Source organism: Micromonospora sp. NPDC005197 (genome assembly GCF_040608295.1).
In the GTDB taxonomy this organism is placed as follows: domain Bacteria; phylum Actinomycetota; class Actinomycetes; order Mycobacteriales; family Micromonosporaceae; genus Micromonospora.
Genome location: NZ_JBEXHY010000043.1, coordinates 1 through 46,311, shown reverse-complemented (window position 1 = coordinate 46,311; position 46,311 = coordinate 1). Strand labels below are relative to the sequence as shown.

General features: G+C 72.4%; 47 protein-coding genes. 22 read left to right on the top strand and 25 right to left on the bottom strand.

Features of this window, described 5'->3' with window-relative positions; all coding sequences use genetic code 11:
- Positions 1 to 85: 85 nt before the first annotated feature.
- The 7 genes from ABZU46_RS16640 to ABZU46_RS16610 all read right to left on the bottom strand — a co-directional run bounded on the left by ABZU46_RS16640 (position 86) and on the right by ABZU46_RS16610 (position 7,562).
- Entirely contained in the window at positions 86 to 1,717 is a 1,632-nt protein-coding gene (locus ABZU46_RS16640) for a trypsin-like peptidase domain-containing protein (protein WP_354858524.1), read from the bottom strand.
- Positions 1,718 to 1,779: 62 nt separating this feature from the next.
- The gene (locus ABZU46_RS16635) at positions 1,780 to 3,339 is read right to left on the bottom strand and encodes a HAMP domain-containing sensor histidine kinase (RefSeq protein WP_354858521.1); all 1,560 of its coding nucleotides are present in this window, start codon (positions 3,337 to 3,339) and stop codon (positions 1,780 to 1,782) included.
- Positions 3,336 to 4,037, bottom strand: a complete 702-nt coding sequence (locus ABZU46_RS16630) for a response regulator transcription factor (protein ID WP_030336721.1) — start codon at positions 4,035 to 4,037, stop codon at positions 3,336 to 3,338. Before ABZU46_RS16630 ends, ABZU46_RS16635 begins: the two co-directional genes overlap by 4 nt.
- 85 nt (positions 4,038 to 4,122) lie before the next feature.
- Positions 4,123 to 4,734 carry a PadR family transcriptional regulator gene (locus ABZU46_RS16625; RefSeq protein ID WP_354858519.1) on the bottom strand — a complete coding sequence of 204 codons (612 nt, stop codon included), beginning with the start codon at positions 4,732 to 4,734 and terminating at the stop codon, positions 4,123 to 4,125.
- Entirely contained in the window at positions 4,731 to 5,555 is an 825-nt protein-coding gene (locus tag ABZU46_RS16620) for a DUF4097 family beta strand repeat-containing protein (RefSeq protein ID WP_354858518.1), read from the bottom strand. The genes ABZU46_RS16625 and ABZU46_RS16620 overlap by 4 nt, the downstream gene beginning before the upstream one ends.
- Before the next feature lie 295 nt (positions 5,556 to 5,850).
- The gene (locus ABZU46_RS16615; RefSeq protein WP_354858516.1) at positions 5,851 to 6,783 is read right to left on the bottom strand and encodes a lysophospholipid acyltransferase family protein; all 933 of its coding nucleotides are present in this window, start codon (positions 6,781 to 6,783) and stop codon (positions 5,851 to 5,853) included.
- Entirely contained in the window at positions 6,780 to 7,562 is a 783-nt protein-coding gene (locus ABZU46_RS16610) for a GNAT family N-acyltransferase (protein ID WP_354858514.1), read from the bottom strand. The genes ABZU46_RS16615 and ABZU46_RS16610 overlap by 4 nt, the downstream gene beginning before the upstream one ends.
- Before the next feature lie 151 nt (positions 7,563 to 7,713).
- On the opposite strand from ABZU46_RS16610, the gene ABZU46_RS16605 reads away from it, so the two are divergent.
- The 3 genes from ABZU46_RS16605 (at position 7,714) to ABZU46_RS16595 (ending at position 10,255) form a co-directional block, all read left to right on the top strand.
- On the top strand, positions 7,714 to 8,361 hold the full coding sequence (locus ABZU46_RS16605) for a hypothetical protein (RefSeq protein ID WP_354858512.1): 648 nt from the start codon (positions 7,714 to 7,716) through the stop codon (positions 8,359 to 8,361).
- 140 nt (positions 8,362 to 8,501) lie between these two features.
- Positions 8,502 to 9,437, top strand: a complete 936-nt coding sequence (locus tag ABZU46_RS16600; protein WP_354858509.1) for an ABC transporter ATP-binding protein — start codon at positions 8,502 to 8,504, stop codon at positions 9,435 to 9,437.
- Positions 9,434 to 10,255, top strand: a complete 822-nt coding sequence (locus tag ABZU46_RS16595) for an ABC transporter permease (RefSeq protein WP_354858507.1) — start codon at positions 9,434 to 9,436, stop codon at positions 10,253 to 10,255. The genes ABZU46_RS16600 and ABZU46_RS16595 overlap by 4 nt, the downstream gene beginning before the upstream one ends.
- Before the next feature lie 76 nt (positions 10,256 to 10,331).
- Here the strand turns inward: ABZU46_RS16595 and ABZU46_RS16590 are convergent, their stop codons facing one another.
- Together ABZU46_RS16590 and ABZU46_RS16585 are read right to left on the bottom strand one after the other, a co-directional pair.
- Positions 10,332 to 10,739: a hypothetical protein gene (locus ABZU46_RS16590; RefSeq protein ID WP_354858505.1), complete on the bottom strand. Its 408-nt coding sequence runs from the start codon at positions 10,737 to 10,739 to the stop codon at positions 10,332 to 10,334.
- Complete coding sequence (locus ABZU46_RS16585; protein WP_354858503.1) at positions 10,736 to 11,074, bottom strand: hypothetical protein; 339 nt, start codon at positions 11,072 to 11,074, stop codon at positions 10,736 to 10,738. The genes ABZU46_RS16590 and ABZU46_RS16585 overlap by 4 nt, the downstream gene beginning before the upstream one ends.
- A 266-nt stretch (positions 11,075 to 11,340) precedes the next feature.
- Here ABZU46_RS16585 and ABZU46_RS16580 point away from each other — a divergent pair, with 266 nt between their 5' ends.
- From ABZU46_RS16580 to ABZU46_RS16560, 5 genes are all read left to right on the top strand, one after another.
- Positions 11,341 to 15,081, top strand: coding sequence for a multifunctional oxoglutarate decarboxylase/oxoglutarate dehydrogenase thiamine pyrophosphate-binding subunit/dihydrolipoyllysine-residue succinyltransferase subunit (locus tag ABZU46_RS16580; protein WP_354858502.1), 3,741 nt, complete (start codon positions 11,341 to 11,343; stop codon positions 15,079 to 15,081).
- Positions 15,082 to 15,204: 123 nt separating this feature from the next.
- Positions 15,205 to 15,384, top strand: coding sequence for a DUF6104 family protein (locus tag ABZU46_RS16575; protein WP_354858500.1), 180 nt, complete (start codon positions 15,205 to 15,207; stop codon positions 15,382 to 15,384).
- A 45-nt stretch (positions 15,385 to 15,429) separates the two neighbouring features.
- Positions 15,430 to 16,125, top strand: a complete 696-nt coding sequence (locus ABZU46_RS16570) for a DUF998 domain-containing protein (protein ID WP_354858498.1) — start codon at positions 15,430 to 15,432, stop codon at positions 16,123 to 16,125.
- A 136-nt stretch (positions 16,126 to 16,261) separates the two neighbouring features.
- Entirely contained in the window at positions 16,262 to 18,331 is a 2,070-nt protein-coding gene (pta, locus tag ABZU46_RS16565) for a phosphate acetyltransferase (protein WP_354858496.1), read from the top strand.
- Positions 18,328 to 19,443 (top strand): acetate kinase, encoded by a 1,116-nt coding sequence (locus tag ABZU46_RS16560; protein ID WP_354858495.1) that lies wholly within the window; start codon positions 18,328 to 18,330, stop codon positions 19,441 to 19,443. Before pta ends, ABZU46_RS16560 begins: the two co-directional genes overlap by 4 nt.
- Before the next feature lie 42 nt (positions 19,444 to 19,485).
- Here ABZU46_RS16560 and ABZU46_RS16555 read toward each other — a convergent pair whose 3' ends face one another.
- Positions 19,486 to 19,659, bottom strand: coding sequence for a hypothetical protein (locus tag ABZU46_RS16555; protein ID WP_234588635.1), 174 nt, complete (start codon positions 19,657 to 19,659; stop codon positions 19,486 to 19,488).
- A gap of 157 nt (positions 19,660 to 19,816) precedes the next feature.
- Between ABZU46_RS16555 and ABZU46_RS16550 the strand changes: the two genes are divergently transcribed.
- Together ABZU46_RS16550 and ABZU46_RS16545 are read left to right on the top strand one after the other, a co-directional pair.
- Positions 19,817 to 20,707, top strand: a complete 891-nt coding sequence (locus ABZU46_RS16550; RefSeq protein WP_354858493.1) for an alpha/beta hydrolase — start codon at positions 19,817 to 19,819, stop codon at positions 20,705 to 20,707.
- An 86-nt stretch (positions 20,708 to 20,793) separates the two neighbouring features.
- Positions 20,794 to 21,339 (top strand): aminoglycoside adenylyltransferase, encoded by a 546-nt coding sequence (locus tag ABZU46_RS16545; protein ID WP_354858491.1) that lies wholly within the window; start codon positions 20,794 to 20,796, stop codon positions 21,337 to 21,339.
- On the opposite strand, the gene ABZU46_RS16540 is transcribed toward ABZU46_RS16545, so the two are convergent.
- Entirely contained in the window at positions 21,221 to 21,682 is a 462-nt protein-coding gene (locus ABZU46_RS16540; protein WP_354858490.1) for a MerR family transcriptional regulator, read from the bottom strand. The genes ABZU46_RS16545 and ABZU46_RS16540 overlap by 119 nt on opposite strands.
- Positions 21,683 to 21,772: 90 nt before the next feature.
- Between ABZU46_RS16540 and ABZU46_RS16535 the strand changes: the two genes are divergently transcribed.
- Both ABZU46_RS16535 and ABZU46_RS16530 read left to right on the top strand, forming a co-directional pair.
- Positions 21,773 to 22,822 carry an aldo/keto reductase gene (locus ABZU46_RS16535; RefSeq protein ID WP_354858487.1) on the top strand — a complete coding sequence of 350 codons (1,050 nt, stop codon included), beginning with the start codon at positions 21,773 to 21,775 and terminating at the stop codon, positions 22,820 to 22,822.
- A gap of 126 nt (positions 22,823 to 22,948) precedes the next feature.
- Complete coding sequence (locus tag ABZU46_RS16530) at positions 22,949 to 23,914, top strand: chlorophyllase (RefSeq protein ID WP_354858485.1); 966 nt, start codon at positions 22,949 to 22,951, stop codon at positions 23,912 to 23,914.
- Between the two features lie 154 nt (positions 23,915 to 24,068).
- Here ABZU46_RS16530 and ABZU46_RS16525 read toward each other — a convergent pair whose 3' ends face one another.
- From ABZU46_RS16525 to ABZU46_RS16515, 3 genes are all read right to left on the bottom strand, one after another.
- A complete protein-coding gene (locus ABZU46_RS16525; RefSeq protein ID WP_354858483.1) occupies positions 24,069 to 25,031 on the bottom strand; it encodes a zinc-binding dehydrogenase in 963 nt (320 codons plus the stop codon).
- Between the two features lie 36 nt (positions 25,032 to 25,067).
- On the bottom strand, positions 25,068 to 26,246 hold the full coding sequence (locus tag ABZU46_RS16520) for an NADP-dependent malic enzyme (RefSeq protein ID WP_354858481.1): 1,179 nt from the start codon (positions 26,244 to 26,246) through the stop codon (positions 25,068 to 25,070).
- 143 nt (positions 26,247 to 26,389) lie between these two features.
- On the bottom strand, positions 26,390 to 26,740 hold the full coding sequence (locus tag ABZU46_RS16515) for a S26 family signal peptidase (protein WP_354858479.1): 351 nt from the start codon (positions 26,738 to 26,740) through the stop codon (positions 26,390 to 26,392).
- A gap of 84 nt (positions 26,741 to 26,824) precedes the next feature.
- On the opposite strand from ABZU46_RS16515, the gene sodN reads away from it, so the two are divergent.
- From sodN to ABZU46_RS16500, 3 genes are all read left to right on the top strand, one after another.
- Positions 26,825 to 27,229, top strand: coding sequence for a superoxide dismutase, Ni (sodN, locus tag ABZU46_RS16510; protein WP_007464694.1), 405 nt, complete (start codon positions 26,825 to 26,827; stop codon positions 27,227 to 27,229).
- A gap of 62 nt (positions 27,230 to 27,291) precedes the next feature.
- Positions 27,292 to 27,747 carry a GNAT family N-acetyltransferase gene (locus tag ABZU46_RS16505; RefSeq protein ID WP_354858530.1) on the top strand — a complete coding sequence of 152 codons (456 nt, stop codon included), beginning with the start codon at positions 27,292 to 27,294 and terminating at the stop codon, positions 27,745 to 27,747.
- A gap of 32 nt (positions 27,748 to 27,779) precedes the next feature.
- On the top strand, positions 27,780 to 28,187 hold the full coding sequence (locus ABZU46_RS16500) for an ATP-binding protein (RefSeq protein ID WP_266245852.1): 408 nt from the start codon (positions 27,780 to 27,782) through the stop codon (positions 28,185 to 28,187).
- A gap of 72 nt (positions 28,188 to 28,259) precedes the next feature.
- Here ABZU46_RS16500 and ABZU46_RS16495 read toward each other — a convergent pair whose 3' ends face one another.
- Positions 28,260 to 28,649 (bottom strand): hypothetical protein, encoded by a 390-nt coding sequence (locus tag ABZU46_RS16495; protein WP_234588649.1) that lies wholly within the window; start codon positions 28,647 to 28,649, stop codon positions 28,260 to 28,262.
- A gap of 43 nt (positions 28,650 to 28,692) precedes the next feature.
- Here ABZU46_RS16495 and ABZU46_RS16490 point away from each other — a divergent pair, with 43 nt between their 5' ends.
- Complete coding sequence (locus tag ABZU46_RS16490; protein WP_354858476.1) at positions 28,693 to 29,643, top strand: diacylglycerol kinase family protein; 951 nt, start codon at positions 28,693 to 28,695, stop codon at positions 29,641 to 29,643.
- 447 nt (positions 29,644 to 30,090) lie between these two features.
- On the top strand, positions 30,091 to 30,348 hold the full coding sequence (locus ABZU46_RS16485) for a WhiB family transcriptional regulator (protein ID WP_007072794.1): 258 nt from the start codon (positions 30,091 to 30,093) through the stop codon (positions 30,346 to 30,348).
- 166 nt (positions 30,349 to 30,514) lie between these two features.
- Here the strand turns inward: ABZU46_RS16485 and ABZU46_RS16480 are convergent, their stop codons facing one another.
- The 5 genes from ABZU46_RS16480 to ABZU46_RS16460 all read right to left on the bottom strand — a co-directional run bounded on the left by ABZU46_RS16480 (position 30,515) and on the right by ABZU46_RS16460 (position 35,131).
- On the bottom strand, positions 30,515 to 31,303 hold the full coding sequence (locus ABZU46_RS16480; RefSeq protein ID WP_354858529.1) for a CbiX/SirB N-terminal domain-containing protein: 789 nt from the start codon (positions 31,301 to 31,303) through the stop codon (positions 30,515 to 30,517).
- Positions 31,300 to 32,061: a phosphoadenylyl-sulfate reductase gene (locus ABZU46_RS16475; RefSeq protein ID WP_354858475.1), complete on the bottom strand. Its 762-nt coding sequence runs from the start codon at positions 32,059 to 32,061 to the stop codon at positions 31,300 to 31,302. Before ABZU46_RS16475 ends, ABZU46_RS16480 begins: the two co-directional genes overlap by 4 nt.
- Positions 32,058 to 32,219, bottom strand: a complete 162-nt coding sequence (locus ABZU46_RS16470) for a hypothetical protein (RefSeq protein ID WP_354858473.1) — start codon at positions 32,217 to 32,219, stop codon at positions 32,058 to 32,060. The genes ABZU46_RS16475 and ABZU46_RS16470 overlap by 4 nt, the downstream gene beginning before the upstream one ends.
- Positions 32,216 to 33,928, bottom strand: a complete 1,713-nt coding sequence (locus ABZU46_RS16465; protein WP_354858472.1) for a nitrite/sulfite reductase — start codon at positions 33,926 to 33,928, stop codon at positions 32,216 to 32,218. Before ABZU46_RS16465 ends, ABZU46_RS16470 begins: the two co-directional genes overlap by 4 nt.
- 291 nt (positions 33,929 to 34,219) lie before the next feature.
- Entirely contained in the window at positions 34,220 to 35,131 is a 912-nt protein-coding gene (locus ABZU46_RS16460; RefSeq protein ID WP_354858469.1) for an ArsR family transcriptional regulator, read from the bottom strand.
- 62 nt (positions 35,132 to 35,193) lie between these two features.
- Between ABZU46_RS16460 and ABZU46_RS16455 the strand changes: the two genes are divergently transcribed.
- Both ABZU46_RS16455 and ABZU46_RS16450 read left to right on the top strand, forming a co-directional pair.
- Positions 35,194 to 36,219, top strand: coding sequence for an aldo/keto reductase family protein (locus tag ABZU46_RS16455; RefSeq protein ID WP_354858468.1), 1,026 nt, complete (start codon positions 35,194 to 35,196; stop codon positions 36,217 to 36,219).
- Between the two features lie 36 nt (positions 36,220 to 36,255).
- Entirely contained in the window at positions 36,256 to 37,872 is a 1,617-nt protein-coding gene (locus ABZU46_RS16450; RefSeq protein WP_354858465.1) for a glycosyltransferase family 39 protein, read from the top strand.
- A gap of 292 nt (positions 37,873 to 38,164) precedes the next feature.
- Here ABZU46_RS16450 and ABZU46_RS16445 read toward each other — a convergent pair whose 3' ends face one another.
- Both ABZU46_RS16445 and ABZU46_RS16440 read right to left on the bottom strand, forming a co-directional pair.
- Positions 38,165 to 39,757 carry a histidine kinase N-terminal domain-containing protein gene (locus ABZU46_RS16445; RefSeq protein ID WP_354858463.1) on the bottom strand — a complete coding sequence of 531 codons (1,593 nt, stop codon included), beginning with the start codon at positions 39,755 to 39,757 and terminating at the stop codon, positions 38,165 to 38,167.
- A gap of 30 nt (positions 39,758 to 39,787) precedes the next feature.
- Complete coding sequence (locus tag ABZU46_RS16440; RefSeq protein WP_354858527.1) at positions 39,788 to 40,819, bottom strand: SIS domain-containing protein; 1,032 nt, start codon at positions 40,817 to 40,819, stop codon at positions 39,788 to 39,790.
- A 183-nt stretch (positions 40,820 to 41,002) separates the two neighbouring features.
- On the opposite strand from ABZU46_RS16440, the gene ABZU46_RS16435 reads away from it, so the two are divergent.
- Positions 41,003 to 42,832 (top strand): tetratricopeptide repeat protein, encoded by a 1,830-nt coding sequence (locus ABZU46_RS16435; RefSeq protein WP_354858460.1) that lies wholly within the window; start codon positions 41,003 to 41,005, stop codon positions 42,830 to 42,832.
- Between the two features lie 58 nt (positions 42,833 to 42,890).
- Here the strand turns inward: ABZU46_RS16435 and ABZU46_RS16430 are convergent, their stop codons facing one another.
- Positions 42,891 to 44,471, bottom strand: a complete 1,581-nt coding sequence (locus ABZU46_RS16430) for an MDR family MFS transporter (RefSeq protein ID WP_354858458.1) — start codon at positions 44,469 to 44,471, stop codon at positions 42,891 to 42,893.
- 112 nt (positions 44,472 to 44,583) lie between these two features.
- Between ABZU46_RS16430 and ABZU46_RS16425 the strand changes: the two genes are divergently transcribed.
- The gene (locus ABZU46_RS16425; RefSeq protein ID WP_354858456.1) at positions 44,584 to 45,186 is read left to right on the top strand and encodes a helix-turn-helix domain-containing protein; all 603 of its coding nucleotides are present in this window, start codon (positions 44,584 to 44,586) and stop codon (positions 45,184 to 45,186) included.
- Between the two features lie 10 nt (positions 45,187 to 45,196).
- Here ABZU46_RS16425 and ABZU46_RS16420 read toward each other — a convergent pair whose 3' ends face one another.
- Positions 45,197 to 45,706 carry a GNAT family N-acetyltransferase gene (locus ABZU46_RS16420; protein ID WP_354858454.1) on the bottom strand — a complete coding sequence of 170 codons (510 nt, stop codon included), beginning with the start codon at positions 45,704 to 45,706 and terminating at the stop codon, positions 45,197 to 45,199.
- Positions 45,703 to 45,924, bottom strand: coding sequence for a biotin/lipoyl-binding carrier protein (locus ABZU46_RS16415; protein WP_007464729.1), 222 nt, complete (start codon positions 45,922 to 45,924; stop codon positions 45,703 to 45,705). Before ABZU46_RS16415 ends, ABZU46_RS16420 begins: the two co-directional genes overlap by 4 nt.
- Positions 45,925 to 46,090: 166 nt before the next feature.
- Here ABZU46_RS16415 and ABZU46_RS16410 point away from each other — a divergent pair, with 166 nt between their 5' ends.
- A complete protein-coding gene (locus ABZU46_RS16410; protein WP_255787660.1) occupies positions 46,091 to 46,222 on the top strand; it encodes a hypothetical protein in 132 nt (43 codons plus the stop codon).
- The last annotated feature ends 89 nt before the right edge of the window (positions 46,223 to 46,311 follow it).

The following is a 46,311-nucleotide window of genomic DNA, read 5'->3' as shown; positions in this document are numbered from 1 at the left end:
GGCCAAAAAAAGCGGCGGGAGCCGGACCCCACCCCCACCCCCCCGCCACCCGCCGCCGGAGGGAGGAGGCAGGTTCAGTTGTCGGTCAGGACGTCTCGGCGAGCGTCACGGTCGCCGTCTTCTCGGCGCCGTTGCGCTTGAAGTGCACCTCGACCCGGTCGCCGACCTTGCCGGCCTGCACCGCGCCGACCAGGTCGTCGGAGTCGTTGATCACCTTGTCGCCGAAGCGGGTGACCACGTCGCCGCGCTGCAGGCCGGCCTTCTCGGCGGCGCTGCCCGCGGTGACCGAGGCGATCAGCGCGCCGCCGCCCTCGGCCTGGTTGACGCCGACCCCGAGCGACGGGTGGCTGACCTTCTCGCCGCGCTGGAGCTTGCCGGCGACGTCCTTGGCCTTGTTGCTGGGGATGGCGAAGCCGACGCCGATGTTGCCGGTGCTCTGCCCGGAGGTGGCGATGGCGGTGTTGACGCCGATCACCTCACCCCGGGTGTTGACCAGCGCGCCACCGGAGTTGCCGGGGTTGATCGGCGCGTCGGTCTGCAGCAGCCCGGAGATCGAGCTGACCGCCTGGCTCTGCTGGTTCGGGTCCTGCTGCTGGCCCTCGCCGGCCCGGATGGTGCGGTCCCGGGCGCTGAGGATGCCCGCGGTCACCGAGCCCTGAAGGCCGAGCGGGCTGCCCAGGGCGAGCACCTGGTCGCCGACCTGCATGGCGTCGCTGTCGCCGAACGTGGCCGGCTTGAGGTCGCTCACCCCGTTGGCCTTGACCACGGCCAGGTCGGTCTTCGGGTCGGTGCCGACGATCTTCGCCTGGGCGTTCTTGCCGTCGGCGAAGACGACCTGCACGGTGTCCCCGCTGGCGGAGGCGACCACGTGGTTGTTGGTGAGCACGTAACCGTCGGCGCTGAGCACCACGCCGGAGCCCTCGCCGCTGTCGGTGGCGATGGAGACGACGCTGTCCTGTACGGACGCGGCGATCTTCGGCAGGTCGGCGCTGTTGAGCACGGGAGCCGCGGAGTAGGTGCGGGTGACGCCGCCGTTGTCGCCGTCGAGGGCGAGCGCGAGCGCCCCACCGGCGACGCCGGAGCCGAGCATCAGGGCGAACACCGCGACGCCGGCGCCGGCGAACTTGGCGATCCGGCCCGGCCGGGGCCCGGCGCCGGGCGGCGTGGCCTGCGGACCCCAGGGCGGCACGGGCTGCCCCGGCTGGTGCTGCGGGTGCTGCTGGTGCTGGGCGTGCTGGGGGTAGGCCGCGCCCGGCTGGCCCCCGCCGGCCCAGCCGGACTGCTGGCCCGCGTGCCAGCCGGCGCCCGGGTACTGGCCGGCGGCCGGCTGCGGGTAACCGGAGTAGCCGGGCTGGCCCGGGTAGCCAGGCTGGCCGGAGTGGCCGGGCGCCGGGTGGCCGGAGACCGGGTACGGCGGCGCGGATCCACCGGCGGCGGCCGGCGTCTCGTACCCAGTGGGCTGGCCCACGGTCGGCGGCTCGTACCCGGTCGGTTGCCCGGTGTGGGGGGCGGACCCGGTCGGTCCGTCGGGGGCGGCGGACGCGGCCGGAGTGGCGACGGTGGGCGCGGTGTCCCCGTCGGTCGAGACGACCGGAACGGGGGTGGTCGGAGAGTCGGACTGCGCGCGCGCGTCGCGCGGCAGCTCGGCGGTGGGGTGCGACGGCTCGGCGTCGGTGGGGGCCGGCCGGCGCTGCGGGTCGGACTCGAACTCGGTCATGGGACTACCTTCTCCCCCGGCACTGCAATCAACCTGGAACCGTCCTGGAAGTTGGCTGAAAGTCACTCGCCCAGGTCGTCGCCCTTGGGCACCTGCGGCAGCCGGACCCGGAAGGTGGCTCCGCCACCGGGTGTCTCGAGCACCTCGACCGAGCCGTGGTGGGCGGCGACCAGCGCCGCCACGATGGCCAGGCCGAGGCCGGTGCCGGTGTTGCCGTCGGCCCGTCGGGTCCGGGCCGCGTCGGCCCGGTAGAACCGCTCGAAGACCCGCTCGGACTGTTCCCGGGAGAGACCGGGGCCGGTGTCGACCACCTCCACGACGGCGAGGTTGCCCGGCTCGGCGCGCAGGCGCACGCTGACGTCGGCTTCCGGCGGGGTGTGGGTCAGCGCGTTGGTCACCAGGTTGCCGATGATCTGCCGCAGCCGCGCGTCGTCGGCGTAGACGACGAGCGGGCCGGAACCGGGCTCGATCTCCAGCTCGATCCGCCGGTCCGGAGCGATCGCGCGCGCCGCCTGCACGGCGTCGGAGGCCAGCACCGGCAGCTCCACCGGGGCCAGCGAGAGCGGGCGTTCCCGGTCCAGCCGGGCGAGCAGCAGCAGGTCCTCCACCAGCAGACCCATCCGGGCGGCCTCGTCCTCGATGCGGCGCAGCAGCCCGGCGGTCTGCTCCGGCGCGCGGGCCGCGCCCTGGCGGTACAGCTCGGCGAAGCCACGGATGGTGGTCAGCGGGGTGCGCAGCTCGTGCGAGGCGTCCGCCACGAACTGCCGCATCCGCTCCTCGGAGCGTCGGGCCCGCGCCTCGGACGCCTGGGCGGCGGCGGCCGCGTCCCGGGCGGTGCTCTCCGCCGAGCGGGCCGCCGTCTCCGAGGCCGCCCGGGCGGTGAACGCCGCCTCGATCTGGGTGAGCATCGCGTTCAGCGCGCGGGAGAGCCGGCCCAGCTCGGAGGTGGGATGCTCGTGGCCCTCTTCGGGGTCGGGCACCCGGCGGGTCAGGTCGCCACCGGCGATGGCGGCGGCGGTCCGTTCGATCTCCACGAGGGGCTTGAGGCTGGTCCGCACGATCGCCGCGCCGACCGACGCGAGCAGGATCAGCACCGCCCCGCCGACCAGCAGGTCGATCCAGGCCAGCCGCTTGACGGCGAGGTCGACGTCGGTCAGGTGCTCGCCGATCGCCGCCATCTGACCGCTGGGTAGCTCCGTGTAGAGCATCCGCCAGCGCACCGAGCTGTCCCGGGCGCGAACGGTGAACGGATCACCGTGGCTCTGCTCCTGCGTCTGGAACCCCGCGGCGTCGCTCGGCCACGGCGGCAGATCGCTCACCGAGAAGCGAGAATCGTCGTAGACGGAGATCTGCACCTTGCCGGTGGTCGGGCTGGTCAACACCACCAGGTAGTCGCTCGGCAGCGAGACACCTGTCGACTTCGGCGTGATGGACTGGATCCGGTTGGCCGAGTCCCGCAGTTCGAGGTCGATCTGGCCGACCAGATAGCTGTGCAGGAAGTACGCGGTCGAGACACTGATCACCACCAGGGCACCGGAGACCAGCGCGAGCACCGAGGCGACCAGCTTCACCCGCAGCGGTACGCCCCGCAGCCGTCCCTTGGCCTGCTGGACCGCGTTCACGCCGCCGGCTTGCGCAGCACGTACCCCACGCCGCGGAGGGTGTGGATCAGCCGAGGCTGGGTGGTGTCGACCTTGCGCCGCAGGTAGGAGATGTAGGACTCGACGATGTTGTCGTCACCGCGGAAGTCGTAGTTCCAGACGTGGTCGAGGATCTGCGCCTTGGACAGCACCCGGTTGGCGTTGAGCATCAGGTAGCGCAGCAGCTTGAACTCGGTCGGCGAGAGCTGCACCCGCTGCCCGGCCCGGTGCACCTCGTGGGTCTCCTCGTCCAGCTCCAGGTCGGCGAAGGTGAGCCGGGACGGGGCCTGCTCGCCGGTGGTGGTGCGGCGCAGCACGGCGCGAATCCGGGCGGTCAGCTCCTCCAGGCTGAACGGCTTGGTGACGTAGTCGTCGCCGCCCAGGGTGAGCCCGCGGATCTTGTCGTCGGTGGCGTCCCGGGCGGTCAGGAACACCACCGGGGTACGCGTGCCGCCCTCGCGCAGCATCCGGATGACCTCGAAGCCGTCCAGGTCCGGCAGCATGACGTCGAGCACGACCAGGTCGGGCCGGTGGTCCTTGGCGGCGTTGAGGGCCGCGCTGCCGCTGGTCGCGGTGGCCACGTCGAAGCCCGCGAAGCGCAGGCTCGCGGAGAGGAGTTCGAGGATGTTGGGGTCGTCCTCGACGACGAGAAGTCGCGCCTCGGTCTGGGTAGCGGGCATGGGCCCAATCATCGGTGACCTCACTGCACCGGCGCTGGACGCTCGCTGGAAAAACCCTGTGAGTCGCCGGGCAGCCGGGCGGATGTCAGCGCAGCAGCCGGCGCAGCCCGTCCAGGGCGCCGTCGAGCAGCCGGATCGCCGTGCGCAGTTGAGTGTCGCTGAACTGCCGCGCCCGCGCCAGACGGCTCACCTCGGCGGTGAACGAGGCCAGCCGCTGATCGAACTCGTCGAGCAGGGCGGCGCGCGACACGTCGGCCGACGGGGGCCGGTACGGCGACGCGGGCGGCTCCCACCGCGTACGCCGGGTCTGCCGGGTGGCCTCGCTCAGCTCCCGCTTGAGGTCGCGCGTCGAGCCGCGCACCTCGCTGCGGATCTCGCCGGCCAGGGTGGAGAGATCCGCCACCGAGGCCGCGATGTCCGCTTCCAACGCGGTCAGCTCACCGGCGCGCTGGCGCAGCTCGGCGAGGCCGGCGTCGGTGATGGCGTACGTCTTGCGGCCCCCGGCGGCGGTGTGGCTCACCAGCCCCTCGGCCTCCAGCCGTTGCAGCCGGGGGTAGATGGTGCCGGCGCTGGGCGCGTAGAGCCCGAGGAACCGGTCCTCCAGGAGGCGGATCAGCTCGTAGCCGTGCTTGGGGCCGTCGTCGAGGAGCTTGAGCAGGTAGAGCCGGAGCCGCCCGTGGCTGAACACGGCGGTCACGGCAACTCCTCCTCGTCGGCGGTCACCGGTCGGGCGAGGAGCGAAATGCTCCCCGACGTCGCGGAGGCCCAGAGCTTACCTTCGCCGGCGCCGAGCACCCCCTCGCTGCTCGGAAGCGGGAATCGCGAGTTGCGCACCTGCGGGAAGCCGCTGGTGATCCGGCCGGAGGCGGTGTTCAGCCGGACGGCGAGGTCGCTGTCCTCGCGGACCCGGACGGTGATGCTGCCCGAGATGGTGGTGAGCCGGATCTCGCTGCGTCGGGGGTTGTCCAGGTCGCAGGTGATGGCGCCGGAGACGGTCTGCGCCCGTACCCGGTCGGCGGCGCTGTCGGCGAGGGTCACCTCCCCGGAGACGGTCTCCAGGGTGAGGTCACCGCGCACGCCGAGCGCCTCCACCGGCCCGGAGGTGATCTTCGCGGATGTGCTGCCGCGCAGGCCCATCAGGGTGATCTGGCCGGAGACGACGTGGGCCGTGGTCTGCCGCCGCAGACCGGAGGCGACCAGCGACCCGGAGACCAGGTCCAGGTCGGCGAGGACATCGGCGGGCACGGCGACGGAGACGTCCACCCGCGGATAGCGGTGGATCATCTGGAACCACCGCAGGACCTCCGACCAGCCGTGGCCGCGTTCCTGACGGATGGTGAGCCGGCCGTCGGAGTGGTCGATCAGGACGGGCCGACGGCCGACGTGGGTGACGTCGATCCGGGTCGGGCCGTCGGTGGCGACGACGTTGAGTCGTCCACTGATCAGGCGGACGTCCAGCCGGGTGACCGGGCCGTCCACGGTGAGCCGCTGCGGGCTGTCGACCGTCCATCCGGCCATGACGTCCTCCCCTCGGCGACGCGCCCACGCGCGCCGACGAGGAAACCCTAACGCGATACATCGCGACACACAAGACTGTCGCGAGTCGTCACCGCGACCCTGACCACGGCGCCAGCCACCAGCCCCGGCCTTCCAACGACGAGGGGAAGGGATGCTCCGGTCGCCTCCTTTGCTCTGCTTCAACCCAGGCAACACAAGCGGGCCGCAAGTGTTGCGTGGGTTGAAGCAGAGCAAAGGGCGATCCGACCTACTCCGGCGCCGGAATCGGCGCGTGTTCAAGCGATGAATCCTCCTCTCAGGCCGCCAGGTCCAGGTCCCGGCCGGCAGGCACCTGCGGCACGGAACCCGCCGGGGTCATGGTGGGGACCGGCCGCAGCCGGGTCCGCGTCGGGACAACCGGCATCAGGTGTACGGCAGACTCGGCGGCCCGGGCCAGCAACCGCCGGTCGGCGTCGCCAGCCGGGTGCAGCGCGGCGGCGATCGTCACCGACACCACCAGTTGCCGCGCCGCGACCACCCGAGCGACCGAGCACAGCAGGGTGTCCGCGCCGAGGAAGGCGGCGACCGTCGTGACCGCGCCGGTGGCGTCGCACCGGTACCCGAGCCGCAGCGGCACCACCGGGCTGCCCGCGTCGACGGCGGCCTGGAACATCGCGGGCCGGAAGCCGCCCCCGGGGCGGCACCCGTCCGCGCCGTCCCCGGCACACCAGGTCGTACCCTCGGGAAACACCGCGACCGACCGGCCGGCGCGCAGCGTGTCGGCGAGCCGGCGCACGGTGGCCGGCAGCGCCCGCGGCCGGGACCGGTCCACGAAGACCGTGCCCGCCGCCGCAGCGAGCAGCCCGACCACCGGCCAGGACCGGATCTCCCGCTTCGCCACCATGCGGGTGGGCGCGACCGCCAGGACGGCGAGGATGTCCAGCCACGAGACATGGTTGGCGACCAGCAGCGCGCGCCGCCGGGGCAGCCGACCCCGGATCACCAGCCGGACGCCGAACGCGCGAACGGTGCCGCGGGCCCAGCCGCGCAGCACCGCCTGCCGCTCACGCGCCGGCAGCACGGGCAGCAGCACCGCCACTCCCACCCCGGCCAGCAGCATCCCGCTCGCCGCGACCAACCGGAGCACCCGGCGAACCACCGGCACCGTGGGCACCTCGCCGGCCGCCGGCAGGCAGTCGTCGTCGCAGCCCGAGAAGGGCCGCCACAGGTCGCGCGCTCCGAGGGTCACCGCTGGTCCCCGCCCAGGAAGTGCCGCAGGTAGCGCGGGTTCATCCGGTCCAGGGAGAAGAGCACGTAGAAATCCGCGCACCCGAAGTCGGGGTCGTACGCGGGCTCACCGCAGATCCACGCGCCGAGCCGCAGGTAACCACGCAGCAGCGGCGGCACCGCCACCCGAGCGGCCGGGTCGGTGGCGCAGGCCGGGGCAGCCAGGGCGGCGGCCGGCTCGGCGAACCACGGGCGCAGTGGGCGCACCCGCAACGGCGGGGGCGACAGGTGCCGGGCCTGGGCCTGGGCCCACACCCCGGCGACCGTCCGACCACCGTCGTCGACCGGCACCGAGGCGCAGCCGCCGAGCCAGCGGGAGCCGCGCAGGTGCAGGTACCGGGTGAGCCCCGCCCACATCAGGTTGATCACCGCACCGGAGCGGTGGTCCGGGTGCACGCAGGAGCGACCCGTCTCGACGAGGTCGTCGCGCAGTGGGTCCAGCGCGCCGAGGTCGAACTCGTCCTCGGCGTACCGCCGGTCGGTACGCCCCGGCGGCAACAACCGGTACGTGCCGACCACCTGCCCGGTGCTGTCCTCGCGGACGATGAGGTGGTCGCAGTGGACGTCGAAGGGGTCCACGTCCAACCCGGCGCCGCCGGGTGCGAGGGTGGCACCCAACTCGGTGGCGAACACCTCGTGACGCAGGCGTTGCGCGGCCGCGACCTGGGTGGGGTCGTCGGCGATCAGCAGGGTGTATCCGCTGGTCGTCAGGGGTGCGCCAGCGACATGCAGAACGGCCATGGGATCTGTGTAGGTGCCCCGGGTTGCCATCGGATCGCACCACTGGTGTCGATCGGATGAACGCCGGCCGGCGGATGCCTCCGACCCGGTCCGTGCGAGGCTGCCCAGCGGGCCGGCGACGGCGCCGCCCCACGCCACACGGAGGTCGCCCATGCGCATCGAGTCCCGCTACAACGGGCCCACCGGCTCGGGCAACGGCGGCTGGAGCGCCGGCCTCTTCGCCGCCGCCGCCGGTGGATCCGGACCGGTGGAGGTGACGCTGCGTCGGCCACCGCCGCTGGAGACGGCGCTGAGCCTGGTCGACGGCGAGGTCCGGGACCCGGCCGGCGAGCTGGTGGCCGAGGTCCGCCCCGCCGGTGTCGTGGACGCCGTCGTGCCGCCGGTCGACCGGGAGACGGCGGTGCAGGCGTCGACCCGCTACCCCGGGTTCGTCGAGCATCCGTACCCAGAGTGTTTTGTCTGCGGTCCGAGCCGGAACGACGGGTTGCGGATCTTCCCCGGCCGGTTGCCGGACGGCCGGACCGCCGCGCCGTTCCGCGCACCCGAGCAGGTCAGCGATGCCACGGTCTGGGCCGCGCTGGACTGCCCCGGCGGCTGGACGGTGCTCGCGCCGGGCCGCCCGTACCTGCTCGGCCGGATCGCCGCGGTGGTCACCGCCCGGCCGGCGCCGGGCGACGAGTGCGTGGTGACCGGCGCGCTGATCGGGGTCGACGGCCGCAAGGCGCTTGTGCACACCAGCCTGTACGGCCCCGGCGGCGCGCTGCTCGGCTCGGCCCGGGCCACCTGGATCGCCCGCTGAGGACCCGCCGTCGTCCGCAGGGAGGAGACGACTCCACCCCAAGGGGGACCACGCCGTAGGGACCGAGCCTGATTGACCTTGTTGCTCGGTACCGTCACGCTGTGCCACGGCGTACCTCGACGCCACACGGGAGGAGAACGATGACTGACGGGCAGCGAAGCCCCACCAGCGACGGTCAGATCGTGGTGTCCGGTCTGACGAAGCAGTACAAGAACGTGCGGGCGGTGAACAACCTGTCCTTCACCGTGGCACCGGGGCGGGTGACCGGCTTCCTCGGCCCGAACGGCGCCGGTAAGACCACCACGCTGCGCATGCTGCTCAACCTGGTCACGCCGACCGGGGGCACCGCCACCATCAGCGGGCAGCGCTACGCCGATCTCGCCGACCCGCTGCGGCACGTCGGCGCGATCCTGGAGGCGTCCAGCGCGCACAAGGGCCGCACCGGCATCAACCACCTGCGGGTGATCTGCGCGGCGGCCGGCCTGCCCAGGTCCCGGGCCGACGAGGCGCTGGAGCTGGTCGGGTTGACCCCGGCGGCGAAGCGCAAGTTCAAGGGCTACTCGCTGGGCATGAAGCAGCGGCTCGGTATCGCCGCCGCGATGCTCGGTGACCCGCGGGTGCTGATCCTCGACGAGCCGGCCAACGGGCTGGACCCGGAGGGCATCCGGTGGATGCGCGGGTTCCTCAAGAACCTCGCCCACGAGGGCCGCACGGTGCTGGTCTCCAGCCACCTGCTGTCGGAGATGCAGCTGCTCGCCGACGACGTGGTGATCATCGCAGCGGGCCAGCTGGTCCGGCAGGGTCCGGTCGAGCAGGTGCTCGGGTCGATGGCGCAGGGCGCCCAGGTCCGGGTCCGTACGCCGCAGGCGGAGGCGCTGACCACCGCGCTGAAGGCGCAGTCGGCCACCGTCACCACCGACGAGCACGGTGTCCTGCTGGTCTCCGGGGTGGACGCCCCGACGATCGGCCGGGCCGCCCTGGCCGCCGGCGTGGAGCTGCACGAACTGACCACCGAACGGCCCGACCTGGAACGGGTCTTCCTGGAGCTGACGGCCGGAAAGGCGGGCATCCGATGAACCTCGTCCGATCCGAGTTGCTCAAGATCCGTACCACCAACACCTGGTGGGTCTTCGCGCTGATCAGCCTGCCGCTGTGGGCGCTCACGCTGCTCATCAACTGGTTGCAGGCCGACGCCCTCACCAGCACCAACCCCGCCGAGGTGGGCGACCAGGCGGACCAGTTCGCTGCGGCGGCCACTCCTGACGCGCTCTCGTCGAACCTGTTCACCACCGGGCAGTTCTTCGGCCTGCTGATCATCATGCTGCTCGGCATCATCGTGGTGACCAGCGAGTTCTTCCACCAGACGGTCACCACCACGTTCCTGACCAACCCGCACCGCACCGCGGTGATGATCGCCAAGCTGGTCGCGGCGGGTGTGCTGGCGCTGCTGTTCTGGCTGGTCACCACCGTGTTCAACCTGATCGCCGGCTCGGCGGTGCTGAACGCCGTCGGGGTGGACTCACAGTTGGGCAACGACGCGGCCTGGCGGGCGATCGGGTTGAACCTGCTCGCGTACCTGCTCTGGGCGGTGTTCGGCGTCGGCATCGGCGTGCTGATCCGCAGCCAGATCGGCGCCACCGTGACCGGCATCCTGCTCTACCTGGGCGGCTCGATCGGCGCCATCCTGGTGATCACCATCCTGGCCAACCGGTGGGGTGACTGGATCAACAACCTGCAACTGCTGGTGCCGTCGCTGGCCTCGTCGCTGATGGTCACCGGGGCGGACATCCCGGGTAACCCGCCGCGCTGGGCGGGCGCCGCCGTGCTCATCGGGTACGCGGTGGTCACCGGCGTGGTCGGCACCCTGCTGATGCGTCGGCGCGACATCTCCTGACCGACGCGAGTTCCGGGGTGGCGGCGGCACGGCCGCCACCCCGGGCCGGCTCCGGCTCCGCCGGGCTGCCGGCACCTCACCCGCCCGGGCAGCCCCGGCCGCCGCTGATCGGAATGCACTGGGTGACCACCGGGTCGGGCTCCTGGTCGGCGGGAATGTGCCCGGTCAGCCCACTGGTGGTCAGGCTGGCGACCAGGGCGACCGCCACGTACAGCAGCACCGTCCCGCCGAGCGCCCCGGCGAAGTGCCGACGCCAGAGGGCCTCCCCCGCCAACCCGGCCAGCAGCAGGCCGAGCACCGGAAGCACCGCGTTGAGCACGAGCCCGGTCGTCAGCAGGGCGTCCGTGGTCGCGCCGAACGCCTGCGCCTCGTCCGCGGTCGGCGTGTACGGCCTGGCCAAGCGCCGGATCAGGCCCACCAGCAGCAGGAACGGCACCCCGTAGAGCCAGGCGAAGAAGAGCCCGCCGAGGCCGAGCCGCTTCACGAGCGACCCAGGTACACGGCGGCGCAGACCCCGACGCTGAGCACCGCGGCCGTGGTGCCGGCGAGCACCGCCGAGGGGACGAGTCGGACGACCAGCGCGGTCACCAGCGCCGTCACGACCAGCAGCCCGAGGAGCACCGGCGTGCCCCACACCAGAGCGACGAACACCAGCGACTCGCCCGGCGACAGGCAGCTGAACCAGGCCGCGCAGTCGTCGTGCGGCGCGCTCGGCACGCTCGTCGTGCCCACCGCCATGGCCGCGATCGCGGTGACGTACCAACCGGACGCCACCGCCATGCTCCGGCCGTAGCGCCCCCGTACCCCGTCATGATCCATGCGCCCGATCGTCGCGGACGGCGTTGGCCCGGGACATCCGTACCGGTACTCAATCTGGCGGTACCAGCCGTACCAGCCGGCGACGGGTCGCGCAGGGGTTGGTGAACTTCTGGCATCTTCTGTGAAACCGGCCACCCGACCGAGGCGGAAATGCCGCCGGGATCCTTACGGCGTAGCCTGGGAGTCGTCCTGTCCGTGGTCCATCAACTGGACGCGACGGACACCGCGTGACACATAAACCCGCGTGAAAGAGGCGATTACCGGCCGTGTCGACCCAGCAGACTTCGCAGGAGAACCCACTGGCGGGTTTCGGCCCGAACGAGTGGATCGTCGAGGAGATGTACCAGCGGTACCTCGCCGACCCAACGAGCGTCGATTCGGCCTGGCACGACTTCTTCGCCGACTACCGGCCGGCGCCCGGCGCCGGCACACCGCGCAGGGCTGAGACGTCGGGCAAGCCCGCCGCCGCGCCCGAGCCGGACGGCCAGCCGGAGCCTGCGGCCACGGTCAGCCAGCCCAGCGCCCCGGCGAAGCCGACCGCCGCCGCCAGCAAGACGGCCGCGGCGCCGTCGGCACCGGCCAAGGCCGCGCCCGCGAAGGCCACCCCGGAGAAGGCCGCACCGGCCGCGAAGGCGGCCGCGCCGAGCGCCGACGGCCCGCAGACCACCCCGCTGCGGGGTGTCGCCGCGAAGATCGTGCAGAACATGGACGCCTCGCTGAGCGTGCCCACCGCGACCAGCGTCCGCGCGGTCCCGGCGAAGCTGCTGGTCGACAACCGCATCGTGATCAACAACCACCTCGCCCGGGGGCGCGGTGGCAAGGTCAGCTTCACCCACCTGGTCGGCTACGCGATGGTCCGCGCGCTGGTCCAGCACCCGGAGATGAACAACTCCTTCGCCGAGGCCAACGGCAAGCCGGCCGTGGTCCGCCCGGCGCACGTCAACCTCGGCATCGCGATCGACCTGGCCAAGCCGGACGGCAGCCGCAACCTGGTGGTCCCCTCCATCAAGGGCTGCGAGCAGATGGACTTCCGGCAGTTCTGGCAGGCGTACGAGGACGTGGTCCGGCGGGCGCGGCGCAACGAGCTGACCATGGAGGACTACTCCGGCACCACGATCTCGCTGACCAACCCGGGCGGCATCGGCACGGTGCACTCCATGCCGCGGCTCATGCAGGGGCAGAGCGCGATCATCGGCGTCGGCGCGATGGAATACCCGGCCCCCTACCAGGGCATGTCCGAGGCGACTCTCGCCGAGCTGGCGGTCAGCAAGGTCATCACGCTGACCAGCACGTACGACCACCGGATCATCCAGGGCGCGCAGTCCGGCGAGTTCCTCAAGGTCATGCACGAGCTGATCCTGGGCGAGCACAGCTTCTACGACGAGATCTTCACCTCGCTGCGCATCCCGTACGAGCCGGTGCGCTGGGTGCGCGACGTGGCCGTCAACTCCGAGGGTCAGATCAACAAGACCGCCCGGGTGCACGAGCTGATCCACGCGTACCGCGTGCGCGGTCACCTGATGGCCGACACCGACCCGCTGGAATTCCACATCCGCAAGCACCCCGACCTGGACGTCCTCCAGCACGGGCTGACCCTGTGGGACCTGGACCGCGAGTTCCCGGTCAACGGCTTCGCCGGCCGCCAGCGGATGAAGCTGCGCGAGATCCTCGGCGTGCTGCGCGACTCGTACTGCCGGCGCGTCGGCATCGAGTACATGCACATCCAGGACCCGGAGGAGCGGCGCTGGATCCAGGAGCGGATCGAGCGCAAGTACGAGAAGCCGTCCCCCGACGAGCAGAAGCACGTGCTCAACCGGCTCAACGCCGCCGAGGCGTTCGAGACCTTCCTGCAGACCAAGTACGTCGGCCAGAAGCGCTTCTCGCTGGAGGGTGGCGAGTCGCTGATTCCGCTGCTGGGCGAGGTGCTCGAGTCCTCCGCCGAGAGCGGGCTGGACGAGGTCGTCATCGGCATGGCCCACCGGGGCCGGCTCAACGTGCTGGCCAACATCGTCGGCAAGCCGTACGAGAAGATCTTCTCGGAGTTTGAGGGTCACCTCGACCCGCGCTCGACGCAGGGCTCCGGCGACGTGAAGTACCACCTGGGTCAGAACGGCAAGTTCACCACCCCGGACGGCGAGCACGTCGTCAAGGTGTCCCTGGTGGCGAACCCGTCGCACCTGGAGGCCGTCGACCCCGTGCTGGAGGGCATCGTCCGGGCCAAGCAGGACCGGATCGACCTCAAGCTGGAGGGCTACACCGTGCTGCCGCTGGCGGTGCACGGCGACGCCGCGTTCGCCGGGCAGGGTGTGGTCGCCGAGACGCTCAACCTGTCGCAGCTGCGCGGCTACCGCACCGGCGGCACCGTGCACGTGGTGGTCAACAACCAGGTCGGCTTCACCACCGCCCCGGAGTACAGCCGGTCCAGCCTCTACAGCACCGACGTGGCCCGGATGATCCAGGCGCCGATCTTCCACGTGAACGGCGACGACCCGGAGGCCGTGGTCCGAGTGGCCCGGCTGGCCTTCGAGTACCGGCAGGCGTTCAACAAGGACGTCGTGATCGACATGGTCTGCTACCGCCGGCGCGGCCACAACGAGGGCGACGACCCGTCGATGTCCAACCCTCAGATGTACAAGATCATTGACTCGAAGCGTTCGGTGCGCAAGCTCTACACCGAGGAGCTGATCGGTCGCGGCGACATCACCGTGGAGGACGCGGAGGAGCTGCTGCGCGACTACCAGGCGCAACTGGAGAAGGTCTTCAAGGCCACCCGGGACGCCGCCGCCACGCCGCGCCAGCTCAACCGCCCCCGCCACGAGGAGGAGCCGGAGCCGGCGGTCGACACCGCCACCGACGCCGCCGTGGTGAAGGCGATCGGCGAGGCCCACGTCAACCTGCCCGAGGGCTTCACTCCGCACAAGCGGATCCAGCAGCTGCTCGACCGGCGGGCCAAGATGTCCGTCGAGGGCAACATCGACTGGGGCTTCGGCGAGATCATCGCGTTCGGGGCGCTGCTGCACGACGGGGTCACCGTCCGGCTCGCCGGGCAGGACTCGCGGCGCGGCACCTTCGTCCAGCGGCACGCGTCGGTGGTCGACCACCGCACCGGCGACGACTACCTGCCGTTGAAGTCGCTCACCGGCGATGGCGAGCGCTCCCGGTTCTTCGTGCACGACTCGCTGCTGAGCGAGTACGCGGCGATGGGCTTCGAGTACGGGTACTCGGTGGAGAACGTCAACGCGCTGGTCGCCTGGGAGGCCCAGTTCGGTGACTTCGTCAACGGCGCCCAGTCGGTGATCGACGAGTTCATCTCCTCCGGTGAGGTGAAGTGGGGTCAGCGCTCCGCGGTGACCCTGCTGCTGCCGCACGGCCACGAGGGCCAGGGCCCGGACCACACCTCCGGTCGCCCGGAGCGGTTCCTGCAGATGTGCGCCGAGGACAACATGCGGGTGTCCATTCCGACGACCCCGGCGAACTACTTCCACCTGCTGCGACGCCAGGCCCTGTCGCCGAAGCGCAAGCCGCTCGTGGTGTTCACGCCGAAGTCGCTGCTGCGGCACAAGCTCTGCGTCTCGTCGGTGGAGGACTTCACCACCGGCACCTTCCAGCCGGTGCTGCGCGACACCGCCGCCCCGGCACCGGAGTCGGTGAAGCGGGTGCTGCTCTGCTCGGGCAAGGTCTACTACGACCTGTTCCAGGCCCGGCAGGAGCGCGGCATCACCGACACGGCGATCATCCGGATCGAGCAGCTGTACCCGCTGCCGGTGGAGGAGATCCGGGCCGCCCTGGCGCAGTTCCCGAACGCGGAGGACTTCGCCTGGGTGCAGGAGGAGCCGGCCAACCAGGGCGCCTGGTCGTTCGTGGCGCTCAACCTGCTGGAGCACCTCACCGACGTCCGGCTGCGGCGGATCTCCCGCCCGGCCGCGGCGGCCCCGGCGGTCGGCTCGGCCAAGACCCACGAGGTCGAGCAGACCGCGCTCATCGAGGCGGCACTCCCCCGCCCGTGACCTGACCGCGCCACGCGAGCCGGGGCAGGGCCGTTTTCCCACGGTCCTGCCCCGGCTCGCGTCGGTCCATCCGAACCACCGACCCGCCCGGCCCGCGCCGGGCCGAGCACGAGGACGTACGCCGTGTACTTCACCGACCGTGGCATCGAGGAGCTGGTCGAGCGCCGGGGCGACGAGCAGGTGACCCTGGAGTGGCTGGGCGAGCGCCTGCGCGACTTCGTCGACCTCAACCCCGAGTTCGAGACCCCGATCGAGCGCCTGGCCACCTACCTGGCCCGCCTGGACGATCCAGAGGACGATTAACGCTGAGTATTTGACTCGTCTCCAGGAGCGATGTGCACTGGTGGTGTGAACCACGAGCCCGGCAACCCGCCGCAGGACACCGCGACCGTACGCCACCTGCGCCTCGGCATCGGCTCGGTCGGCTTGGCCCTGCCCGTCGCACTGGTGGTCGGCCACATGGTCGCCAGCCGCCGCGTCGTCGTCCTCGACTCGCTCAGCGCCTACTACCACACCGAGATGCGCAACATCTTCGTCGGCGCACTGTGCGCGATCGGGGTGTTCCTGATCGCCTACCGCTACCGCTGGCCGGACGACCTGTTAGGCACGATCGCCGGGACGCTCGCGATCCTGGTGGCCCTGTTTCCGGTACACGGGCCGACCGGAGGCGACAGCCGGCTGGTCGGTCTGGTGCACCAGGCCGCCGCCGGGTCGCTGTTCGTCCTGCTCGCCGCCTTCTGCCTGTTCCTGTTCACCCGACCCGACCGTGCTGGGGTGCCGCCCCGACGCGCCGCCAACCGCTGCTACCGCGCGTGCGGCCTGCTCATCCTGGCGGCGATCGCAGGCGCGCTGGCGAGCGGCGCGCTGCCCACCGACGTCCGCCACGCCCTCCAGCCGCTGCTGTGGTGCGAGACCCTCGCCGTGGCCGCCTTCGGCACCGCCTGGGTCGTCAAGAGCGACGCGATCTTCCGGATGGCCGGGCTGCCCGACACGCCACCGTCCGCCGAGACGATCGGGCCGACGTCCGCGACAGCCGCGTCCTGAGCGGACGGACTCGCACTAACCCCGACAGGAACAGGTACGGAAGCGCAACCTCCAGCGGACACTCTGGCTGGCCCGCCAGGTCGATGTGCTGACGAGCGGACCGACGACGGCCACCACGATCTTGTAGCGTGGGGCCGTGGCGCGCAGCGTGTATCTGACCAGCGTCGGTTCGGGCGGGGGCAAGTCGACCATCGCCCTCGGGCTGGCCGAGTTGCTGTCCCGCCAGGTCGGGCGGATCGGTGTGTTCCGGCCGCTGGTGGCCGACACCGGCCCGGACCCGATCCTCGCGCTGCTGAGCGAGCGGTACCGCGTCGAGGTGCCGCTCGCCGAGCTGGCCGGATCCACCTACGCCGAGGCGGCCAGGCTGGTCGCCGACGGCCGACGGGAAGAGCTGATCTCCGCTGTCGTCCAGCGGTACCGGGCGGTGGAGCGGCAGTGCCCGGCGGTGGTCGTGGTGGGCAGTGACTTCGACGAGCCGGGCGACCCGGCGCACCCCCGCGAGCTGGCCTTCAACGCCCGGCTGGCCACCGAGTTCGGCAGCGTGGTGGTGCCGGTGGTGGACGGCTACGAGCAGGAGCCGACGGCCGTCGCGGCGGCCATGCGCGGGGCGTACCACGATCTGGCCGACCTGGGCGCGACGGTGCTCGCGGTGATCGCCAACCGGGTGTCCGAGCCGATGACGCTGCCGGAGCTGCCCGTGCCGGCGTACGCCATCCCGGAGGTGCCGAGCGTGTCGGCGCCGACGGTGGCCGAGGTGGCGGCGGCGCTCGGCGCCACCCTGCTGGCCGGGGACGACGCGGCGCTCGGCCGGGACGTGCTGGACTTCGTGGTCGGCGCGGCACACGTGCCGACCCTGCTGGGCCACCTCACCGAGGGCGCTCTGGTGATCACCCCCGGGGACCGGGCCGACCTGCTCGTCGCCGCCAGCGCCGCGCACGTGGCCGGGCAGGTGTCGGTGGCCGGGCTGGTGCTCACCCTCGGCGAGCAACCCGACCCCCGGGTGATGCGGCTGGTGGAGGGCCTCAACACCGGCCTGGCCGTGCTCTCCGTCGGCAGCGACAGCTACGACACGGTGGCCGCGTCCAGCCGGATCGAGGGGCGGCCCAGCGTGGCCAACCCCCGCAAGGTGGAGGCCGCGCTCGGCGCGTTCGAACGCTGCGTGGACACCGACGACCTGGCCCGCCGGCTGCGGGTCAGCCGCTCGACGCGGGTCACCCCGCTGATGTTCGAGAACGAGCTGATCGACCGGGCCCGCTCGAAGCCCCGGCACCTGGTGCTGCCCGAGGGCGCCGAGGAGCGCATCCTGCGGGCGGCGGAGATCCTGCTGCGCCGGGGCGTGGCCGACCTGACGCTGCTCGGCCGCCCGGACGACATCGCCCGGCGCACCCGCGAGCTGGGCATCGATCTCGGCGACGCGCGGCTCGTCGACCCGGCCACCAGCGGGTGGCGCGACGAGTTCACGGCCGAGTACGCGCGGCTGCGCGCCCACCGGGGCGTCACCGCCGAGCTGGCGCACGACATCGTGGCCCAGCCCAACTACTTCGGGACGCTCATGGTGAACGCCGGGTACGCCGACGGCATGGTCTCGGGGGCCACGCACACCACCGCCGCCACCATCCTGCCCGCGTTCGAGATCATCCGTACCGTGCCGGAGGTCTCGGTGGCCTCCAGCGTCTTCTTCATGCTGCTCGCCGACCGGGTGCTGGTCTACGGCGACTGTGCGGTCAACCGCGACCCGGACGCCGCCCAGCTCGCCGACATCGCGATCTCGTCGGCCGACACCGCCGCCCGCTTCGGCATCGAACCCCGGGTGGCCATGCTGTCGTACTCCACCGGCAGCTCCGGCGCGGGCGAAGACGTGGAGAAGGTCGCCGCGGCCACCGCGCTGGTCCGGGAGCGTCGGCCCGACCTGCTGGTCGAGGGGCCGATCCAGTACGACGCGGCGATCGACCCCGCCGTGGCGGCGACGAAGCTGCCCGACAGCCCGGTCGCCGGCCAGGCCACGGTCTTCATCTTCCCGGACCTGAACACGGGCAACAACACGTACAAGGCGGTGCAGCGCTCGGCCGGGGCGGTCGCCGTCGGCCCGGTCATGCAGGGCCTGCGCCGGCCGGTGAACGACCTTTCCCGCGGCGCGACAGTGCCGGACATCGTCAACACGGTGGCGATCACCGCCATCCAGGCGGCCGCCGAGGAGGCGTCATGAGTCGGGTGCTGGTGCTCAACTGCGGGTCGTCGTCGGTGAAGTGGCGCCACTACGACGGGGACCGGCCCCTCGACCAGGGCACCGTCGAGCGGGTCGGTGAGCCCGGCGGCGGCCCGGCGGACCACGCCAGCGCCGTCCGGCAGATCCTGGCCGGTCTGGACCTGAACGGGCTCACCGCGGTCGGGCACCGGGTGGTGCACGGCGGACGGAAGTTCACCACCCCGGTCCTCATCGACGACGCGGTGCTGGCCGCGATCAAGGATCTGGTGCCGCTCGCCCCGCTGCACAACCCGGCCAACCTGGCCGGCATCGAGGTGACCCGGGCGGCGCTGCCGGACGTCCCGCAGGTCGCCGTCTTCGACACGGCGTTCCACCACACCCTGCCGGAGGCCGCCGCGACCTACGCGATCGACCTGGACACCGCGCAGCGGTACGGCATCCGCCGGTACGGCTTCCACGGCACCTCGCACGCGTACGTCTCCCGGCGTACCGCCGAGCTGCTGGGCCGCCCGTACGAGCAGCTCAACACCATCACCCTGCACCTGGGCAACGGGGCCAGCGCCTGCGCGGTCGCGAACGGCCGCAGCGTCGCCACCTCGATGGGGATGTCGCCCCTTCAGGGGCTGGTGATGGGCACGCGCAGCGGCGACCTCGACCCGACCGTGATCTTCCACCTGCGGCGGGAGGGCGGGCTGTCGGTCGACGACATCGACGACCTGCTCAACCACCGCAGCGGGCTGCTGGGGTTGACCGGCGTCAACGACATGCGCGAGGTGCTGCAGCGCAGGGCGGCCGGGGACCGGGCAGCCGCGCTGGCCTTCGACGTGTACTGCCAGCGGATCACCGGGTACGTCGGCGCGTACTACGCGCTGCTCGGCCACGTGGACGCGATCGCGTTCACCGCCGGCGTGGGCGAGCACGCCGCGCCCGTCCGGGCCGCCGCGCTGGCCGGGCTGGCCCGGCTCGGCATCACCGTCGACGAGGCGCGCAACAACGGTGACGGCGACCGGCTGATCTCGCCGGACGACGCCGAGGTGAGCGTCTGTGTCATCCGCACCGATGAGGAACGGGAGATCGCCCGGCAGACCCGGGACGTGGTCGGGGCGCACTGAAGCCCCCGACCCGCCCGGTCAGCGCACTGCCGCGCCGGCTGGTCAGCGCATCGCCAGCCAGGCGACGAGGGCCACCAGCAGTACGACGACCACCGCCGCACCGACGATGAGCGGCAGGCGGGACGGCGCGTCGGCCGGGCCGGCGGCCTCCGGCGTCTGGGTGAAGGCGCGGAACGCCTCGGTGTTGCCGCTGGGGTCGGTGTAGTTCTCAGCCATGTCGGTGACCCTAGCGAAGCCGGTCGCCGAGCGCCGCCCCCGCCTCCGCCGTCCCACCGGGTCGAACCGGCCGGCGGAGGCGACCCGACCGGGTGGCGAGCAGAGCCGGGCCGGACGGCGGGGCCGCCGGACGTGCCCGGGCACCTACGGTGAAACGGTGGGGGCGGGACGGCTGGTCGCCGTACTGGTGACAGCGCTGCTGGCCGGTTGCGCGCCGGCCACCGCCGTGGCGGGCGGCTCCACCGGGCCGCCGTCCGCGCGCCGAGCGCCCGAGGGGTCGTACGTCGTCGGCGTGCGTACGCTCACCCTCGATCCGCGCTCGGCGCGCCCCCTGCCGGTGACCATCTGGTATCCGGCCGGGACCGACGGGGTGGCCGCCGGCCGCTTCCCGGTGGTGATCTACAGCCACGGGCTGCACAGTCGACCCGAGCTGCACGCCGGGCTGACCACCCGCTGGGCGGCGGCCGGTTTCGTGGTGGCGGCGCCCGCGTACCCGCACACCAGCGCGGGTGCCGCGCACTTCACCCGGGCCGACGTGCGCAACCAGCCCGCCGACGGTTGGCGGCTGATCCGGCACCTGGGCCGCCTCGACGGCGACCCGGGTGATCCGCTCGCCGGCCACCTGGACCTCACGTCGATCGCCGCCGCCGGTCACTCGGCGGGCGGCTTCACCACCTCCGGCATGTTCACCGAGGGCCACCCGGCCCGGCTGCGCGGGGGCATCGTGATCGCCGGCGGCGGGCTGCCGGGCAGCTTCGCCGGACCGACCGCACCGGTGCTTTTCGTGCACGGCACGGCCGACCCGGTGGTGCCGGTGACGGTCGGCCGGGCGGCGTACGCGCGTACCCCGGGACCGGCGGTGTTCGTCAGTGTGCTCGGCCAGGACCACGGCGCGTACCTCACGCCGGGCAACCCCGGATTCTCCGCCGTCCTCGCCACCACCACCGACTTCCTGCGCTGGACCCTCTACGGCGACCGGACCGCCGGCGCCCGCCTGCCCACCGACGCGCGCACGCCCGGCACCCACTACGAGTCCCGCCTCACCTAGCGGCGGTGGCGGTGGCCGCACACGACAAGCGCTGCTGCCCACTGAAGGCTGCCCCGCGCACCCGGACGTGCCGCTAGGGTGCCCCGGTGGACGACCTCGCGCGCCGCCAGTTGGCGAGCATCGCCGAAGTGGTCGAGGTGGCCGGATCGGCCGGCATTCCGGTGTGGTTGCGTGGCGGCTGGGCGATGGACTTCCAGCTCGGCCAGGTGTCCCGACCGCACGTCGACGTCGACTGGTACTGCTGGCGCGAGGACGCGGCCCGGCTGGCAGCCCTGCTGCTGGCCCGGGGCTGGCGACCCGATCCTCGGATGCCGGTGGAGCTACAGCTCGACCTGTTCGCCGCCGACGTGGAGGTGAGCTTCGCGTACCTGGGTTGCGACGACGCCGGTCGACCGACGGTGGGTGCCGGGTCCTGGGCCGGCACGCCACTGCCGGTCGGGATGCTGGACGCACCACCCGGCCGGCTCGGCCCGTTGACCGTGCCGACGATCTCGGTGCCGGCCCAGATCGAGTTCAAGCAGATGTACCCGGTGTGGATGCCGGAGCGGCCCCGCCGTCCGAAGGACGCGGACGACCTGGCTCGACTGCGGGCTGGGCTCCGTCGAGAAGGTCCTCGTACACCCCGACCTTGAAGCCGATCAGGTCCAGGCACTGGGTGAGCCTGCCGATCTGGCTGGTGACGCGCTCCCGGTGCTCGCGCAGGAGGGCGAGACGTTCCTCCTCGTTGCCGGCGCCCTCCCGGACGAGGTTGGTGTACCGGCGGAGCGCGGGCAACGGCATGCCCGAGGCACGGAGAATGACGCAGACGGTCAGCCAGTCGACGTCGTCCTGGCTGTAGACACGACGCCCACCGGGCCCACGGCGTACGGGATCGACGAAGACGCCCTCCTGCTCGTAGAAGCGGAGGGCGTGCACGCTCAAGCCGGTACGTTCGGCGACCTGCCCGATGCTCAGACTCACGGTGTCCTCGGCCATGCCGAGCAGGGTAACGAGGCTTGACCTAGAGCCGACTCCAGCTCCTAGGGTCCCCCGTGATCGTTACGACATCGCCAAGGGAGCATCGGCATGCGCTATCGCACACTCGGCGGCACCGGCATCGAGGTGAGCACCCACTGCCTCGGGACCATGATGTTCGGCGCCGTCGGGAACCCGGACCACGACGACTGCGTCCGTATCGTCCGCGCGGCCCTGGACCAGGGCATCAACTGTGTCGACACCGCCGACATGTACGGCCGGGGCGAGTCCGAGCAGATCGTGGGCAAGGCGCTGCGGGGGCGCCGGGACGACGTCGTCCTCGCCACCAAGGTGCACTTTCCGATGGGTGAGGGGCCCAACCAGGGTGGCAACTCGCGGCGCTGGATCCTCAAGGCGGTCGAGGGGAGCCTGCGGCGCCTGGGCACCGACTGGATCGACCTCTACCAGGTCCACCGCCCCGACCCCTCGACCGACATCGAGGAGACGCTCTCGGTGCTCACCGACCTCGTGCGCGAGGGAAAGATCCGCGCCTTCGGGTGCTCGACGTTCCCCGCCGAGGAGATCGTCGAGGCGCACCAGGTCTCCGAGCGTCGCGGCCTCGGGCGGCTGCGCACCGAGCAGCCGCCGTACTCGATCCTGGCCCGCGGGGTCGAGGCGTCGACCCTGCCGGTCTGTCAGCGCTACGGCATGGGGGTGCTGGTCTGGAGTCCGCTCGCCTTCGGGTTCCTCAGCGGGAAGTACCGCAGGGACCGGCCCGTCGACCTGTCGACCGGGCGTGCCGTGCTCCGGCCGGCGCAGTTCGATCCCACGCTCGCCGAGAACGCCGCCAAGCTCGACATCGTCGAGCAGCTCGTCGACCTCGCGGCGGGCATCGGCTGCACGCTCCCACAGCTCGCCATCGCCTTCACCGTGGCCCATCCGGCGGTCACCTCGGCGATCATCGGACCGCGGACCATGGCGCACCTGGAGGACCTGCTCAAGGGCGCCACGCTCACCCTGGACGACGCGACCCTCGACCGGATCGACGAGATCGTGCCGCCCGGAACCAACCGGTACGACCCCAACGCCGCCTTCCCGCCACGCTCCCTGACCGACACCGCCCGGCGACGGCGCCCGCTCCCCGACCGCGCCGCGGCCTGAGCGAACCGGTCACGGCGTGGCCCGAGCGAGCCGGTCACGCCGCGGCCTGAGCGAACCGGTCACGCCGCGGCCACCGCGCGTCGAACCGCGCCGAGCCGGTCGGCGCGGCAGGGCACAATTGGCTTCATGTCGCGTCGCGTCACCTCCACGCTGCTGGCCAGCGTCCTGCTCATGGCCGGCCTGGTCGGCTGCTCCGCCGACGCCCGCAAGACCGAGAGCTGGCGGGCGCCGGCCGAGCCACCGCCCGCCGCCACGCCGACGCCGCAGGTACCCGCCGGGACCGCACCGAAAAGCGCCTTCGGCGTCGGCGTACGCCAGCTCAAGCTGAACCGGGACGGCCGCGCGCTGCCGGTGACGCTCTGGTATCCGGCGGCCGGGGAGGCCGGCGGCGCGGTCAAGCGGTCCGCGGCGGCGGCACAGGGCCGGTTTCCGGTGGTGATGTTCAGCCACGGCCTCACCGGGCGGCCGGAGGACTACGCCACCCTGCTGACCCGCTGGGCGGCGGCGGGCTTCGTGGTGGCCGCGCCGACCTTCCCGCACACCTCCCGGGGCAGCGACGGCAACATCCTCGACGTGCTCAACCAGCCGGCCGACGTGTCGTACGCGCTGACCCAGGTGCTGGCGCTCGACGGCAAGGCCGGCGACGGGCTGCGCGGCCGGCTGGCCACCGACCGGGTCGCCGCGGCCGGGCACTCGGCCGGCGGGGTGACCACCATCGGCCTCTTCACCGCCAGCCGGGACGAGCGGCTGGACGCCGGGGTGGTGTTCGCCGGTACGGCCGTCGGCGTGGGTACGGCGTTCGCAGGGGCGACCGCGCCGCAGCTGTTCGTGCACGGCGAGCTGGACGAGGTGGTCGACTACGCGGCGGGCAAGGCGGCGTACGACAAGGTGCCCTGGCCGAAGGCGCTGCTCAGCCTGCCCAAGGGCGACCACGGGCGGGCGCTGCTCAGCGACGCCGCGACGCTGCGGGTCGTCTCGGACACGTCCGTCGAGTTCCTGCGCTGGTCGCTGTACGGCGACGCGGAGGCCAAGAAGCGCATCCCCACCGACGCGACGCGCGGCGACATCGCCACCTTCGACGATCACCTCTGAGATCCCGACCGCTCCGACCGCTCAAGATCGCGCATTAACCAGGAAATAGTGGCCTCCCACGACGCGGAGGCCACTATTTCCATGATGATTGCGCGATCTTGGGGCTGGGCTGGGCCGGCCGGCCGGGCGGCGTCCGGCGGGGGCACGACGTGCGTCAGGCGGTGTGGTCGATGACGATCTTGCCGAAGGTGTCGCCGGAGTGCAGGCGGGCGAAGGCGTCCTCGACCCGGCTGAACGGGACCACGGTGTCGATCACCGGGCGGACCTCATTCTCGGCGCAGAACGCCAGCAGCTCGTACAGCTCCTCCGGCGTGCCCATCGAGGTCCCCAGGATCTCCAGCTGCATGGCGAAGACCCGGCGCAGGTTGACCGACGGCTGGTGCCCGGCGGTGGCGCCGGAGACCACGATCCGGGCCATCGGCGCGGCCGACTTCAACGAGTGGTCGAACGTCGCCGCGCCGACCGTCTCGATCACCACGTCGACCCGCTCCGGCAGCCGGGCACCGGACTCCAGGGCAGTCGCCCCGAGGGCGGTGATCCGCTCCCGCTTGGCGGCGTCACGGCTGGTCGCGTACACCCGCTTGCCCATCGCGACAGCGAGCGCGACGGCCGCGGTCGCGACGCCGCCGCCCGCGCCCTGCACCAGCACGCTGTCGGCGTCCGCGACGCGGCCCTTGGTGGTCAGCATCCGCCACGCGGTCAGCCAGGCCGTGGGCAGGCACGCCGCGTCGGTCGCCGCCATGCCGTCGGGCAGTGGGATCAGGTTCGACCGGGGTACGGCGACCCGCTCGGCGAGGGTCCCGGCGAAGTGCTCGGACAGGATCGAAACCCCGCGCGGGTCACCCGGGGTGACGACGACCGGGTAGACGACCATCTCGTTGCCGTCGGCGTCCACGCCGACCGCGTCGCAGCCGAGGATCATCGGCAGCTGGGCCTCGGTGAGACCGACGCCGCGCAGCGACCAGAGGTCGTGGTGGTTGAGCGAGGTGGCCCGTACCTGCACGGTCACCCAGTCGTCCTCCGGGTGGGTCGGCTCGGGCCGCTCACCGACGGTGAGGGCGGCGAGCGGATCGGCATCGTCGAAGCGGGAGGCGAAGGCGGCACGCATGATCGGCACGGTAACAAGCTGAGCGCCCGTTAAGAAGGGCCCCGCCTACCGGCGGGCGACTCCGTCGCGACGGGCCGCTTCGGCGACGGCCTCGGCGACGGCCGGGGCGACGCGCGGGTCGAGCGGCGACGGGACGATCGCGTCGGCGGTGAGCGACTCGGCCACCACGCCGGCGATGGCGTCCGCGGCGGCGACCTTCATCCCCTCGGTGATCCGGGTGGCCCGCGCGTCCAACGCGCCCCGGAACACCCCGGGGAAGGCCAGCGCGTTGTTGATCTGGTTGGGAAAGTCGCTGCGGCCGGTGGCGACCACCGCGACGTGCCGGGTGGCCACCTCGGGGTGCACCTCCGGGGTCGGGTTGGCCAGCGCGAACACGATCCCGCCGGGTGCCATCTGGGCGACGGCCGCCTCGGGGATCTGCCCGCCGGAGACGCCGATCAGCACGTCCGCACCACGCAGCGCCTCGGTGATGTCGCCCTGGCGGCCGTCGGCGTTGGTGCTCGCCGCCAACTCGGCCTTGGTGCCGGTCAACTCGGTGCGGTGCCGGCCGATGATCCCCTTGGAGTCGCAGACCACCACCTGGTCGGGGTTGACCCCACCGGCGACCAGCATCTTCGTCACGGCCACGCCGGCCGCGCCCGCGCCACTCACCGCCACCCGCAGGTCACCGAGCTTGCGGTTGAGCAGGGTGGCGGCGTTGCGCAGCGCGGCGAGCACCACGATGGCGGTGCCGTGCTGGTCGTCGTGGAAGACCGGGATGTCCAGCGCCTCGTCGAGTCGGCGCTCCACCTCGAAGCAGCGCGGCGCGCTGATGTCCTCCAGGTTGATCCCGCCGAACGACGGGGCCAGTGCCCGCACCACCGCGACGATCTCGTCCACGTCCTGGGTGTCCAGGCAGACCGGAACCGCGTCCACCCCCGCGAACTGCTTGAACAGCACCGCCTTGCCCTCCATCACCGGCAACGCGGCGCGCGGGCCGATGTTGCCGAGCCCGAGCACCGCCGACCCGTCGGTGACCACCGCGACGGCGTGCGACGCCCAGGTGTAGTCGTCGGCCAGGTCGGGGTCGGCGGCGATCGCCTCACACACCCGGGCCACACCCGGGGTGTACGCGAGGGAGAGGTCCTCGCGGCTGGTGAGCGGGACCGTCGAGGTGACGGCCATCTTGCCGCCCAGGTGCAGTTGGAAGACGGGATCAGCAGGGTCCACGGTGGACGAAGACATGATGGTGACTCCAGGATCTGTCGAGCAGACGGGGCGGCCGGCCCGGCCGCGAGGTGGGCGGCGAGCAGTGGCACGCGGTGCGGGGGGTCACCCGGGCACTTTCCGAGCATAGTGTCGGTACCGTCACTCGGATGTGAGCAGGGTCATAACGTCCGACGGTGCACCCGTCCGGGGCGGGGCCAGTAGCGGAACAGCACCCTCCCGCGCACGTCGGCCACCCCGTACGCCCGGGAGTCGTCGGTGACCAGATCGTTGTCGCCGCGCAGCCACCAGCCGCCGTCCTGCGGTCGTACCGCCCGCTTCACGACCAGCAGCTCGGGACGCGTCCGGAAGACGGCGACCACCACGTCACCGGGTCGGATCGGGCGCCCCCCCGAGCGGACCAGCACCGCGTCGCCGTGCCGCAGCGTCGGCGCCATGGACGGGCCGGTCACCGAAACGGGCGTCAGCGGCCCGCGCAGGTGCGGTGCCTCCGCCGGGTGATCGGCTCGCACTGGTTTCACCTCCACCCGGTTCGGGGAGCATTCCCAGGAGTAATGTCGCCTTTGATCATCGCAAACTTCCCATGGAGGATCCCGATGCGACTTCCACGCATCCTTGCGCCCCGCGTCACCGCGAGCGCTCACTGCGACCTGCCGTGCGGCGTCTACGACCCGGCCCAGGCCCGGATCGAGGCCGAGTCGGTCAAAATGATCTGCGAGAAGTACCAGGCGAACACCGACCCGGAGTTCCGCACCCGGGCGGTCATCATCAAGGAGCAGCGCGCCGAGCTGGTCAAGCACCACCTGTGGGTGCTCTGGACCGACTACTTCAAGGCGCCGCACTTCGAGAAGTACCCGAACCTGCACACCCTGTTCAACGAGGCCACCAAGCTCGCCGGCGCCGGTGGCGTCAAGGGCAGCCTCGACCCGGCCACCGCCGACAAGCTCCTCGCGAAGATCGACGAGATCGCGAAGATCTTCTGGGAGACCAAGAAGGCGTGACCAACGCGGTCATCCCGACGATCCGGCCGGTACGTCCCGAGGACGTGCCGGCCGTCGTCGCCATGGTGCACGAGTTGGCGGAGTACGAACGCGCTCCCGACCAGTGCCACCTCACCACCGAGCAGCTCACCTCGGCGCTGTTCGCGACTGCTCCGGCGCTCTTCGGCCACGTCGCGGTCGACGAGCGCGACCAGCCGGTCGGCTTCGCCCTGTGGTTTCTCAACTTCTCCACCTGGGCTGGCGTGCACGGCATCTACCTGGAGGATCTCTACGTATCCCCGGCCGCCCGGGGCACCGGCGCGGGCCGGCTGCTGCTCGCCACGCTCGCCGACATCTGCGTACGACGGGGTTACCGGCGGCTGGAGTGGTGGATGATCGAGTGGAATCCGGCTGCCGGTTTCTACGCCTCCATCGGCGCCGAGCAGATGAGCGAGTGGGTCCCCTACCGGCTCAGCGGTGACGCGTTGCGCGACCTGGCCGCTCAGGCGGAGGCCGCCGACACGCGCCCGAACGACTGACCGGGTAGAGTCCCCGACCGGGGGGATGAGGCGTGACTCAACTGACCGGCCAGCCAGCGACCGACGACGACGTGGTGCACCTCACGGTGCCCGCCGACGGCGGTTACCTCGGCGTGCTCCGCACCGCCACCGCCGGCCTCGCGGCCCGGTTGCAGTTCGCGCTCGACGAGATCGAGGATCTGCGGATCGCCGTCGACGAGGCGTGCGCCATGCTGCTCGCCATCGCCACCCGCGACGCCGAGTTGGAGTGCCGGTTCTCGGTCACCAACGACGCGCTGACCGTCGAGGTGACCGTGCCGACCGTACGCGGGGCAACGTTGCCGGCCGAGTCGTCCTTCGCCTGGAAGGTGCTCACCGCGCTGACCACGTCGGCGTCCGCCACGGCCACCGACGGCCGGGCGACCATCTCGTTGCTCACCCGCCGCTCCGGCGGCTACTGACCGACGCACCCCGCCGACCCCGCCCAGCCGGGGCCGCGGGCGAATCCGTTGCCTCCCGCCCGTGCGGCGGGGTCACTCGAAGCCGAGGGCCTTCGTCGTGGGCGGGCTGACGAGCAGCCAGCCGACGCCCAGGCCGAGCGCCATCAGCGGTACGCCCAGCCAGCCCAGCCCGGCCTGGATCATGAACCAGCCGATCGGCAGCAGCATGAGCTGAAGGACGATCGCGGGGGCCCGCGCGCCGGCCTGTCGGCGCAGCAGCGCGCGGCCCAGCGCCCAGAGCGCGACGGCCGCCCCGACGGCGAACGCGGTCACCAGCAACGCCGACGCCAGGTCGGTGGTGGTGGCGGTGAGGTCGGCCCAGACCAGCCAGACCGCGATCAGCCCGACGGCGACCGCCTCCGCCCAGAGCAGCCGCACCGCCCAGCGGAGTGTGACGGGAACCGGGGCCGAGTCGATGGTCACGCGCGCCACGATACCCGGGCTATCGAGAGGTACAGTGCCGCCCATGCGGGCCGTCCTGGTGGTCAATCCGAAGGCCACCACCACCAGCGAACGCAGCCGGGACGTGCTTGTCCGGGCGCTGCGCAGCGAAGTCGACCTCAGTGTGCGCTACACCCGTCGCCGGGGGCACGCCATGGCGCTGGCCCGGGAGGCCGCCGTGGAGGGGGTTGATCTCGTCGTCACCCTGGGTGGTGACGGCACTGTGAACGAGGTGGTGAACGGCCTGATGGCGGCCGAACCGCCGGCCGGCGTCGAGGGCGCCTCGATGGCGGAGCGACTGCCCGCGTTGGCCACCGTTCCGGGCGGTTCGACAAACGTGTTCGCCCGCGCGTTGGGCCTGCCCCGGGAATGGCCGGAGGCGACCAGCATGATCCTCGAAGGGTTGCGCCTGGGCCGGCACCGCACGGTCGGGCTGGGCCGCGCGGACGACCGCTACTTCACCTTCTGCGCCGGGTTCGGCCTGGACGCTGCGGTGATCCACCGGGTGGAGCAGGCGCGGCGGAAGGGGCGGGTCTCGACTCCGGGGCTCTACCTGCGCTCGATCATGAACCAGTACTTCTTCGCCTCGGACCGGCGGCATCCGGCGATCAGCCTGGAGCGACCGGGTGAGCCGGCGGAGGACGAGCTGGCCACCGTCATCATCCAGAACACCGCTCCGTGGACGTACCTGGGCGACCGCGAGGTCAACCCGAACCCGGAGGCGTCGTTCGATCTCGGCCTCGACGTGCTGGCACTGCGTCAGCTCCGGGTGGCTAGCACAACACGGACAGTCACCCAGTTCCTGTCCCGGCGGCCCGATCCGAGCGGTCGTCAGGTGTTACGACTCCATGACACAGCGGAGTTCACCCTGCTCTCCAGCCGCCCGCAGGCGTTCCAGCTGGACGGCGACTATCTTGGCGAGCGGGAGAAAGTCAGATTCGCATCCATTCCGGCCGCACTCAGAGTAATCTGCTAGGTCTCGGGTACTGCCCTTGGTCGACGCGGCGCCGCAACCGCGCCGGCAGGTGCCGCCACACCGAGGGGCAGGTGCCGGAAATGTCAGCAATGTCACGCAGACTGTACTATATTGATCCTCGGCTGTGGCACGGCGGGTAACCAGGAACGCACTGGAACCCGGACAAATGGGTTGTGGGCTTGCTCACCGCTTGGAGTTTTTCCGAGCGTCACCCTTGACATCACGAGCGTTCGTGAAAGTATTCACAAGCGAACTTGAGTTACCGGGACATTGCCTGGATATGCTCGTCAGGTTGAGCTGTTCCAGCAGGTCTCCGAGGCTAACCGCCTGCTCACGCACTGCCGAATGGTCAGACGCGAACGGTCACCTTAGGCACTGCTGATGCATATAGGAAAAGCACTACCCGCAATAAATTGCCACCCATCCAGAATGAGGAGTGTTGCCGCCATGGACTGGCGTCACCATGCTGTCTGCCGCGACGAGGACCCGGAACTGTTCTTCCCGATTGGGACGTCCGGACCGGCTCTCCTGCAGGTCGAGCAGGCCAAGGCCGTCTGCCGGCGCTGCTCCGTGACCGACCAGTGCCTGCAGTGGGCGCTCGAGTCCGGTCAGGACGCTGGCGTCTGGGGCGGGATGAGCGAGGAGGAGCGGCGCGCTGTGAAGCGGCGCGGCGGCCTCCGGGTGCTGCGCGCTCACTCCGCCTGATCCCCAACGACACAGCTGCACGCCCCGGCAGGTCCGCCTGCCGGGGCGTACTGCTGTCCCGTGCCCGCCAACCCGCCTGAGCCGTCAGCGGCTCCGCCGCCGTCTGCGCCAACCCGGCTGAGCCGCCTGACCCGTCAGCGGCAGAGCCGCCCGAGCCGCTGAGCCATCAACCCGTCGGTGCCAGCGCGTGCCGGTCGTCGACCCGGCGTAGCACCAGCTCGGCCAACTCCGGCGCATCCGTGAGCGGGGCCGCCACCGCCACCGCACCGGCCGCCCGAGCCGAGTCGGCCACCGCGTCGTGGAACAGGCCCGGCGCGAGGAAGTACGCGGACACCGCCACCCGGCGCGCGCCGGCCGCCCGCAGCCGGGCCACGGCCACACCGGTCGTCGGTGGGGCCGCCGAGGCGTACGACACCCGGCAGGGCACCCCGAACTCCGCGCCGAGCGCGTCCGCCACCCGGCCCACCGAACGGCGCGCCCGGGCGTCCCGGGTGCCCGCGGCGGCCAGCACCAGCGCGTCGAAGCGCCCCGGGCCAACCTCGACGAGCCGACGGCGCAGCCCCGCCAGCAACGCCGGCGACACCGTTCCGTCCGCCGGGCCGAGCACGTCGGTCACCCGTACCGCCAGTGGGGGCCCGGCCTCCGTCGCGGCGGCGACGGCCGCCGGAATGTCCACCCGGTGGTGGTACGCGGCGGTCAGCAGCAGTGGCACGACCACCGCACGGGGATGCCCGGCCTGGGCCAGCTTGCGCAGCACCTCGGTCGGTCCCGGCTCGGTGTGGTCCAGCCAGCTCGCCCACACCGACAGGCCGGGCCGGGCGGCCGACACCGCCCGGGCCAGCGCCCGGGTGGCCTCGGCCGCTCGTGGATCCCGGCTGCCGTGTGCGACAAGCACCACCGGGGCCGCCCCGCCGGCCGCAAACGGGCCGGTCGGGGTCGTCGGTGACGGGGTCAGACGTGCAGCCCGCACTCGGTCTTCTCGAACATGGCCCACCGCCCGGCCCGCGGGTCCTCGCCGGCCTTCGTCCGTCGGGTGCACGGCCAGCAGCCGATCGAGCCGTAGCCCTGCTTGAACAGCTCGTTGACCGGGACGTTCCAGCGGGCGATGTAGGCGTCCACGTCCCCCTGCGACCAGGCTGCGATCGGGTTGACCTTGACCTTGCCGCGCCGCGCGTCGAACGTCACCACAGGCGTGTTGGCACGGGTCGGCGACTCGTCCCGGCGCAGGCCTGCGGCCCAGGCGTCGTACCCGGACAGCGCCCGCTCCAGCGGCTCCACCTTGCGCAGCTGGCAGCAGTCGTCCGGCGACTTGTTGAACAGTCGCGGACCGTACTGGCCGTCCTGCTGCCCCACGGTGAGCCGGGGCCGGATCGACCGGACGTTCACCGGCAGCGTCCGGGCCACCTCGTCGCGCACCCGCAGTGTCTCCGGGAAGTGCAGACCGGTGTCGAGGAAGACCACGTCCACCCCCGGGGCGACCCGGGACACCAGGTGGGCCAGGACGGCGTCGGCCATCGAGCTGGTGACGCAGAAGCGGTCACCGAAGGTCTGCGCCGCCCAGCGGGCGATCTCCAGGGCGGGGGCGCCCTCCAGGTCCTGAGCCGCCTGCTCGGCCAGCGTCCGCAGCTCGTCCGGGCTGCGCCCGGCCGGGTCGGTCGAGGTCTGAGCGCCCGGACCGACCAGGCGCAGGCTCGCGGCGGAGACGAGACTCATCGGGTCACCGCCTGCGAGAGCAGCCCGGTGAACTTCACCGAGAAGACCCGTGCGCAGGCGTGGCACTCCCAGGCGCCGTGCCCCGCCTCGTGCGGCCGTAGGTCCTCCTCGCCGCAGTACGGGCAGTACAGGGGTGCCGCTCGGTTCTCGCTGCTCATCGCAGTTCCTCCTCGTCGACTCTGATCACCCAGTTGGCGAACGTCTCGCCCTCGCTCCGCCCGGCCAGGTAGCGACGGGCCAGCCGTTCCACGTACTCCGGAAGCTCGTCGGCGGTGGTCTTCAGACCGCGCAGCTTGCGGCCGAAACCAGCCTTCTGCCCCTGCGCCATGCCCAGCCCGCCGCCCAGGTGCACCTGGAAGCCCTCCACCTGGCGGCCGTCCGGGCCGACCACCAGCTGGCCCTTGAGGCCGATGTCGGCGACCTGCGTGCGGGCACAGGCGTTCGGGCAGCCGTTGATGTGGATCGAGATGTCCGCGTCGAAGTCGCGCAGCCGCTGCTCCAGCCGGGCCACCAGCTCCTCGCCGCGGGCCTTCGTCTCGACGATGGCCAGCTTGCAGTACTCGATACCGGTGCACGCCATCGTGCCGCGTCGCCAGGCCGACGGCCGGGCCTCCAGCCCGATCCCGCGCAGCGCGTCGACAAGCGACTCCGTCCGCTCCGACGGCACGTCGAGCACCAGCAGCTTCTGGTACGGGGTGAGCCGCACCCGGTCGCTGCCGTGCGCCTCGACCACGTCGGCCAGCTGGGCGAGCTGCCCACCGGAGACCCGCCCGACCACCGGGGCGGCCCCCACGTAGTGCCGCCCGTCGGCCTGCTCGTGCACGCCCACGTGGTCGACCGGCTTCGCCGGCAGCTCCGGGGCGGGACCGTCGAGCAGCGTACGGCCCAGGTACTCCTTCTCCAGGACCTCCCGGAAACGCTCCACGCCCCAGTCGGCCACCAGGAACTTCAGCCGGGCCCGGTTACGCAGCCGGCGGTAGCCGTAGTCGCGGAAGATCCCGACCACGCCGGCCCACACGTCCGGCACCTCGGCCAGCGGCACCCAGACGCCGAGCCGCTGGGCGAGCATCGGGTTGGTGGAGAGCCCGCCACCGACCCAGACGTCGAAGCCGGGCCCGTGCTCGGGGTGGTCGACGCCGAGGAAGGCGATGTCGTTCGACTCGTACGGGGTGTCGACCAGCCAGGAGATGGAGGTCTTGAACTTGCGGGGCAGGTTGGAAAACTGCTTGTCCCCCACGTACCGGGAGACGATCTCGTCGATCGCCGGGGTCGGGTCGAGCAGCTCGTCGCGGGCCACCCCGGCGACCGGGCTGCCCAGCACGATCCGTGGGCAGTCGCCGCAGGCCTCGGTCGTCTGCAGGCCGACCGACTCCAGCCGACGCCAGATCTCCGGCATGTCCTCGACGCGGATCCAGTGGTACTGGATGTTCTGCCGGTCGGTGATGTCGGCGGTGTCCCGGGCGAACTCCCGCGAGATGTCCGCGATCACGCGCAGCTGAGCCAGGCTGAGCTGGCCGCCGTCGATGCGGACCCGGAGCATGAAGAACTCGTCCTCCAGCTCGTGCGGCTCCAGCACGGCGGTGCGCCCGCCGTCGATGCCCGCCTTGCGCTGGGTGTAGAGGCCCCACCAGCGGAAACGGCCGCGCAGATCCTGCGGGTCGATGGAGGCGAAGCCGCGGTGCGCGTAGATGTTCTCGATGCGGGCCCGGACGTTGAGCGGGTCGTCGTCCTTCTTGATCCGCTCGTTGGGGTTGAGGGGCTCGCGGTGGCCGAGCGCCCACTGACCCTCACCCCGGGGCCGGCGTGGCGCCCGGGCCGGGCGGGCCGTCGGGTCCTCGGAACGGGCCGGGATGCTGCTGACCGCCATCGCGGCGTCCTCCGTTGTCTGCTGTGCCTCGGGCTACGCGGGGCGCGGCGGCCGGCCCGCATAGCGGGCGGGACAACGGTGTCTTCAGACAGCCGGCGCGGAGCGCGCCCGAGACGGATTGGTCGGGCGTCGTCAGTAGGCCGGACAGATCGCGCTGCGCACGCGGCCGTAATCAACGTGGCGACGAGCCACGAAGCGGCGGACGACTGCGGCGGTCATGGGCCCATGCTGCCACACCCCATGGGGGCCGGCCAATGTCCGCGTGCTGGATCCCACATCACGGGCCGGAGGTCAGCCGACCAGCTGGTCACCCAGGACAGTTCGGGCATAACGCACCACCCGACCCTGCCGTACGCCGGCGACCAGGCCGTTGTCCCGCAGTGTGGTGAGGTGGTGCGACGCGGTCGCCGGCGCGAGGCCCAGCAGCGCGGCCAGCTCGCCGGTGCTCAGCGGCGAGTCGAGCAGGGCGAGCGCCGCCGCCCGCGTACCGCCGAGGAGAGCGCTCAGCGCCGCGCTGGGCGGCGGCGCATCCCACAGCCCGCCCAGCCCGGTGGGCGGATAGCAGAGGGCGGGCCCGGCGTCGCCCTCCGTGATCGCGTGCACCGTCGGCCCGGAGAACGCGGTGGGCAGCAGCGTCCACGGGCGTCCGTCCAGGCCGGTCGGGCGGGTCGTGCCGACGGCGACTCGCAGCGCCGCGCCGTCCCACCGGATCAACGGGTGCAGCTCGCGGAGCAGGGTGCGCCCACCCTGCTCGGCGGCGAGTAGCGTCCGCCGCCGGATGTCGGCCAGCGCGAGCGCCCGCAGCCGGGGCCAGTCCGGTGCGATCAGCAGGGTGAAGTACCTGTGGAGCTGCGCGACCAGCTCGTCCGGGGCCAGCCGGGGTGCGCCGGCCCGCTCCAGTTGCCGCCGCACCCGGGACGGGTCGGTGCCGGCGACCGCCCGCAACTCGGCGGCCAGGTTCGGCGCCGCCCCGACCGGGGTGAGGAAATCCGGCACGTAGCCGTTGGACGACCGGAGCACCGCCAACAGCGGTTCCAGACCGGCATCCGGCAGCAGCCGCTCCGCGCGCTCCCGCCACGGGCGGTGCATCCAGTACTTCGCGGGCTTGCGCAACGCACAGGAGCTGGCCACCAGCTCGGCCAGCGGCGAGTGCACGAACCGGACCCGGCTCAGGTCGTCGGGCGAGAACCGAACCTCGATCACCTATGGATTCGACCACGTTCGAACGGTTCGGCGACAGCGCGGGGCGGCCCGAGGATCCTGGTATGGAGTACAGGCAACTGGGCCGGTCGGGCCTGCGCGTCAGCGCGGTCGCGTACGGCAACTGGGTCACCCACGGCAACCAGCTCGACGACGACGCGGCCGCCGCGTGCGTGGCCGCCGCCCTGGACGCGGGCATCACCACGTTCGACACCGCCGACCGGTACGCCCAGGGGCGGGCCGAGGAGGCGTTGGGCAGGGCGCTGAGCGGCGTCCGGCGCAGCTCGATCGAGCTGTGCACGAAGGTGTGCCTGCCGGTCGGGCCGGGGGCCAACGACGCCGGGCTGTCCCGCAAGCACGTCATCGAGAGCTGTCACGCCTCGCTACGCCGGCTGGGCACCGACTACATCGACCTCTATCAGGCGCACCGGTACGACGACAGTGTGCCGCTGGAGGAGACGATGCTGGCCTTCGCCGACCTGGTCCGTCAGGGCAAGGTGCTCTACGTCGGCGCATCCGAGTGGACCGGCCCGCAGCTGCGCGCGGGAATGCGGCTCGCCGCCGAGCTGCACCTCCCGTTCATCGCCAACCAGCCGCAGTACTCGATGCTGTGGCGGGTGGTGGAGGCCGAGGTGTCGCCCGCCTGCGCTGACCTCGGCCTGGGCCAGCTCGCCTGGTCGCCACTGGCGATGGGCGTGCTGACCGGCCGGTACGAACCGGGCGGCCGTCCGCCCGCCGGCTCCCGGGCCACCGACGGCTTCGGTGGCTCGTTCATCGCCCGCTACTCCTCGGATCTGCTGCTCTCCCGGGTACGCCAGCTCCGGCCGATCGCCGAGGCCGCCGGCTGCACGATGGCCCAGTTGGCGGTGGCGTGGGTGCTGCGCCGTCCGACGGTGGCGGGCGCGATCGTCGGCGCGTCCCGGCCCGAGCAGCTCGCCGAGACGGCACGGGCCGCCACGGTACGGCTCGACGACGAGCTGATGGCCCGGATCGACGCCGTACTCGACGAGCTGGTGGAGCGTGATCCGGCGAAGACCGCCCGTCCGAACGACGTGATGCCCGCCTGGCGCCCACCGCCTGCCGCCGGCTGACGCCCACGGCGGGGGTGGCCGTGGCAGGCTCGGGCCGTGGGGCAATTGTCCGAGAGGTCGGTTGGGACGGCGTGGGAGCACCTGCGCCGCCTGCCGGTCTGGCTCCCCCCGGCGCTGTTGACCCTGGCGGTGACGGTGACCGGGCTGGGCTCCGCCCAGCTCTGGCGCGACGAGCTGGCGACCTGGAGCGCGGCCACCCGGTCGCCCCGCGACCTGGCCCGCCTGGCCGGCACCATCGACGCCGCCACCGGGCCGTACTACCTGCTGATGCACGGCTGGACCAGAGTCTTCGGCGACTCCACCATCGCCCTGCGGGTACCGGCCGTGCTGGCGATGACCGCAGCCGCCGGGTTGCTCGCCGTGCTCGGCGCGCAACTCGTCGACCGGCGTGCCGGCCTCTTCGGGGGGCTGCTGTTCGCGGTGCTCCCCGGCACCTCCCGCTACGGTCAGGAGGCCCGCCCGTACGCGCTGGCCACCATGCTCGCGGTGCTCGCCACCCTGCTGCTGGTGACCGCGCTGCGCCGACCGAGCTGGGCCCGTTGGGCCGGTTACGCCGTCGCCGTCGCCGCGCTCGGGCTCATCCATCTGATCGCGCTCACCCTGCTCGCCGCGCATGCGCTGGTCGTCGTCATCACCTGGTGGCGTGGCCCGGCCGCCGTCGGCATCGCCTCGCCGGTCGCCGGGACCACGCCGACCCACCACACCGCGCCGGTCCACCACACCACCCCGACCCACGACAGCGCGCCGGTCCACGACAATGCGCCGGTCCACGACAATGCGCCCGTCGGTCGTCCCGGCGGCCGGGACGGGCGGATTTGGCGGTGGGTGATCGCCCTGGTGCCGGCCGCGCTGGTGGTGACCCCGTTGCTGCTGCGCGCCCGCGCCCAGCGCTCCCAGCAGTTGAGCTGGGTCGATCCGGCCCGGCTGGACGACCTGAGCGCGCTGCCCGGCGGCGTGGCCCAGAGCAGCGTGGTGGGCGGTCTGCTGGTCGGGGTCGCCGCTCTGGGCGCTGCCCGGCTCGGGCGGCGCGCCCTGCTGCCGGTGAGCGCGATGCTGCTGCCCGTGCTGCTGCTCTTCGCCGTCGGCACGGTCGTACCCCTGTGGGTTCCTCGGTACCTGGTCTTCGTGGTGCCGTTCGCGTGTCTGCTGGCGGGCGCGGCGCTGGCCGCGGTCGCGGCGCCGGCCGCTCTTGTCGTGGTGGTCCTGGCCGCGCTGCTCGGCCTACCCGACCAGGCCGCGCTGCGCCGGACCCACGAGTGGCCGCGCAGCGCGCCGGTGGACTACGCGGGCGCGGCTCAGGTGATCGCCGACGGCCAACGCCCGGGGGACGCGGTGGTCTACTCGCCCCGGCACAGTTGGCTCTTCCTCGACCTCGGCATCGAATACCACCTCGGCGACCCCCCACGCGACGTGCTGGTCACCGAGGACGAGGTCCGCCGGGGCGATCTGTGGGCCGCCGAGTGCCCGCAACCGGCACAGTGCCTGGCCGGTACGACACGAGTGTGGCTCGTCGTCTCCGGCCGGCACGCCGAGCCGCTGGCCGCCGTGCCCGGCGCCAAGGGCGACGCGCTGCGCACCGACTTCACCGTCACGCAGGTCTGGCAGCGTGCCGGCCTGACCGTCGCGCTGCTGACCAGCCGCCCCGATCGCTGACCCACCGGCCCAGCCCGGTCGTCGCCTCGGGCCGATGCCGCCCAGGGTCGGGGGGCTCGGCGCGACAGCCTGGACACCCCGCCAGCCGTCGCCCGTCAGCCGCCACACCTCAGTAGGCGATATACCTGTGAGTCATATTTATGACTCACAGGTATAGGGCTCCAAACGACATGACTGCCCGGCCGCGCCGCGCCGGCAAGCCGGGACGGTAAACGCGCCACCAACGCCGGACCGCGAACGCGTCACCAACGCCAGAGCCCCAGCGGCCGACGGAGGCGTAACCGGGCGGGGGTCAGGCTTGTGCGCGGCCTTCCGGGGCGTTGCGGGCCAGCGGGACGACGAGCAGCGCCTCGGTGCCGCCCTTGGCGCCCGCGCGCAGCTCGATGGTGCCGCGCAGCTCGCCGGTGACCAGGGCCCGCACGATCTGGAGACCGAGTCGGCTGCCGCGCTCGGCGTCGAACTCGGGTGGCAGCCCGCGCCCGTTGTCAGTCACCGAGACGTGCAGCATCTTGCGGAACCGGTGCGCCGAGACCACCACCTCCGGTCGCGCCGACGGATCAGACTCGGCGACGACGGCCGGCACCACGCCCGAGGTCGGCGGCACGGGTGCGTCGTCCGTCTCGTCGGCTGGCGGGAAGCCGTGTTCGACGGCGTTGAGCAGCAGTTCGTTGAGGACCATCACCAGCGACGTGGCGATCTCCGCGGGCAGTACGCCGAAGCTGCCCTTACGGCGCATGCCGACGCTCACCTCGGTCGCCGCGACCTCGGTCGCCGCGCTGGCGACCCGGTCGACGATGCCGTCGAACTCGACCGCCTCGTCGCTGGACATCGAGAGCGTCTCGTGCACGAGAGCGATCGAAGCGACCCGGCGGACGGACTCCTCCAGGGCGACCCGGGCCTCCGGCATGGCCACCCGGCGGGCCTGCAACCGCAGCAGGGCGGCCACCGTCTGGAGGTTGTTCTTCACCCGGTGATGGATTTCCCGGATGGTGGCGTCCTTGGTGATCAGTGCCCGGTCGCGACGACGGACCTCGGTGATGTCGCGCACCAGCACGAGCGCGCCGATCGGCACCCCGGCCGGCATCAGCGGCAGGGCGCGGGTGAGCATCGTGGCCCCGCGTGCGTCGATCTCCCGCCGGGGCGGCGCCTCGCCGCGCAACGCCGCCAGGATGCCGTTCGCCGCCTCGGTGCCGTCCAGCGGGTCGCCCGCCAGCCGGCGGTGCAGCGCGGCCAGATCCTCCCCCACCAGGTGGGAGGCGTAGCCCAACCGGCGGTACGCGGACTGCGCGTTCGGGCTCGCGTACGTGACCTTGCCACCGGCGTCCAGCCGGACCAGGCCGTCGCCGACGCGGGGGGCGGAGGTGGTCTCGCCCGGGTGCCGCGGTGGCGGGAAGGTGCCGTCCGCGATCATCTGGGCGAGGTCGTCGGCCGTGGTCAGATAGTTGAGTTCCAGCTGGCTGGGCGTACGCGCGGTGGAGAGGTTGGTGTCGCGGCCGACCACCGCGATCACTTCGCCGGCCTCGCCGTCGGCGGTGCGTAGCCGGACCGGGATCGCCTCGTGTCGGGCCGGCACGTCGCCGTACCAGACCGGGTCGCCCTCCCGCCAGATCCGCCCCTGGGAGTAGGCGACCCCCAGGTGGGCCACCTCCGAGCCGCCGATGATCCGGCCCACCTGGTCGTCCTGGTACGCGGTGGGCGCGGTCGTCGGGCGGACCTGGGCGACACAGAGGAACGTGCCCTCGGCGTCGACCGGCACCCAGAGCAGCAGGTCGGCGAAGGACAGATCGGAGAGCAGCTGCCAGTCGCCGGCGATCCGGTGCAGGTGGTCGATGTCGGCCGGACGGAGATGGGTGTGCTCCTCGGCGAGGTCGCGCAGCGTGGACACGGTGACCAGGGTGCCACGCCGCGCGGCGCCTCACATCGTCGCGGTGACCTTCTTCAGGCCGCGCGGCGCGTCCGGGTCCTCGCCACGGGTCAGGGCCAACGCCAGCGCCAGCCGCTGCAACGGCAGGATGTCCAGCAGTGGCGCGTACCGCTCGTCGACCTCGGGGACGGCGAGCCGGGTGGCGCCCGGCACGTCGGCGGAGCCGACGACCACCACGTCGGCGCGGCGCTCGCCGAGGCGGGGCAGCACCTCGCCCATCGACCGACCACCCGGACCGGAGCCGACGACGGCGAGCACCGGGACCTCCGGGTCGGTCATCGCGAGCGGCCCGTGCAGCAGGTCGGCGCCGGAGAAGGCGAGCGCCGGCAGGTACGAGGTCTCCATCAGCTTCAGCGCGGCCTCGCGGGCGGTCGGGTAGGCGTACCCACGGCCGGTGGTGACCAGTTGGCGGGCGAAGCGGTAGCGCGGCGCGAGCTGGGCCGGGGTGTCGTCGGCGAGCGTCCTGGTGGCCAGGTCGGGCAGCGCGGCGAGCGCCTCCCGCTCGGCCGCCGGGAGCACGCCTTCGCCGGCCCGGATCCCCTCGACCAGCATGAGCAGGGCGAGCAGTTCAGCGGTGTACGTCTTCGTCGCCGCCACCGCCCGCTCGTGCCCGGCGGCGATGTCGATGCTCAACTCGGCCGTCTCGGCCAGCGGGGAGCCGGGGGCGTTGGTCACCGCGAGGGTGAGCGCGCCGGAGGCCCGCGCGGCGCGCAGCACCTCGGCGAGGTCGGGTGAGCCACCGCTCTGGCTGACCCCGACGACGAGCGCGTCGGACAGGTCGGGGCGGGCGCCGAACAGGGTGACCACGCTCGGCGAGGCGAGCCCGGCGGGCAGGCCGAGCCGGATCTCGGTCAGGTACGCGCCGTAGAGGGCCGCGTGGTCGGACGTGCCCCGGGCGGTGAAGACCACGTGTCGCGGTCGACGCTCGGCCACGACAGCCGCCACCCGGGCGATCGCCGCGGCGTTGGCGCTGTCGAGCAGGCGCGCGTAGCCGGCGGGCTGCTCGTCGATGTCGGCCGCCATTCCGGACCCTGCACGTGTCACGAACGCTCCCCTCTTGCGCGATTGCCGCGCGTTTCCTGCTCAGTCTTGCACGTTAGAGTTGACAGCAGCAATTGTTCGAGCAGCAGTGCGCAGTTGATCACTTGATCATCTCAATATCAACTACGCTGGCCCCGCTGTCTGTAGCTGCGACGAGAGGACACCGTGCCAGAGGGAAGGGACGAGCCCGCGCTCTCCGCGACGGAGGAGCTGGCCCTGGCCCGGCTGGCACTGGACGAGGGTGACCTCCACCACGCCGCCGGCCACCTGGCCGGCGCGCTGGCGCGGGCACCCACCCTGCCTGAGGTGCACGAGACGCTGGCCCGCCTCGCCGCGGCCGACGGAGGAGGGCTCGACCTCTTCCCGATCAACCACCACACCTTCGTGGGCGCGGTCGTCGCCCGCGCCCACCTGCTGGCCGCCGCCGGTCGCCCCGCCGAAGGGCTGGAGCTGCTGGCCGCGGCGACCGGTCACACCCCCGGCACCCAGTGGGCGGGCGTGCCGTGGGTGACCGCCTCCGAACTGGCCGAACGGCTGGAACCGGAACACATCGCCCGCGTCCTCATGCAGGTCTGCGCGGCGCTGACCGACCCGGTGCCGAGGGCCGGGCGGAACGCCCTCACGCCGTACCTCACGCTGGCCCGCAACGCCGCCACCGTGCACCCCGAACACGGTCTCCTGCTGGGCGCGGCGTCCGCGCTGGCCCGACGGCTCGGCGAGGTCGCGCTGGCGATCCGCTGGGCCAGCCGAGGAGTACGGTGCCAGCCCTCGAAGATGGGCGAGGTCTGGCTCGGGTACGCGTACCGCAGCGCGGGTCGGACCCGCGACGCCCTCGCGGCGCTCGGCCGGGCCGTCGACCTGGACCCCGACGACCTGGCCATCTACGCCGACATCGCCGGCACCCTGGCCGAGACCGGCCGACTCGACGAGGCGTTGGAGTGGACCGAGCGGGCGCTGGCCCGGGACCCGTCGTTCGACTGCGCGGTGCACACCGCCCACCGGCTGCGGCACCTGCGCGACGGCGACCTGTCCCACCTGGTCGCGCTCGCCGACTTCATCCGTGACCACCCGGACGACAGCCACGAGCACGGCGATCTGGCCCAGTGCTGCCGGGGACGGCCCTGGCTCGGGCAACTGACGCCGGCCGGCGGCCCCCTGGTCGACGCGCTCCGCCGGGCGGTCGCCGACGACGACAACGGCATCGGCGGCGCCGTACGCCTCGCGGCGGCAGCCCCACCGAGCGCCCTACGGACGGCGACGGCGGTGGCGCCCGGACTGCGGATCGAGGTCGCCGGCGCCGCGGAGCCGGACCCGCGCGAGCCCCGACGCCCGTCCGCGCAGCGGCTGTGGCATTTCGCGGAGAACGTGCCGACGCCGGCGCTGCCGGCGCCCTCGGCGGCGGCGGTCGAACGGATCGGACAGGTGGCCCACCCGGCGTGGCCGCACCCGCCAGCGGCCTACGACGCGGCGGTGGGCCTGGCCGGCCTCGACGTCGACGACCTGCTCGGGCTGCTGGTGCACCCGCCCGCGGCACCGGCGAGCGGGCTGGGACGACTGCTGGCCGCCCAGGATCCGTCGATCTGGGTCCGCGGGGTGCAGGTCTGGGCCTGTCTGGGGCTGCTGCACCAGCGCACCGACGAGCCCTGGGCGGGCTCGACCCGACGCCGGGTGCTGGTGGACCTGGTCTGGGGTGTGGAGGACTGGGTCACCGAGGCGGCGCTGTTCGCCCTGATCACCGCCGCCTGGGTGGACCCGGCGGTGCGGCCGGACGTGGCCCGCGTGGTGGCGGACCGGTTGGCCGACGCGGCGGCGGTGGCCCAGGCCCGGCCGGTGCCGATCGCGGTCTCGCTGGCCCACCTCGCGCTGGCCGCCCCCGCCCTGGACCCGGACACCGCGGCACTGGCCACCCGGATGCTCGGCGAGCTGGCCCCCCGAATCCCCCGCCCCCGCAACCCGCTGCGCCGCCTCTGGCAACGGCTGACCCGCCGCTCCTGACCCGCGCGCCGCGCCCTCCCCACCGGGGGACGACGCGGCGCGCGGGTGCCGGGTGGGCTCAGGCGACCGGGGCCTTGCCGAGGGCGACCTCGGCCTCCTCCTCCGGGGTGGCCTGCGGCGGCGCCTCGTTGGCGGTGCGCAGCGGGATCTCCTTGATGAACCAGGCGAGCACCGGGATCACGATGGTGAACAGCACGGCCCAGAGGAACACGTGCGAGATCGCGTCCGAGAGGCCGGTGAGGACCAGCTCACGCGTCTGGGCGGGCAGCTGCTTGAGCTTCTCCAGGTCCATCCCGCCCTCGCCGCCGCCGCTGAACGCCTTGCCGGCGGCGGAGCCGGCGAGCTGGTTGGCGAAGATCGCGCCGAAGAGCGAGACACCGAACGAGCCGCCGATCGACCGGAAGAAGGTGGCCGCGCCGCTCGCCGCGCCCAGGTCCTTCTGCTCCACGCTGTTCTGCGCGATCAGCATGGAGGTCTGCATGAGGAAGCCCATGCCGACGCCCAGCACGACCATGTAGAGCGAGGACTGCAGCTTGCTGGTGTCGAGGGCGAGCATGGAGAGCAGCGCCATGCCCCCGGTCATCACCACGCCGCCGATGATCGGGTACGCCCGGTACCTACCGTTCTTGGTGATCGCCCGGCCGATGACCAGCGAGACCACCAGCATGCCGAACATCAACGGCAGCAACAGCAGGCCGCTGTTGGTGGCCGAGGCCCCCTGCACGGTCTGCTGGTAGAGCGGCAGGAAGTTCATCGCGCCGAACATCGCGAAGCCGAGCAGGAAGCCGATCACCGAGATCAGCGCGAAGTTGCGGTTGGCGAACAGCGCCAGCGGCAGGATCGGCTCCGGAACCCGGCGCTCCACGAGGCCGAACGCCACCAGCGCGACCAGCGCCAGCACGGCCAGGCCGACGATCTGCGGCGAGACCCAGTCGTACTCGTTGCCGCCCCAGGTGGTGAGCAGCACGATCGCGGTGATGCCGACCGAGAGCAGGCCGGCGCCGAGCCAGTCGATCCGGTGCTCGGTGCGGTACTTCGGCAGGTGCATCGTGGTGATCAGCACGAGCAGCGCGACGCCGCCCAGCGGCAGGTTCACGTAGAACGCCCAGCGCCAGGAGAGGTTGTCGGTGATGAAGCCGCCGACCAGCGGGCCGGCCACCATGGCGATGGCCATGATGCCAGCGATCATGCCCTGGTACCGCCCGCGCTCACGCGGCGGCACCAGATCGCCGATGATCGCCATCACGCCGACCATCAGGCCGCCGGCGCCCAGGCCCTGCACGGCGCGGAAGGCGATCAGCTCCATCATGCCCTTGTCGACACCGCCGAACATCGCCGAGCCGGCCATGCCGCAGAGCGCCGATCCGATCAGGAAGATGACCACCGAGGTCAGGAAGACCGTCTTGCGACCGTAGAGGTCGCCGAGCTTGCCCCAGATCGGCGTGGAGACAGTCGTGCCGAGGATGTACGCCGTGACGATCCACGTGAAGTGGCCGGCACCGCCGAACTCGAAGGTGATCCGCGGCAGCGCGGTGCTCACGATCATGTTGTCGAGCATCGCGAGCATCATCGCGATCATCAGCCCGAACAGCACGACCCGTACGTTGGGTCGTGCGCCGGCCTGGGTTGCCTGTGTCATGGGTAAGCTCCCCCCAAAGATTGCCTTACTTACTTGCCGCCCGGCTAGTCACCTTACTAGCCGCACGGTAAGTTGGGTACCAACTGACGGTCAAGTGAATTGGGGGGCGTAGGTGAGGGAGAGCACAGGCGGCACCCGAGAGCGGATCAAGGCCGTCGCGTTGGAGCTCTTCACCGAGCAGGGCTACGAGAAGACCTCGCTGCGGGAGATCGCCGAACGCCTCAACGTCACCAAGGCGGCGCTCTACTACCACTTCAAGAGCAAGGACGACATCGTCGCCAGCTTCGTGGAGGATCGGCTGGATCAGATGGACGCGCTGACCGCCTGGGCCGACTCACAGCCCGCGACCCTGGCCACCCGCCGCGCCCTCATCTCCCGCTACGCCGACACGATGTTCGGCGGCGACATGCCGTCGGTGATGCGCTTCTTCGAGCAGAACCAGACAGTGCTCAAGAGCCTCTCCTCCGGCCAGCAGATGCGTGGCCGGATGATGCGGCTCGCCAGCGCCCTCTGCCGGGGCGACGACTCCCCCGCCGCCCAACTGCGCGCCACCCTGTCCCTGTTCGCCGTGCACACCAGCTGGTTCGCCGTGCGGGCACCGGGCATCACCGACGCCGAACGCCGCCGGCTGGCGCTGGAGGTGGCCGACGAGTTGCTGGCCGCGATCGGCACGGAGCCCGACGAGGACGCGGCCTTGGCCAGCGGTCGGGGCTGACGAGCCGGCCTCAGGCGCGGGGCAGCTCCAGCCGCAGGCCCAGCAGGGCCACGCCCGCAACCGGCGACCAGTCCTTCTCCGGCATGCGGACGAACCCGAGGCGCTCGTAGAGCCGGTGGGCCGAAACGGCCATCCCCGCGCGGACGCAGATGACGACCGCCGTACAGCCCAACTCGGCTGCCCGGTCGACGCACGCCTGGGCCAGCGCCGCGCCCACACCCCGCCCCTGGGCGGCCGGGTCGACTGCCAGCATGCGGAATTCCGCCTCGCCCGGCCCGGACAGCTCGGCGAACGGGGTGCCCGGCAGCACGAAGGTGACCGAGCCGAGCACCGCGCCGGTCGCCTCGTCCACCGCGACCAGCACCTCGCCGCTGGCGGCCCGGGTCGAGACGTCGGCCAGCACCGCCCCGTACCCGTGCTCGCCCTTGAGCTGACCGTCCGCCTCGTACGCGGCCACGGTCAGCCGGGCGACCGCCGGGAAGTCGGCGCTGTCGGCGAGCCGGACCAGAAGCCCGCTCAACCGATCACCGCGATCAGGTCGCCGTCCTGCACGACGTCGCCCTCGTGCACGGCGAGCTGCTGGACCACGCCATCGGCCTCGGCGACGACCGGGATCTCCATCTTCATCGACTCGAGGATCACCAGAGTGTCGCCCTCGGACACGGTGTCGCCCGCCGACGCGACGACCTTCCAGACGTTCGCCACCATCTCGGCGCGGATCTCCTCGGCCATGTCCACGGCCCTCCCTTTTTCGCGATGTGTCTGCCGACGTATCCAATCACGCGAGGGTGGGGCGCGGGAGCGGAGCGGTGCGGCCCGCCGGCCGGGGCGGCCCCGGGGGAAGGCACCGGGTGCCGAGCGCACTACCATCAGCGGGTCGGACCCGACGCCGGGCGGCCGGTGGGTGCACCGGCGCGAGGCCGCGCGCAGCACGGATCCGACCCATCACGAGGAGGTCAGCATGGCGAAGAAGTCCCGCAAGAAGAAGGCCCGCAAGAAGAGCGCCGCCAACCACGGCAAGCGTCCCAACTCCTGAACGCGCCGACGGGCGAGCGCCCGTCACCGGTCAGTCCGACCCGGCGCAGGCCGGGTACGCCGGTGGCCCGGGTCGATCTTCGACCCGGG

Coding starts and splice junctions, on each gene's coding strand:
- ABZU46_RS16640 (WP_354858524.1), bottom strand. CDS start 1,717: ATGACCGAGTTCGAGTCCGACCCGCAGCGCCGGCCGGCCCCCACCGAC.
- ABZU46_RS16630 (WP_030336721.1), bottom strand. CDS start 4,037: ATGCCCGCTACCCAGACCGAGGCGCGACTTCTCGTCGTCGAGGACGAC.
- ABZU46_RS16620 (WP_354858518.1), bottom strand. CDS start 5,555: ATGGCCGGATGGACGGTCGACAGCCCGCAGCGGCTCACCGTGGACGGC.
- ABZU46_RS16610 (WP_354858514.1), bottom strand. CDS start 7,562: ATGGCCGTTCTGCATGTCGCTGGCGCACCCCTGACGACCAGCGGATAC.
- ABZU46_RS16605 (WP_354858512.1), top strand. CDS start 7,714: ATGCGCATCGAGTCCCGCTACAACGGGCCCACCGGCTCGGGCAACGGC.
- ABZU46_RS16600 (WP_354858509.1), top strand. CDS start 8,502: ATGACTGACGGGCAGCGAAGCCCCACCAGCGACGGTCAGATCGTGGTG.
- ABZU46_RS16595 (WP_354858507.1), top strand. CDS start 9,434: ATGAACCTCGTCCGATCCGAGTTGCTCAAGATCCGTACCACCAACACC.
- ABZU46_RS16585 (WP_354858503.1), bottom strand. CDS start 11,074: ATGGATCATGACGGGGTACGGGGGCGCTACGGCCGGAGCATGGCGGTG.
- ABZU46_RS16560 (WP_354858495.1), top strand. CDS start 18,328: ATGAGTCGGGTGCTGGTGCTCAACTGCGGGTCGTCGTCGGTGAAGTGG.
- ABZU46_RS16555 (WP_234588635.1), bottom strand. CDS start 19,659: ATGGCTGAGAACTACACCGACCCCAGCGGCAACACCGAGGCGTTCCGC.
- ABZU46_RS16540 (WP_354858490.1), bottom strand. CDS start 21,682: ATGGCCGAGGACACCGTGAGTCTGAGCATCGGGCAGGTCGCCGAACGT.
- ABZU46_RS16535 (WP_354858487.1), top strand. CDS start 21,773: ATGCGCTATCGCACACTCGGCGGCACCGGCATCGAGGTGAGCACCCAC.
- ABZU46_RS16530 (WP_354858485.1), top strand. CDS start 22,949: ATGTCGCGTCGCGTCACCTCCACGCTGCTGGCCAGCGTCCTGCTCATG.
- ABZU46_RS16520 (WP_354858481.1), bottom strand. CDS start 26,246: ATGTCTTCGTCCACCGTGGACCCTGCTGATCCCGTCTTCCAACTGCAC.
- sodN (WP_007464694.1), top strand. CDS start 26,825: ATGCGACTTCCACGCATCCTTGCGCCCCGCGTCACCGCGAGCGCTCAC.
- ABZU46_RS16505 (WP_354858530.1), top strand. CDS start 27,292: ATGGTGCACGAGTTGGCGGAGTACGAACGCGCTCCCGACCAGTGCCAC.
- ABZU46_RS16490 (WP_354858476.1), top strand. CDS start 28,693: ATGCGGGCCGTCCTGGTGGTCAATCCGAAGGCCACCACCACCAGCGAA.
- ABZU46_RS16485 (WP_007072794.1), top strand. CDS start 30,091: ATGGACTGGCGTCACCATGCTGTCTGCCGCGACGAGGACCCGGAACTG.
- ABZU46_RS16475 (WP_354858475.1), bottom strand. CDS start 32,061: ATGAGTCTCGTCTCCGCCGCGAGCCTGCGCCTGGTCGGTCCGGGCGCT.
- ABZU46_RS16470 (WP_354858473.1), bottom strand. CDS start 32,219: ATGAGCAGCGAGAACCGAGCGGCACCCCTGTACTGCCCGTACTGCGGC.
- ABZU46_RS16465 (WP_354858472.1), bottom strand. CDS start 33,928: ATGGCGGTCAGCAGCATCCCGGCCCGTTCCGAGGACCCGACGGCCCGC.
- ABZU46_RS16455 (WP_354858468.1), top strand. CDS start 35,194: ATGGAGTACAGGCAACTGGGCCGGTCGGGCCTGCGCGTCAGCGCGGTC.
- ABZU46_RS16440 (WP_354858527.1), bottom strand. CDS start 40,819: ATGGCGGCCGACATCGACGAGCAGCCCGCCGGCTACGCGCGCCTGCTC.
- ABZU46_RS16430 (WP_354858458.1), bottom strand. CDS start 44,471: ATGACACAGGCAACCCAGGCCGGCGCACGACCCAACGTACGGGTCGTG.